The organism is Paracnuella aquatica (genome assembly GCF_003332885.2).
Lineage (GTDB): Bacteria > Bacteroidota > Bacteroidia > Chitinophagales > Chitinophagaceae > Flavisolibacter > Flavisolibacter aquaticus.
The window spans coordinates 57,672-114,817 of record NZ_QOWJ01000016.1 but is presented as its reverse complement, the minus strand read 5'-3'; the positions used below and the strand labels follow the sequence as shown (position 1 = coordinate 114,817).

Genomic DNA, 57,146 nt, shown 5'->3' with positions numbered 1-57,146 from the left:
GCCGCACATCAACCACATCGCCGGGAACGGCCCCTTCAATAAAAATCACTTTTCCTTCCTGCCGCGCCAGCGATTTGCCTTCGGCGGCGTAGTCCTGCACCAGCAGGCTTTCCAAAACAATGTTTTTCTTTTTTCTCACGGCTCCAAAAGTACGCCCTTTGCCTTAGCTGCAGGGAGGCGCCGGTTGGTTTAAGAGGAAACTAACAACCCTTTTGCAGCGGCGGTGCCCGGATGTATTATTTTTACGAGCCATTTTAGCAGTTCACAGGTTTACGGGTTCACACGTTAACTAACTTGTGAAGCCGTGAACTGGCGAACTCTTCAAACAACCCATGTATTCCATGAAGCACCTGCTGATCCTAAGCCTTTTTGCCACTGCTGCATACACCCCTTCTTTTGCCCAAAGCAAACCGGCTGCAAATCCCGCCGCCGCTGCCGATGGGTATGAAATCAAGGTAACCCTCAAGCCCCTCAAGAACGAATACATTTATCTTGGTCACTATTACGGCAAGCAGTTGCCCATTGTTGATTCTGTAAAACTGAACGCACAAGGCGAAGGTGTTTTTAAAGGGAGCAAAAAACTGGGCGGCGGCATTTACCTCGTGGGCTTCCCCGACCGGTCGCGCAACTTTGAAATACTGGTAGACAAGAACCAGCGCTTTTCGGTGGTGGCCGATACGGCGCAAATGGAAAACATTCAGTTTACAGGCTCGCCGGAAAATGTGGCTTTCCTAGATTATCAAAAAGCCATGGGCCGCAGCGGCCGTGCTATTGATGCACTGATGCGCCAGCGCAGCGGCAGTGCTCCTGCCGACTCAGTGCGCCTGAGCGGCGAAATCCAAAAGTTGCAAAAAGACGTGCAGCAATACCGCACCGATATCATGACGAAGGACCCAAATGGTATTTTGGCCACGCTGCTCAAAGCCATGCGGGAGCCCGAAGTGCCGCAGAACCACCCCGATGCTGCAAGGGATTCCCTGTTTGGTTACAAATACTACAAAGCGCATTATTGGGACGGCGTAAACTTTTGGGATGAGCGCCTGGTGCGGACGCCGTTTTTTGAGCCGCGGCTCGACAAATATTTTGCGCAGCTGGTGTACCCGGTTGCCGATTCGGTGAAAAAAGAATTGGACTGGATGCTGGGTTACGCATCCATCAACGAGGAGATGCAAAAATTTTTGCTGCTCAAATTTGCCAACCGCTACCTCAACCAGCAATACATGTGGGAGGACGCCGTGTTTGTGCACCTGTTTGAAAAATATTTTTCCAACAAGACATACCCTTGGCTGACTGACCAAGGCAAAAAAGTAATTACCGACCGGGCCTACAGCCTGATGGCCAATCTTACGGGCAACCCTGCTTCGGATATTGAATTGCCCGGCCTAGATGGCAAACAAAAATCGCTGTATGGCATCAAGTCGCCTTACACGCTGGTAACCATTTGGGACCCTACCTGCGGCCACTGTAAGGAAGTAGTGCCGCGCATCGACAGCCTGCATGCAGCCAAATGGAAAGCGCAAGGCGTGGCGCTTTTTGGCATGGCCAAAGAAAGCGAAGGCACCAGGGAAACCTGGACCAGTTTTATCAAAGAGCACAAGCTGAACGACTGGACGCATGTGTACTACAGCCGTGCATCGGAAAAGGCCCGTGTGGATGCGGGCACACCCAGCTACTCGCAGCTGTACGATGTGCAGAGTTTTCCAACCCTTTATTTGCTGGATAAAGACAAACGCATCATTGCCAAAAAACTAACCGAACAACAGGTAGACGAAATACTGGAACACCGCCGCAAGGGCGGAAAATAAGATCGAATGGAGGGCGAAAACATTGTCGTCCGTACCTTGAACGCCGCACAACATTCTTATGAAAAAACTGCTTATCCCCGCATTACTTTTTGTTGCGCTGCAGGCGCCAGCCCAAACGCTGTTTACCATTGGCAACGACAGCATATCGGTGCAGGAGTTTTTGTATGCGTACCGCAAAAACAACACAAGCGGCCATTCGGCCAAAGCCCTGAACGATTACCTGCAACTATACATCGCTTCAAAGCTCAAGATCAAAGAGGCCCGCAGCCGGGGCTACGATACGTTGCCGCAATTTAAAACCGACCTCGAAGGCCTGCGGGCTCAGGTGCTGCCCGGCTACCTCAACGATCCGCAGGGTGTGCGCCAACTGACGGAAGAAGCTTTCAACCGGTCGCAAAAAGATTTAAGTGTAAGCCACATTTTTGTTGCGCTGCAAAATGCCGCCGGCGACCGCGATACGGCAGCCGCATTTAAAAAAGCAACAGAAGCATACAACAAGTTGCGCAGCGGCGCCCCGTTTGCGCAGGTGGCCCGCCAATATTCCGATGATCCATCGGCAGCGGCCAACGGCGGCGGCATTGGGTTCGTCACTGTTTTTTCCTTGCCTTACAATATCGAAAATCTGGCGTATGCTACTCCTGTTGGTGGCTTGTCGCCCCTGCACCGCTCCAGCGCCGGTTACCACATCATTAAAGTAGATGAGGGCCGCAAGGCCCTGGGCCGCATGCGTGCTGCGCAGATTTTGCTGGCTTATCCGCCCGATGCCACGCCGGCCGAAAAAGCGGCGTTGCGCAAAAGGGCCGACTCCATTTATGCCGCCATTAAAAAAGGCGCATCGTTTGAAACCCTTGCCGAACGATGGAGCAACGACCCGGTATCGGCTGGCGCTGATGGCCTGATGCCAGAGTTTGGTGTGGGTCAGTACGATCCCCTTTTTGAAAAAGTAGCTTTCGGGTTGGCAAAAGACGGCGCCATCAGTGCACCTTTTGAAACAGCGCATGGCGTGCATCTGGTAAAAAGAATAAAAAGAATTCCGGTGCCTGCCCAACAAACCGAAGCAGCCCTTTTAGCGCTCCGCGAAAAAGTACAGTCCAGCGACCGCATGGCCGCTACCAAAGATCAATTGGTGCAAAAAGTATTGCAGCAGGCCGGTTACACAGCGCCCACCGCCGTGGTGATGGCTGCGCTGGAAAGCCGCACCAAGCGGACCCTGGCCAATACCACCGGCCCTAATGAATTAAGTGGCACCGCGGTGCTGTTCCGGTTGGGTAACGAGCCCTACACCGTTGATGCCTGGCTGGATTATGCGCGGAATTTTCATGTGCAGGAAGATGGCAGCGGCACCAAGCCGTTTGCGCAACTGTGGCAGGAGTATGTGGCAGCGCAGGCTATGGATCATTATGCCGAAAACCTGGAAGCCTACAACGATGATTTTCGCAACCAGATGGCGGAGTTCCGGGAAGGCAACCTGTTTTTCGAGATCATGCAGCGGGAGTTGTGGACGCCGGTGCAATCGGACAGTGGTGGACTGCGCCGTTTTTACGATGCCAATACTGCTCAATACCGTTGGAGCCGCAGTGCCGATGCGGTGCTGTTTTATGCCACCAGTGCAGCCGATGCGCAAAAGCTGGCGGCACAAGTACAAAAGGCCCCTGCGCAATGGCGCAAGCTGATGGCGGCGTATGAAGAAAGCATTACCGCCGATTCGGCCCGGTTTGAATGGAGCAACCTGCCCGGTGCCGCCAGCCTGTCTTTTAAGCGCGGCGCAGTGAGCAAAGTGCAGGTAACTGAAGGCGACGGCTCGGCTTCTTTTGCGCTGGTGCTGCAGGTGTACAACCAGCCGGTGCAGCGCAGTTTTGAAGAATCGAGGGGCGTGGTGACCAACGATTACCAGGCGCTGAAGGAAAAGGAATGGATCGACAGCCTGCGCAAAAAATACCCGGTTTGGGTGAATGAAGCGGAGCTGAAAAATATCGAACAAAAGAACAGGTGAGTAAGGGGAAGAATGTCGAACAGCCGGACAAGGAATGTCGAACAGAGGTAATTGGGAAAAGAATATCGAACAAGGAACAAGGAATGTTGAACCGCAGAAGGGAACAGCCAATGATTGAATGATTATTAATTTCTGATTATTGGATTATTAGGTAGTGGCAATATGCCTAAATGCTGTTGGTACAAATATTAATATTTGGGCGTAGCCCAAACCTGTTGGTAGCACAGGGGAAACGCAAATCAATTGCGGATTGTTGATCGTAGATCAACCCTGTGGATTGAAACGTTATTGCTGCAAAAATGCAATGCTGCTTTTAGGGTTGGGCCATGCCCAACGGGATACTGATATTTATCTAATTGCTACCAACGGGTTTGGGCTACGCCCAATATTGACACGGTTTATAGATCCTTGTTTTATCGAAACGCAACTGCTTTTCCTTTTTATTTTGCTCACCGAAAAACAATAATCAATTATCAATAATCCAATAATTGCCTTCCTGACTTTTCTCCTTCGTCATTCAACATTCCTTGTTCCTTGTTCGATATTCTCCCTCCAACTTCGAAATTCGTCTGTTCGACATTCCTCACCATTCGTTTCCCAAAAAAACAAAAGCCCAACCATAGGGTACGGCGGGCTTTGTTCATCCATCCTTGTTGCGTCCAAATCAGGCGTTGAGTAATTTGCTTCCGTGCAGGTAACTCTTCGAAGGATGGTAAATAAATAAAACGGATCCGTTTTTAATCGTGTTGATCACCTCTGCCGACTCGGCTTGCGGCACTGCGGGGCAGCCAAAGCTGCGGCCCATATAGGCGGCCTTCAGTCGGTGCGCACCAATATAATCGGCGCCGTGCATAACAATAGCACGTTCCTCGGCTTTGTGGTTAATGCCCACTTCCTTGCCTTCCAGGCGCAGCGACAAACCGTGCTTGCCGCTATAAGTGCCTTTGGTTACAAAAAAACCAAGGCTGCTTTGCAAGGATTCAGGCGTGTTGGAAAAGTTGGTGGCATATTGCAGGCCGGTGTTTTTGCCATGCGCCACATAGGTATTTTTCAACACCTTGAAGTTTTTGACATCAATGATGTACAAACGCTTTTTAAAAGATGATTGGCTGAAATCGCAAATAGACAGCAGCGCATCATTTTGCAACGCACCTTTATCTTTCAGGTTGAGGTATCCGGTATAAGCATATTGCAGGGCATCGAGGGAAAGACCCAGCTTATCCAGCTGCAGGCTATCGAACAGCTCGGTGGCGGCAGCGGCGGCAATGCTTTTATTATCGAGGTTGGCTACAGGTGCAGCAGGCGCAACAATAGCGGCCGGGGCGGCCATGTGTTTGGGGGCGTCCTCACTGCCAGCCTTCAGCGCAGGGAACAGCGAAGCTGCAACCGCTACGGTGGAAAGGATGATGGGCAGAAACTGTTTGCTCAAGGCTTTAGGTTTTTAGGATTATTGGAACGCCGACGGTGTGAAAGTAAAAAGCTGTCCTTGTTCCAGAAAATTATTTACTAGAAAACTTTATCATTTTCAATAAATTAAGCACAAACACGCTGCAAGCTCAGGTGTTTCCCCTTAAGCCTCTCGTATTTATACTCCTTATTTTATTTGAAAATGTAAGCTGATGACCTAAAAGCAGGACTGCTTTTTTGGTAAGCAAATGTCCGTTTTTTACCCCAAAAATGGTCATAACAATATCAAAAATATTGTTTAAGTAGCGGAAAATCAACGTAATGGTAAAGCTTGTTTCCGCCTGAATGGCGGATATTTTGCCACACCTGATCTTTTATTTTACCCGGCGGCTTTCCCGCTTTTTAATAAAAAATTCGGAGGAGTAAATGCGCAGCAGCAGGATGAACATGGAAATGAGCAGCGGCCCGAAGATGATACCGATGAACCCAAACAGTTGCACACCGGCAATAACGCCAAAGATGGTAATGAGCGGGTGAATGTCGCCCAGCTTTTTATTGAGCACAAACCGAAACAGGTTATCTACCAGCCCAATAAGCAAAAAGCCCCAAAGGCCCATGATCACGCCTCTTACCGTATCGCCCTGCACCAGCAGCATAATGGTGAGCGGCACATAGACCAGGGCAGCGCCCACCACCGGCACCATGGCTGATACGCAGGTGGCCACAAACCAAACAAAAGGTTCATCGATACCCAAAATAAGATAACCCACCAGTCCCACAAGGCCTTGAATAAGCGCAATGAGCGGAATACCAATGGTATTGGTTACCACGTTGCGGCGCAGCTCGTTGCCCAGCAGTTCCACGTTGCCGTCTTTGAGCGGAATGTATTCGTACAACGAGTCTTCCATGCGGCGGCCATTGACCAGCATAAAATAGAGCACAAAATACATGACGGCAATAATGGTGATGGTATTGGCTGTTACGCCCAGCACTTTGGGCAAAATGCGGCCCAGGTATGGCCCCAGTTGGTTGATGGCGTTGGGGTTGATGAGTTGGTAACCAATTTTCTGGTGAATTTCGGCAGCGAGTTTTTTAATGGAAGCTAGTACCTCGCCGGAGTGGGTAACCACATAGCTGATCTTGGAATACAGTATGTTGCCCAACAGGCCAATAGGCACCAGGATCACGAAGAACGAAAGCAGCATGAGCACCCACGCTGCGGTGGCGGGGCGCCATTTGCGTTTTTCGGTAAGGTAAAACATGCGGTCGCGCATAATGATGTAAAACGTAACCGCACCCAGCAACGCCGACAGGAAAAACGCCAGCTCTCGAAACAGCACAATGCCCAGGAAAAGAATCAGAACAATAAAAAAAATCTGCCGCAGCAGGTTGGAATCGATGGTGTTGTTGGGGTTCATAAACTGATCCGTAAGCCGGAATAGTGAAAGTACAAAAAATCGGGCCGGGGCGGTTGACACAAAGCTTAGCGCTACTGATACCTAATTGGCAACAAATTCATCTTCAACAGAAATAAAAATAAAACCAGCGTAGCAGTTGCAATAGTGGCCAGCACATTAAAGAATCGCTGTGCCTTGCCGCGGTTGCCAAATGCTTTTCCAATTGCATAAAATAGCGCCAAGCCAATCAGCCCGCCGGTAGTGTTGGTGATGATATCGGTAATATCAAAGGCACCAATGGCCAATGCAAACTGAATGCTTTCAATCAACACGCTAAAGCCGCAACAAAGCAATAATATTTTACCCCAGTGCCAATGCACAAACAGCATTGCTGCATAAAGGCCCAAGGGTACAAAAGCCAGCACATTTAAAACCATTTCACCGATATCCGCTTTGCTGAACGGGATCAGGTTAAAACTCCGCTCATGCATGTAAGAAAACCGAACGCCCAATTTCAACAGCAATATCCAGCAAGGTATTGCCAGGTAAATAACCAAAAGCGCAACAGTTAGCTTGTTGGCGATATTGGCTTTGCTTAATTTTTGTTGGCTGGATGGCTGCATAGCATTTTGCGTGTAAAAAAATAAACTGTTGTTGGCATTGCAATACCAACAACAGTTGAACGCTAAGTAGCAAGGGATATTTTCTAATCAGGCAACTATACCATTGGACAACAAGTTTTATCGCCTTAAATACTTTTTGTTTTCCATTTGCCCTTTTTAAACAATACAAAAGCGGTTATGGCAATAGCCGTTTCCGCCACCGGAATGGCAATGAACACACCCAGTGGCCCCATGCCCAGCACAATGGCCAACAAGTAAGCCAGCGGTATCTGAAACGTCCAAAACCCAAAGAAATTGATGATGGTGGGCGTTTTGGTATCGCCGGCACCGTTGAATGCATTGGCCATCACCATGCCCACGCCGTAAAAAATATAGCCCAGCGAAATAATGCGCAGGGAAAGCACGGCGTAACGGGCCACTTCCGGGTCTTTATTCATAAAGCCCACAATGCCTTCGGCAAACAAGAGGAACAACGCCGTAACCAACGCCATAAACACTGCACTGAAGCGGGCCGTTTGCCACACACTTTGCTCGGCACGCAGCGGGTCTTTAGCGCCCAGGCTTTGGCCCACCAACGTAGCGGCTGCATTGCTCAGCCCCCATGCAGGCAGCAGAAAAAACATCACAATGCGAATGGCCACACCGTAGCCTGCAAAAGCCGCATCGTTTTCAAACGAGGTCATGATACGGGCCAGGAAAATCCAACTGGCCGATGCAATAAAGAACTGCACAAAACCTACCCATGAAATGGAAAACAAGGAGCGGATGATGGGCCAGTCGAGCCGGTAGTGGCGGCCCAGCAACTTCAGTATTTTGCCGCCTTTACGCAGGTGGTACAACTGGTACAACACACCAATGCTGCGCCCTGTGGCAGTGGCCATTGCAGCACCCGATAATCCCCAGAAATGTATGAGCAGCGGGCACAATACAATATTGCAGCCATTGGCCAGCCACAACGACCGCATGGCAATGGCCGCATTGCCTGCACCGCGAAAAACACCGTTGATGAGGAACAGCAGTAAAATGGAAATGCTACTGCCAAATACAATGCGGGTATAAGGCACACCCACCTGCAGCACCGCTTCGGAGGCGCCCATCAGCACCAGCATTTCGCGGGCATAAATAATACCCAGTACTGTTACCACCAGCGCCACCATAACGCCCAGGTTAATGGCCTGTGCGCCGGTATGCGATGCGGCTTCGCCATCTTTTTCGCCTACGCGGCGGGCCACCAGCGCCGTGGCGCCTACACTAAATGCAATGGCCGCCGAGTACAACAGCGTTAAGATGCTTTCGGTTAAAATAACGGTAGACACGGCCTCTTTGCCCAGTTTGCCTACAAAAAATATATCCACCACGGCAAACACCGATTCCATCATCATTTCCAGGATCATGGGGATGGCGAGCATAAAAATGGCCCGCTTTAAACTGCCGGTGGTAAAATCATGGTCTTCGCCGCGCAGGGCCTGTTTAATCAGACCCATCCAATGCGCAGCCTTTTGCCGGCGCATTACTATTTGCGTCATAAAAAAGTTCGTTGGTTGTAAAAAAATAGAAGTGTCACGGGTATGCGTACCCGTAAAAATGGAGATGTAGTAAAATGGTCTTTTGGTGCAGACCTAGAAGATGAGCTTCATAATGCGTAGCATTGAGGCGGCTAAAGTAGAAAATGATTTTATATGATGCAGCGCAGTTGTATAAAAAAGATTTTTTAGGGGATGAACGGCAGGCGTAACTGCATCAACCGGCAATTGCCTGCAGGTATTGATCAATAAACTCCGCCTTTTGCCGGCGGCGGTATTGCATCACAAACCGCGGATGCGGCACCGGCACTATTTCATCGAACCACTGGTGCTGCGCATTCCAGCGTAACAGGTGTTTGTAGTTTTTTTCGCCGCCAATGCACACGCATCTTTTTCGGTGCACCCTAAAATCCACCAGTTGCTGGATGCTGTCAATAATGAACGGTTCCACTGTTTGCAACAGCGCTTTGTCGTCGTAGTAATTCAGGTTTTTACCACCCTGCACAAAACCCAGCGGGCATACTGATCCAATGAACACATCTTTATAAAAATCGGTTGGGCCGCCGTAGGCTGCAATCATGTCGTAAATAAATTCGGCCGACAGTTCGCTCTGGTCTTTAAACGGGTGGTCGATGCCGCATTGCTGTGTAAGCTGGCGTGGTGCCGTAAAGTTTACACCGGTAACCCCGGCGCCAAACCTGCCCGGGTTGATGCCCAGCATAAGGGTGCGCTTGCCCTTATCGGCAAAGTAGCGATCAAAAAAGCGGCGGAATGTTTCCTGCACTTCGGCATGCTGCTGCGGGTACAGCCAATCTATGCCATTCGGCAGTGGCCGCGGTGGTTGCAGTTGCAGGTAATACTGCCGTAAAAATTTGGCCCAAGTTTCCATACACACATGCCGCACATGGGTTGCAGCAGGCGCAATATAACGAAACCCGTTTTGGATGAAAATGGGTGTCCTAATCCTGATGAATGCCTGCCGAAACATGACAAAGCGATCCTGAACCCTTATTTGGCAAGCCCGGCCGTGAAATGCAGGCCAGGGGCGGTTTGCCACTTGTAATGTATATACTCCTGTAAACACAATATGGCTCCATTTGGCCCAACCGAAATTTAGCTTTGAAAGGAGGGCAGGCCACTACGGTTGCTGGTGTATACCTATGATTAGAGACGGCATTTTTAAGGCAATATGTATCCCGCTGCTGGGGGTAATCATTCCCTGGGTGGCACATTTGCTTTGTTGCCCGCAGCCAACTACCGGTCGTTTACTTATTACACTGCTTTATTTTACCATGGCCTCACTGGCCGTGTGGCAAGCGGTTGCTACCATGATTGCAAGGCTGCGCACTGCACCATTGCTGCGTGATGCTTTTGCCCGTAAAATATTAGCGCTGGCGATGGCTTCGGTAGGCTTATCGTTTGTGTTGGGATGCGCAGCAGGCGGCTTGTGGCAGCAGTTGGCTTTGGGTAGCCATCAAATTTCGGTTACTCTTACCTGTGGGTTGCTGTACGGCGGCCTTGGATTATTATTGGCACTGTTGTACGAAGCTATTTTTTTATCGAAAGAGCGGGAGTTGGATGTGAAAATAGTTGACCAGCTTGACCGCGAACGGGTACAAGCCGAGATCACCGCACTGAAAGCCGAACTCGATCCGCATTTTATTTTCAATGCACTCACCACCGTTTCGCATCTTACCGGCGAGGCGCCGGAAACGGCCCGTGCATTTACCCAAAAGTTGGCGCAGGTTTACAAATATTTCCTCATCAACAAAGACCGTGAGCTGATTTCATTGCACGATGAGCTGCGCTTTATTGAAGATTATTTTTACCTGCTGCAAATACGCTATGATAATGGCGTACGCCTGCACCTGCAATTGCCCAGTACTACCGAAACGGTGATGATTGTGCCCTGCTCGTTGCAACTATTGGTGGAAAATGCCATCAAGCACAACCGCTTTTCGGAGCGGGAACCCCTCAATATTTGTGTAAAAGTGATTGACTCCAACGTAGTGGTGCAAAACGAGCTGCGCCGCCATTCGTTTGCAGTGGAAAGCACGCATATTGGGCTGCCGCACCTGCGCCAGCACTACCGCCTGTTGTGCAATCTGGATATTGTGGTGCAGGAAACCGAGCATCACTACAGCGTTACATTACCCTTAATCAAACAACAAAACCTATGAGCCGCATTGTAATTATTGAAGATGAAAAAGCGGTAAGCACCGAACTGGTGCGCACCCTCAAAGAGGTAGCCCCCGATGTGGAAGTGGAAGCTGTGCTCACCAGCATGGCGCAGGCAATGCATTATTTGCTGCACCATCCCGCGCCGGATCTCATCCTGAGCGATGTGCAACTGCCCGATGGGATTTCGTTTCACATTTTTCAGCAGGTGCCGGTGGCTGCGCCGGTTATTTTTATTACCGGGTACGATAAGTTTATGCTCAGTGCATTTGCACACAACGGCATTGATTATTTATTAAAACCCGTTTGTGCTGACGATCTGGAAAAGGCGTTGCAGAAATACCGCAGGCTGCAGCAGCATTTCAACTCGAGGCAGCTGATGGAGCCGCTGCTGGGACAACTGGGTGTGAAAAAACGCAACCGCATTTTGGTAAAGCGCGGCGTGGAATATGTGTCGCTGCCCTGCGCCGATCTTGTGCTGTGCTACACCGAAAACAAACTGGTGTACGTGCTGGATAAATGTGGTAAAAAATACTTGTCGGACAAGAACCTTGGCGAGATGGAAAGCGAGCTCGACAACCAGATGTTTTTCCGGGTAAACAGGCAGTATATTGTCAACATCAATTTTATCCGTTCATTCAAGTCATATGAGCGGGTAAAGCTGCAGGTAGAGCTCACCTTACCCGAAGTGCAGCATGTGGTCATTGTAAGCCAGGAAACTGCACCGGAGTTTCGCAAGTGGATTGCCGGCGCTTGATTATAACATGTATTGATGAAAATAAAAGCGGCACTTTATGGGTGCCGCTTTTATTGTATGTATCGTTGATGATCAGGCTTTGCGCAGGCGTTTTACATGGCTCAGGTAGCCACCGGAGCTGGACTCAATGAACGTCCAATGTTTCTGGTCTTCGAGTATGATGTGGTAGTTCAACCCTTCGGGTGTGGTGATCTCGGTAACGCCGTATATTTTTTTGCTGGGATATTGTTTTTTTACATTGCCAATGATGAACAGCGGCAATCCGTCTTCATTATAATCGCGGCGCATGTGCTGCATGTTTCCTTCCAGGTCGTACTGAATGCGGCACTGCACCTGGTTGTGAATGAACAGCACCTCGTAACCATTCTGGCGATCGTACCACTGCACTTTGCTGGCGGTAGGAAAGCTTTCGCGAAACAGTTTTTCTACTGCTTCATCAACTGCGGGTGTATGGGCAAATGCACTGGCTGAAATAAAAAGCGCTGCTGCTAAAAGAAGTTTTTTCATGACCGGGTGAATTGAGTGTTAGCAATAATGTTTGTTGTTGCAGCTAAATTACCTGCTCAATGCAACGGTAAAAACCGTTTTTGCACCAGCGGTAAGCAGTTTTACGCATATTAGCGGCCGCTTATTTTGCACCATTTTCCCAAACCTTATTTGCATGGCCCGAAGCACGTAAAAGTGGCAATAAACAATGACGGCGGTACAAGCGGTAAGTGCTGTTAAATGTGTTTAACAGTTGCCTTGCGGCGTGATAAGCGGTAGAGGAAGAGTTGGGAGTTGACAGTTGGGAGTAGTGAGTAGGCAGCAAGGCCGGTTATGAAACTGGTTCTTGAAGTGCTTGTTTAAAGGGGTGAAAGCAATGTTTAAAATTTGACTGTTGAAACATTTGGATCATTGGTAAATATTGTTCTGCTGTAACAACCACAGTAACACCAATGCCGCATCAAAGAACAATCCCAACATTTGCCTGACATTAATTTTGAGCTTGTTTTCTCGGCTTATTTTCCGAAGTGAAAATGTAAAAACGTCTGAAGGAAAGAAATTTCCTGTTTGCACTATCTCGACCTAGTACAGCACTTTGCTTTTATTCAATTAAAGTTCTCAATACTCAACTAACTCAATGCCTACTCATAGCTATAACTCGCTACTCTCAACTCTTCCACTCCCAACTCCCCTTTTTCCCTGCTTCAGTATGCTTCTTTCACGCCTCGGTAAATAAGTGCGCCGGTGGCATCAGCAAATCAAAGAGTTTGCTTGTCCTTTTTGCAACAATCATCTAAATCAACGTTATGCGGAATTTGTTTACCCTTTGTTTATGCATGTTGGTCAGCCTCATGCTGATGGCGCAGCAGCGCACCATCAGTGGCCGTGTAACCGATGCCAACGGCAACCCATTGAGTGGCGCTACGGTATCGGTTCAGGGCACCAATGTGGCAACCCAAACCGCTGCTGATGGCAGCTTTTCCATCCAGGCCGCAACCGGAAACACGCTTATTTTTTCATCCGTTGGATTTGTAACACAGCAAACAAAGCTTACCGCTGAAAGCAACGTCAACATTTCGCTGCAGGTGCAAAGCGGCCAGCTCAGCGAAGTGGTGGTAACTGCATTGGGCGTTCGGCGCGAACGGCGCGGACTGGGCTATGCCATTGAAGAAGTAAAAGGCGAACAGCTCACCAAGTCGAACAACCAAAACCTGGTGAACAGCCTCAACGGACGTGTAGCTGGTTTGCAGGTAGTATCCAGCGGTGGCGCACCAGGGCAGGCTGCCCGCATCACCATCAGGGGCGGTGCTAAATCCATTACCGGCAACAACGAGCCGCTGTTTGTAATTGATGGCATCCCTGTATCCAACGCCAACGACGGCAGCGGCGGCTACACCGAAGTGGAAGGGGTGAGCACGCCCAACCGCGTGGCCGATGTAAATGCCGAAGACATTGAATCGATTTCTATTTTGCGGGGCATTGCCGCTTCTGTGTTGTATGGCAACCGCGGCGCCAATGGCGTTATCCTCATCACTACCAAATCGGGCCGTGGACGGCAGGGTGCACCGGTTATTACGTTCAACAGCACCACTGGTTTTGATAACCCTTTAAAGCTCCCCGATTTTCAAACTTCATTCGCGCAGGGCGGTACGGCAGCCGCATACCAGGAGGGCGGTTCCCGTTCGTTTGGGCCACGCATACAGGGGCAAAAAGTATTCAGCAATGCAGTTGGCGACAGCATCACGCTGCGGGCTTACGATCCCCGCGCCGATTTTTTACAAACCGGTGTTACCATCAACAACAACCTGTCTGTGGCGCAATCGCGGGAAAACGTAAACTACTTTTTATCGCTGGGCCATTCGCGGCAGCAATCCATTGTGCCCAACCAGGATTACAACAAAGCCAGTGCACGCCTCAATGTGTCGAACCAGGTAACCAGCCGCCTCAATGTGGGCTTGAATTTAAATTACATCCGCACCTGGGGCGATGTGCCTTACCTGGGACAAAGCGGCAACAACCCGTTCTTTGCCCTGTTCAATATGCCCATTTCGTGGGATATAAACCGCTTTGGCTATGTGCGGCCAAATGGTTCACAGATCAACTTCCGCGGCGGATCGTTCGACAACCCGTTGTGGACCGTGAACAAAACTTTTTTCAACACGCAAAACGATCGCATGATCGGTGCGCTGACGCTTGGTTACAAGGTGGCGTCATGGCTTGATGTTACGTATCGTTTGGGTTTAGATCAACTCAACGACGACCGCAAATCATTTCGCGACATCAACACCGGCAGCTATCCCAACGGCGCATTGTACAACGATAATATCAATCGCCAGGAAATCACTTCCACTGTATTGCTCAACATCAACAAGCGCCTGAGCGAAGACTTTGGTGTTGCATTTACCGGCGGACAGGATTTTAACCAACGCAGGTTGAAAAATTATACGCAAACGGGCACTGCACTTATTTCTGCAGGCATCCCGCACATGAACAACGTGTCGTCGTTTGATCCCAATTACGAGTTCACTACTTTGCGCCGCCTCATTGGTGTGTTTGGCGACCTGAAGTTTGATTACCGCAATATGCTGTACCTCGGTCTTACGGCACGCAACGAATGGTCGTCGACACTGCCGCAGCAAAACCGCAGTTATTTTTATCCCGGTGTCAATGCATCGTTCATCTTTACCGAAGCCATCAAGGGCAGCAAAAACGTGCTATCGTATGGTAAAATCCGCGCCGGTTTTGCACAGTCTTCACGCGATCCCAATCCATACCAGGTCATCAACTATTTTGTAGTGCCGGGCAATACGGTGGCTGCAGGTTTTGGTGATGGTTTTGTGGCATCCAGTGCGCCGCTTTCTTTTCCGTTCAATGGCGTTGCGGGTTACACCACCAGCAACATCATCAACAATCCCAACCTAAAAGCAGAAACCACATCAGAGGTGGAGATTGGAACGGAACTGCGCTTTTTCCGCGACCGCATAGCGCTGGAAGCAACCTGGTTTAGCAATAAAAATGATAATGGTATTGTGCCCCTCGATGTGTCGCCTGCAGCAGGCGCTACTAACTTTGTAGTGAATTCCGGTGTAACGCGTGTAAAAGGTATTGAAGTAAGCCTGAATGCAACGCCGGTGCGTAGCCGAAATTTTGGTTGGAACAGCACCATTACATTTAGCCGCATCCGCTCCAAAGTAGAAGAAACCTATCCCGGTGTGGACCAGATTTACCTGGGTGGCTTTGATGGCAACCCCGCCATTTTTGCAGTAAAAGGCCAGCGCTATGGCTCCATCATTGGTACGGCTTACCAACGCGATGATGCAGGCAATATTTTGGTGGATGACGATGGCTTTCCGCTGTTTGCCGATGGTGTAAACCTAGGTTATATCGAGCCCGACTGGACCGGTGGTTTGCGCAACACGCTTACGTTTAAAAATTTCTCCCTCGACTTTTTGATCGATACTCGCCAGGGTGGTTATATCTACAACGGCACCGAGGAGTTGCTCGACTTTTATGGCGTTACCAAAAAAACAGAAAGCCGCGAGGAAGATTTCATTTTCCCGGGTGTGCGCCAAAGCGATGGCAAGCCCAACGAAACCGCGGTGAAACGCAACGCGACCTGGTGGAATTTTGCGCAAGGCAACGAAGAGTATGTGTATGAAAACAACTGGGTGCGGCTGCGCGAAGCCAACCTGAGTTACAACTGGCTGCTGCCCAACAGCAAGTCCATCAAAAACGTGGTAGTAGGCATCTATGGCCGCAACCTGTGGATGCATACAAATGTGCCGCATGTTGATCCTGAATCAAGCTCGTTTGGTACCAACAACGGGCAGGGTGCTACCCGTATGGCTTTCCCCACATTGCGCAGCGTAGGCTTCAATGTAAAACTGGTTTTTTAAAACATTAATGCATACAGCATGAACCGATTTATATACAAGGGGCTTGCAGCGATTTTGCTACTGACAGGGGCAACTAGCTGCGAAAAAACCCTCGACATCAATAAGGATCCGAACTTTCCAACCGTGGTAGATAAACGCCTGTTGCTGCCCGCAGCGCAGGTGCAACTGGGTTATACCATTGGCGGCACGGTCAACCGTATTGCAGGCAACATTATACAACATTATGGCGGCCACCGCAACCAGCCGTTGCAATACAACCAATACGACATTGGCCCCGCCGAATCGGATGGTATTTGGTCGGCGATGTATGCCGTGGTGCTGCGCGACCTGAAAGGCGTGCAGGTACAAGCAAGGGCCACCGGCGACTCGATGTATGTGGGTGTATCGCAACTATTGATGGCTTATAGCTATAGTGTGCTCACCGATTTGTACGGAGATATTCCTTTTAGCGAAGCGCTGATGGATGATGCGAACCTGACACCGAAATACGACCGGCAGGAAGACATTTACCCGGCCCTCGTTAGCATGATCGATGCGGGTGTGGCCAATGTGCAATCGGGCACTGGTGGCAGCGTTGGTACAGACGACCTGATGTATGGCGGCAATATGCAACGCTGGGCAAAATTTGGTAACTCGCTAAAGCTGCGCCTGCTCAATCATCTCAGCAAACGGCAGCCCGGTGCAGCTGCAGCATTCCTCAATACATCTCCGGCATTGATCAGTGCCAACAACGAAAATGCGCAGGTGGTGTATGGCAGCAGCAGCGCCAACGCCAACCCGGTTTATGGCTTTGATGTACTCTCCGGCCGTAAAGACATGGCGGTTGCAACAACCATCATTGACAAAATGAAAGCGTTGAGCGACCCGCGGATACCACGTTATTTTTTAGCCGTAAAAACAGGCACCAATGCAGGCCAGTACCTGGGCAACATACCAGGTGGCGATGAAGATGATGCCGGTGAAAGCTTGTATTCAAGAGTGGGCCCTGCTTATGCTTCCATCAATTCGCCGGTTGTATTGTTAAGCCTTGCCGAGGTACAGTTTATCATTGCCGAAGTGCGGCTGCGTGAAGGTAAAACCGCAGAAGCTGCCACTGCTTACAACGCGGCCATCACCGCCGATTTTAATGCACTGAGCATTGGTTCGGAAGCAGCGGGTTATCTGGCAAAACCAGCCGTTGCTTTCAACAATACATTGCAGCGCATCATCGAGCAAAAATGGATCACGATGCTGCAGGGTTCGTATGAAGCATGGGTCGACTGGCGCCGCACTGGCTTTCCGGCACTGACGGGTGCCGCGGTGAGCCGCACCAATGGCATCATTCCACGCAGCCTGCCGCTGCCGCAACTGGAAATAAACCTGAACCGCCAATCGCTGGAAGCCGGTCCTGGTGTGCCGGTGCCTATTGAAGCATTGAAAGAGCGGGTGTGGTGGGATGCACCGTAGTGCAGTTGTTTAAGCAACAAATAATACGGCTTCGATAATGTATTATGCCCGTTGAGTTGATTGCCTGGACGATGCATTTCAATGAAGATGTAATTTGGATTTGCAAACAACAGCTAGCGTTTATTTGGTGTTGTTTGCAATCATCCAGTAATCATAATCAACAGGTTCATATTTTTCTCATGTGCAACTCTGATTGTACAAGCGAAGGCAGTTTCTACTGCCTTTTTTTATTTGCAAAAAATGTGAGTAGTGAGTTGATTTGTAGTACGCATTCAAATGCCACCCAAGTAGTACAATCAAGTGATTAATAGCAACAAAAAAGCGGAGCCTTTCGGTCCCGCTTTTTGCATTCGTATAAAGAGAAAATGAAGCGCTTTGTTTTGTAAATAGTATTTACTTAAAAGGGCAACTCCTGCAGCAAACCATCCAGGTTAATATCGGCTAAGTAATGTTCCAATGCATCGCTGTTGTGCAACACTTTGAAGTAAGCCACGCGGTTGGTTTGTTTGTAAAAAGCGGCCTCAACATAAAACCCGTTCAGGTCGTACAGCATCAGGTCGAACGCTGCGGTGCTGCGCTCTGCCAGGAAGGTGCCTTCGGTGAGCAGGTACACCCGTTGCTGCGCTCTATCCATCGATGCAAACTTTTTCTGGGTCATGTTGGTGATTTACAGGTTGATAGATGACACAAAAGGAGTGCCGTAAACAATAGTGTACAGAAACAATAAGGATCAGCCTGTTTTAAAGGGGTTGGGATGCTTGCGATGGATTCTAAGGTAGTCAAATTAATTTTAATTTGTGGAAAACATACCTCAGCCGCTGGGCAATATTCATCACAAAATATTTATTATAAATAAATTATATTCTTTTCAGCGCAGCAGTTTTTATGTGCACAACTCGTAAGGAACAAATCGTTTTTGGGTTGGCAGCGAGTGAAGGATATTTATGAAAAGGTGATGTTCGAACACATTACAACAGCTTAAAGAACTGGTTCGAAAAACAGAAAAAGCAGTAGCGTTTCGATCAAGGTTTTAGCACAATGGTACGCACATACACCCTGCGGGATTGTTGCAGCAGTACTGAAGAATTGAGCAGCGGTTTATCGGAATAAAAACGGTCTTCGTTGCAATCGATACAATGCAACTGCACACCCAGTGTTTTAAAATTGACCGCACCTTTATTGTGCAAAGCAACCAGGCCGGGTTCTTCGGTTTCCCAACCAAAAAATTCAAGCGGGCCGCCGTTGATTTCATGCAACTGGCGTAGCGGTAGTCCTACAAAAAGTCCTTGTTTCGATTGCCATTGGTTCTGGCCATTTTCGTTGAAATATGCCGGCGCCGATCCTCGGCCCTGCATGGTGCCGCCCACAATCAACAGCGATATGCCGCGGCTGTATAATTCGTCTTTCCATACCACAATTACCTGCCGCGATGTGTTGGGAAAAAGTACCGAACATTTGCTCAGTTCATTTTCGGTAAAATAAAAAACATCGCGGCGCACCAGCGAGGGCCCAAACACTGCAGCCAGTTGTTCATGCGATTGCAACAAGGCCAGATCTTCTAGGTACCGGATGTCGGCAGGTTGTGGCAGTTTGGTCAGTTGCAGTGCCATGCGGTACCAATTGCGGCCATCCTGTTGCACCACTGCAGGCGTTGCCGTCCACGGTCCTTTTTGATACCATTCAAATACGCCGGGCATCACTGTTTTCTGCGGTGCGTATTTAAAGTCCTGGCGCACCAGTTCCTTATTGAGTTGGGCAAATTCTTCGGTGTTGGTAGTGGCTAGTTGCACCCAAATGTTTTGCTCTGTACGCACAAGCGAAATGGATTTTTCCAGCACTCCGTTTTTTGTGCGCTTTTCAAAATGAATGGCTGTATCCATTTCGGCCAGTTGGAAGCCGCTTTTAGCCATTGTTTTTTGCAACGCCGCTTCGGTAAGCAAGCCCAGATCCATAAGCTTTTCCAGGCTCATCCCTTTCTGCTGCGCCGATGTAATATTTGCCACTACCAAAAAACAAAGCAGCAGCCGGAACTTCAATAAGTAGTTTTTACCAAACGCCCTTTTGATGCCTTGTGCAAAGGCATCTTGTTGTGTAGTGTGGGCAGCAGCAGTAGTGCGGAGCGGCATTTTTATCCGGGCGGTTTTTGCGCACCAAATATAGCACAACCGCGCAGGTGCAAGCTTTGCTGCACGATGGATGCGCCAAAATGAACGGTGAACATGAGTAATTGGTAAAAATGCAGGCACAGTTACAACGGTGCCGCCCGTTCGTACACAAACCGTACAAAGGCGCTTTTGGTGGGGCTGGACGCAAGAAATAACTGGTAGCGCTTAACGCCGGCTGTGATGATGAGCACCGCCGTATTGGGCGGAATAGATCCAAGATTTTCGGCCACCATTTCCACTTCAAAAAAAGTGGTGCTGGCCGTTACTTGCAAATAAGTAGTAATGGGTTGGGCCGTGAGCTTTTGGTGCTGCAGCACCATTTTTTTATTCACCAATACGGTAATAGAGTCGCCGTCAATTTCGCCGTTGTCATAAAAATCGAGGCGTACCTGCCCAGTGTCTACGGCAATTTCCGGTATTTCCTGGAAGGCTGATTTGGCAATGCGCCGCAATACAATGCTGCCCGGTTGGCAAGGTGCGCTGCTGTTCATGATGGTGCCGTTCCATACGCCGGTGAGCACTTCTTCATCGCCCTGGCGGCTATACACCAATGTGTAGTTTTTGATGCACACAATACAATGCGGTGGAATTTTGAACGTAGTCACCATCCCTTCGTTCACCGTTATTTTTTTTTCGCCAGGTGTGTAATCGCCGGTGAAACTTTTCTTTACGTAATTGTGTACGTCGAGGTAGTGATATGAATTGCCTGATACGGTGCCGCCGTTGATGTTGATCTGTAGTTCGATGTGGTTTTCGGGAAAACAACCGCCGCTCATAGTAAGCGTGCCTTTCCAAAATCCGCTCAGGTCTTGGGCAGTAGCATGCATGGTGCAGCAAAACAGCGCTATGGTGAGCAGCCGGAACATTATTGAAATTAACGCCTTTGCTGCAGAAACATTGCTGTGCGGGATGCACCCGTTTTTCGGCACAAATGCTTCGCCACTATAGCAATACCAATACCAGCGTTTGCCGGTGCCGTGCAGCTCCGTAATTTTGGGGCGTCTATGACCGAAACACCTAATATTACCCGGCCCGTTTTTTCGCCGGATGTTACCATCGAAGTGGACTTTCTGCAACAGGAAGAACGCACCACCATTGTGCACTGCACGCTGGTAGAAGATTCATTCATCCGCATTTGGCCCAGCACATATTTGGTGCAGCAAAATGGTGTACGCAAACAGCTGGTGCAGGCATTCGGTATTGCATCTTACCCCGACTGGGGACTGGCACAGGCCGGCCACCGCTTTACGTTGGTGTTTGATGGGCTCGACCGCGACTGCAGCACATTTACCCTGCTAGAAGAAATACCTGAACCCGGCGGCCTGATGATTGGGCCACTTACCCGCAATGGCTCGGATGTGTACTGGCTCGAAGTTTCGGAATAATCAAAGCCGCACTTCGGTGTGTTACGAACGTTGCACCACCTGCTCCGACCGCTCAATTTTTTTGTCGAACCAAAGTGTACCAAAGGGGAAAAAAGCTGCAACACCACCCAACACCATTTTACCAAACGACCACCGCAAAATGCCCTTGGCCAGCAACAGGTGCAGGCAATACAAGATAAACAGGATGCCGTGTGCCCAGCCCACATAACGCACCATCAGTGGCATGTCCCAGATGTATTTGAGGGGCATGGCAATAAATAACAGGAGCAGCCATGAAATAGCTTCGAGGTAGCCCAGCACACGCAGCCGCTTTACGGTTGGATGTTCGTTCATGCGGCGAAGATAAGCCCCGCCGCCATGAGGCAGGAGCGGCCTTATTTTTTACCTTGTTAAAGGGCTGCGAAAAAAGACCTGCGTATATTGGGGCAAACAAGTTTTTGTATGCAGCTCAAAATATTTTCGGGCACGCCGCAGGCCCTGCAAACCGAAGTGGTGGACTGGATGCAACAGCAACGCAGCCGCATATCGCATGTGCTGCAATCGCAAAGCACCGACGCCGGCGGACAGGTAATCCTCACCATCACCATTTTTTACGAAGAAGCCAACATGGGCACCGGCCTTGGCTTTCGCATCAGTACACCTTAAATCCTTTTTGTTTGTTCAACAGTAAATTACCCGTTATGCGAAAGTTGTGGTGTGTTTTAATAGGTACGCTTATTTGCGGCAGCAGCATCCATGCACAGGCTACACAAAAGCCGCCGCTGCACGGCCGGCACTGGATGGCCATTACCGGAAAGCCGCTGGCGGCACAGGCCGGCGCCATGGTGTTTGGCAAAGGCGGCAATGCTGTAGATGCGGCCTGCGCCATGCTGGCCGCCACCTGCACCATGTGGGATGTATTGAGCTGGGGCGGTGAAACGCAAGCATTGATTTATAATCCCAAAACAGGAAAAGTAATTGCCATCAACGCCATGGGTGTGGCACCTACCGGCGCCACGCCGGAGTTTTTCAAGAGCAAAGGCTACAATTTCCCGCCCGAGTATGGCCCGCTGGCGGCCACCACGCCGGGCACACCGGGCGGCATCTGCTACATGCTGGCCGAGTACGGCACCCTAAGTTTGAAAGAAGTGCTGGCGCCTGCCATGCAACTGGCAGCAGGCTATCCTATTGAAGCGCAAACGGCCAACCAGATGGAAAGCAACAAAGCCCGCATTAAAGAATGGCCCTATAGCAAGAAAGTGTTTTTGCCGCACCTGGGGCAGCAACGTGAGGCACCGGAGGCCGGTGAAATTTTTGTGCAAAACGACCTGCTGCAAACACTGACCAAAATGGTGGAGGCGGAGCAGCAGGCGCTAAGGCAAAAAAAGAGCCGTAAGCAAGCCATTTACGCAGCTTACGACCGTTTTTACAAAGGCGATATTGCCAAAGAATTTGTACGTGGTGCACAGGAGCAGGGCGGCCTCATTACGATGGAAGACCTGGCCCGTTGGAAGCCCATTGAAGAAGAGCCGCTGAAAACAGCATACAAAGGCATTGATGTATATAAACTGCAGCAATGGACGCAGGGGCCGATGCTGCTGCAGGCCCTCAACATCCTGGAAAATTTTGACCTGAAAGGCATGGGGTACAATTCGGCGCAGTACATCCACACATTGTACCAGGCAATGAACCTTGCTTTTGCCGACCGCGATTTTTATTACGGTGATCCCGCCTTTTCACCACAGCAGCCCATCAAAGGTTTGTTGGATAAACGTTATGCAAAACAACGCGCAGCGCTTATCAATCCAATGCGCAACGATCCGAAGATTGGGCCGGGCGATCCTTATCCTTTTGAAGGACGCACCAACCCATACCTGAACCTGCTGCGCGGCCGCGGCTTTAGCATGGATACTACTCCGGTGCGCAACCGAAGCGTGGTGCCGGTGCACGACGCCACATCGGCTATTTTGAACGACGCTTACATGGACCGCTACCTGCGCGGCACCACTACCGTAGAAGCCGCCGACAGTGCAGGCTGGGTGGTGAGCATTACCCCCAGTGGCGGCTGGCTGCCGGCTACCATTGCGGGCAACACCGGCGTGGGCATGAGCCAGCGCATGCAAAGCTTTGTGCTTGATTCGTCGCTCAACCCATTCAACGTAGTGGCACCGGGCAAGCGTCCCCGCGTTACGCTAACGCCTTCGCTGGCACTGAAGGGGGGCAAGCCTTTTCTTTCTTTTGCGGTGCAGGGCGGCGATACGCAGGATCAAAACCTGCTGCAGTTTTTCCTGAACATGGTGGAGTTTGGCATGACGGTGCAACAAGCCACCGAGGCGGCTAATTTTAATTCAAACCAACTGTGGCTTTCGTTGGGTGGCGAAAAAACCGCCGACCGCCAGCCAGTGCCCGGAAGCATTATTGTGCAGGAGCAAACGCCGCCCTGGGTGCTTGCCGAACTGCGCAAAATGGGCTACCGGCCTACCATGCAACCCCGCACCAGCGGCCCCATCAATGCTATTTATTTTGATTGGAAACACGGAACGCTGTGGGGCGGAAGTTCGAATCATGGAGAGGATTATGGCATTGGATGGTAGCAGGGGAACAGAAGAACAGATGAACAAGGAACAGACGAATGATGAAGTTGGGTAAGAATATCGAACAAGGAGCAAGGAGTGTAGAGTGAAGAAGGAAACAGCCGTCGGTAGAAAATTATGAATGATGAGTGATGAATGATTTGTAGTGCGATGAATTGCAATGAAAGAATTTAGTTGTGTAACGGAAATAATCAGTATCCAGAATGAATTATGGCAAGATGATTTTAGTGCTTGCAATTATATTATCGGCAAGCAGTGCGGCACAGGCACAGGTAAATGAAGTAAAGGTTGTAGGGCAAATGAGGGATGTAATGTGGAAAGGCGAACTGCAGGGAAAAATCTACCTCGACACGATTGCCAACAAAAATGCCCTGTACGGTTTTGGGCCGGTCGAATATCTGTCAGGAGAAATATTGGTCATTGATGGCAAAGCATATAAGTCGGTTGTTGTGGGCGACACGGCCATGCGGGTGGAAGAAACCTATAACATCAAAGCGCCGTTTTTCGGTTACGCCAATATTGCACGATGGAAGGAGCAATCGTTGCCCGACAGCGTTGAAACCATTGCGCAGCTGGAACAATACCTTGACAGGATGACGAAAGGGGCAAAGCGCCCTTTTTTATTCAGGCTTTCCGGTACGGTAAAAAGTGCAGCCATCCACATTGTAAACCTGCCCAAGGGCGCCACCGTTTCGTCGCCGGATGAAGCGCACCGCGGACAGCAAAACTATAAGGTTACCAATGCTACATCCGATATTATTGGCTTTTTTTCAACAACACATAAAGCGATATTTACCCACCACGATACTTTTCTGCACATGCATTTGATTACTGCCGATAGGGCGAAAATGGGACACGTGGACGAACTGTTGTTTGAAAAAGGAAGCATGAAACTTTATTTGCCTGCGGAATAAAACGCAGCAAGCAATGCATCGTTCCGTTCACTAGGTGCAGTTGTTGTTGCTGTATCGTGGGGCATTTATTTTTAAAATATCATTTTGGTCATGCTTATTTGATCTGAATTGAGTGCGGCCAGGATGAAACAAACCAACTAACTGCTCATGAAAAGCACCATTTTACACAACCCCGTAATGCTGTTGGCGTGTTTGCTGATTTGCGCTGTAGGCGCAAACGGACAGACAGCACCAGAGCGAACGCTTTATATTATCGATTCCATCCCGATTCTTCAGGACCCGGAGGAGTGGAACGTTATTACAAGCGAAGATATCTCCGACTCAAGGGAATTAAAAGATAAGGACAGTTTAGTGCTGCTTGGATGGACCGACATGGATAAGATCGTCTATGTTTTTACAAAAGAATACAGAGCCCGGCCCGATAGCCTTAAGCGCATTCCGGGCCTAAGAAACATGAAGGTGCTGCAAGGCGTGTGGACGCTCAACGGCCGGCCTTATAGCGGCACATACATCGATTACTACAACAGGGGTACAATACAAAACAGGGGCACACTGGTAGATGGCCTGCTGCACGGAGAGGTAAGGGTTTATTTTAAAAACGGAAATATAAAGCAGATTGCCAATTACCAGAAAGGCTTGCTACACGGCACCTGGGAGGAGTATTACCCAAATGGAGCATTGGTCCAACGCCGCCAGCTTGCCAATGACGAAGTGGTGTTTCAAGGCAGCAGCTATTACATCACCGGACAACTGCAGGATACGATGAAACGCAAACAGGCTACAGCTTTCGACACTTCCATTGTTTACTATTCAAGCGGCAAAATAAAGCAGCAGCGCCTGGTTCAATACGGGGTACTGGTTCCGGATGAGCGGCAATATACAGTAGCGTATCAAACCGCGACTTTTTATACAAAACTCCAGGCCGGTTCGCTTCGGGAAGCCAACAAAGCAATGCTGCGCATTATAAAAGCAGATAGTGCCAGCAACGACACCCACTTTAAAGAAGGCTTGCTGATGATGGTTGAAAGGCGTTTCGACAGGGCTGTGGCATCTTTCGATAGGGCTTTGCAAATAGAACCCCTGATGCTGGAAGCACTGGTGCACCGGGCAATGGCACGCATGTATCAATACCGGCCTTCAGATGCTACAAAAGGAAATGCAAAAAGCAGTACAACGCTGGCTCCATTAACCGTTGCAGATATGGAGCGTGTTCCGCCGGCGGAACGGGATCTTATTTGCCAGGATCTACGGGCAGCAAAAGCACTTGACTATTCCGAAACCTATGTATCGAAATTAATTCCAAAAGAGATCCGCAATTACTGCCAGATACAATGATCCGTTTTGATCATTGTATCTGGCACACCATGATGCTTCTTACGCAGCACGGCCATTTTTTAATGCAATCTTCTTTCCTTTGTTGTTATGAAAAAGATCGCCATGATTCCGGCACGGTACGCCGCCACGCGTTTTCCCGCAAAGCTGATGCAGCAACTGGGAACCAAAACCGTGATTGCACATACCTATCATGCAACGGTGCGCACCGGCCTGTTTGATGAAGTAGTGGTGGTAACCGACAGCGATATTATCCGCGAGGAAATAGAACGTGAGGGTGGCCGGGTGATCATGAGCAAGGGCGAACACGAAAGCGGCACCGACCGCATTGCAGAAGCCGCTGCGGGCCTGGATGTGGACGTGATTGTAAACGTGCAGGGCGATACGCCGTTTGTGGCCCGCGAACCACTGGAAAAACTGTTGCAGCAATTTGAAGAACCTTCTGTTCAGGTAGCATCGCTGATGCAGGTGCTGCAAGATGAAGCTTCCATTGCCGATCCCAATTTTGTAAAAGTATGTGTGGACAAGGCCTGGAATTCCCTGTTCTTTAGCCGCAGTGTGATTCCTTATCCGCGCAATAAAGAGGCGGCCATTACTTACTACGAACATATTGGCGTGTATGCATTTCGCAAAAGCGCTTTGATGGATTTTACCGCATGGCCCATGTCGCCACTGGAGGCTGCCGAGAAAATAGAATGCCTGCGCTACCTCGAAAATGGCATTACGCTGCGCATGGTGCTCACCGATTATATGGGCGTAGAAATTGACACGCCGGAAGATTTGGAAAAAGCAGCCAAATTGCTGTAACCAACTGCTATTTTATTTCCAGCACCACATCGCCGCCCACCGGGTGGGCCACGCAGGTAAGTACCAGCCCGTTCTCTAGATCCCGCTCCGTAAGCACCTCGTTGTACGAGTGCCAAACGGTGCCACTGGTGCACCGCGCCACGCAGTTGCCACAGCGGCCCACCTCGCAACTATAAGGCAGCTGCACGCCTGCTTTTTGCGCCGCTTTTAAAATGGATTGCGGAAAAGCAACAGCTACATTTTGCACAATACCGTTTACTTGTATTAATGCATGGTGTGTGGCTGCATCGGGGGGCAAGGCCCGGCCGGCACTATGGGTGTGGGTAATGAAATTTTCGCGTTTGATTTGGTGGGCCGCAATGCCTGCGCCCTGCAGCGTAAACACGCAAAGACGCATATAGCTTTCAGGTCCGCAGGTATAAAACAGCGTGGTATCCGCATGCGGATGTACCAGCGTTTTTACATAAGATAAAATCAGGTCGCGGTGCAGGTGGGCACGATAGAGATCAGGGTTGTTGCTAAATATTAACTCCAGGTGAAACCGGTTGCCAAACTGCTCTTTTAATTGCTGAATGGGGTGTAGAAAAAGTGCCCGCTCCGGCGATGGGTTGCTGTACACCAGCACCACCGAAAGGTGTGGGTGTGCATGGAGTGCAGTTTTGAGTAAGGATAAAATGGGCGTGATGCCGCTACCTGCAGCGAAAAAAAATACCTGCCGGTACTGGTTGATGTTTTCGGGCAGTATAAACAAGCCGCCGGCCCCGCTGGTATGCAGTACAGATCCCGGCTCCACACGTTCAAACAGGTAGCGCGAAAACACGCCGTTGGCAATGCGTTTTACCCCAATGGTCAGTGGCTCGTTCAACACCGGCGCCGAAGTGATGGAGTAGGAACGCCTGATTTCGTCCGGCTCGTGCAGCGCCAATGTAAGGTACTGGCCGCTTTTATACACCAGGTCTCCATCGCTTTCGAGCACAAAGGTTTTAAAGTCTTTTGCTTCTTCGTGTACGGCTGTTACGCGAAGTGTTTTGTAGTGATAATGTTCCCTGTGCTCCATAAAATGTAAAACGGGTTCGCAATGTTGTATGCAAACTTATGTGCTTAAAATAAAGTGCCGGACAGGGAAGATTTTTGCAACTTCAATATTGTTGATGATGAGTAGGGCAGCGGTAAATGCGCTACACCGCCATTATTTTGGAAGAATATGTGCCGCCAGTGTTTGATACAAAATTTTATCACCTTCCATGATGAATGGATCGGTGCCCAACGGAATGGTTACAAAATCGGATTGGCCGCTCCATGCAATGTAGGCAACGCCATCTCTAATCAATGTTTGCTTTACTTCGAAAGTTGCGCCTTTGGGAAAAATGGTAAACACTTCAGCAAAGAAAGCCTGTATGGCGCTCTTTCCTTTCATAGCCCCGTTGGGTGTTAGGAGCTCGGAGTTATCGCTGTAATCTTTTACAATTTCCTCGAGGTCTGCGGCAACAAATGCGGCAAGATGATGATCCAGCGTTGCCTGCATTTTGGTGGTTGTAGTGGCTTCCAAAATTATAGCATTTTGGTAAATAACAATCTTCTAAAGTAGCAACTAGCTGCATCCCATCAAATAGGCCGTTGCTGATAAAAGGGTAATTGTTTTGTTTGATGGCTGCAACCATGGTTTCCTGTCTTCACACAACATCATCACGCTTTCAGCAGGTGGTTGGCTGACGAATGCATGCCTTTGTATTGACGCAACTCAATACGCAGCCCGCAAAACATTGCTACCCTTGTTTGGCCGCCAGTAAAGATGGCCATTGTTGAACAGCGTAAAACCATGTAGTGATGTTATTAGCATTAGCCTGTATTTTTTGCATGCCTTATTTCCGGCCACCGCAGGTGCACCAGCAATTTTATGCGAGCACTAATTTGCCCAGCACCGTCCTGATTGGCCAACCCGGCATCATGGATGTAAAAACAAGGTAACCGAACACACGGCACAACTGGCTGCAAAGGGGCCTTTTATTGGTCCCTAACAAAGCCACAGCCACTTGAGGTGCCTTTTAATACTGCCCATAAAAAAGGGCCTGCACCTGCAGACCCTTTTCAAATATCCTGATTCTTTTATTCGATCACTTTATACATCATGCCTGCATCCAGGCGGTCGGTAAGCGCCATGCCGTTGAGGATGGCTGTTTCCTCCATGCGTGCCTGCGGCACCCGGTGCTGTTGCAGGGCGGCCTGTAGCGTCATGCCCGATGCCGCGGTCTTGATGCGCACCCTTTGCGGCTGTTTGTTCAGCTTCGATGCATCGGTGAGTTGCCTGAAGCCCTGCATGGTGCTTTGAAAAAGCGCCGAGTAGTTGGCAAAATTGGCCGCACTGCTCAGGCCCACCAGGTGATACACGGCACCGCCGTACTGGATAAAATAATTGAGGGTGCGTACGCCTGCCGCCTGTTGGGTTTGCTGCTGTTGTTGCTGCGCCTGCTGGTCGGCCACCACTGCAATGGCGGGCAGCCCGTTTACCGATACTTCACGGCTTTCCAGCGGTTTCAGGTTGTATTGCTGCAAGGCGGTTTGCGCAGCCTGCTGCAGGTTGTTGCCCGGAGCCAGCAGCAAAATCATGGCTGCACGGCCATTGGGCTCGCCCCATTGCACCTGTTGCGGCGAGTTGGCATAGCGCCAGCCCGATGGGGCAGCCAGTTGAAACTTCATTTCGGGGTGATAAAAAACGCCGCCTTCCATAAAGCCACCTTTCGGATCTTCGCCATAAATAATGCCGTCGATGCGGCGCAGGTACTCGTTGCGGCCCACTTTGTAATTGGTACCGGGTGTTTTAGCTTTCCACTCACGGGCCAGTTGGGCCACTGTGGCATTGCGTTCGCCCGGGTCGGGGTGGGTAGATAAAAAGTTGGGCAATTCCTCGGCGCCGCTGGCCTGGCTTTGGCGCTTGAGGGTATTGAAAAAGCCTGCCATTTCGGTGGCGTCGTATCCTATTTTGGTGCTGTACTCCACACCCAGCTGATCCGATTCACGTTCGGCATCGCGGCCAAATTTCAGGAACAGCAGGCTTAGGCCCTGCATGGCCTGCTCACCCATTTGGGCCACGGTGGGTGACAGGATCATGCCGCCAATCAGGCCAATTTGCCCCAGGATCTGTTTGCTTTGCTGCGATACGGTGTGGCGGGCCGTGATGTGGCCAATTTCGTGGCCCAGCACGCCGGCAAATTCTGCCTCATTGTTGAATGCGGCCATGATGCCGCGGGTAAAATATACATAGCCACCCGGCACGGCAAAGGCGTTGAGGATGTCGGAATCAACAATGCGGAACTGGTAGTTGAGGCCGGGCCGGTGCGACACGGCAGCCATTTGTTTACCTTTTTCGTTGATAAAAGCCTGTAGTGCCTGGTTCTCGTACAAACCATACTGGGCAATGATTTGCGGGTCGGCCTCTTTGCCCATGGCTATTTCCTGCTCTTCCGAAATAAAGGCCACCTGGCGTTTGCCGGTTACGGGGTTGCGGGCACAGTTTTCAAACACAAGCGGCACTGCGGCAATCAGCGCTGCAAGGCAAATGGTTTTCATATGCCGGGGTTTCTGTTTCATGCTATTTTAGATTGAGGGTTTTCGGCTGCAAAATATGCAACAGCAATGCCACGGACAGCAGTCGGAAGTCAGAAGTCTGAAGTCGGCAGGGAAACGTCAGGCAGCTGTCTTCGGACATCCGACATCTGACTTCCGACTTGCCAGCCATTTTCCCGACATTTGTGGCCTCAAAAAAACTCTTTTCCCGATATGAAATTTCGCAACTTCAAAATGGTGGACTACGTGGTGTATGGCCGCGGTTCCTTTGATCAGCTCGACGAAATTCTGGCGCCGCACAGAAAAGAAGGCCAGCCCATGGTGTTTTTGGTAGACCACTTTTTTGAAGGCAAACCGCTGGTGGCCCGCATTCCGCTGCGCGGCAACGATAAAGTAATTTTTGCCGACGTAACCTACGAGCCCAAAACTACGCAGGTAGATGGTCTGGCGCAAAGCCTGAAGGACGAGTTTGGACAGGTGAGCGGCGTTATTGGCATTGGCGGCGGCAGCACCATGGACCTGGCCAAAGCTGTTTCGCTGATGATGACCAACCCCGGCTCCTCGGCCGACTACCAGGGCTGGGACCTGGTAAAAATGCCCGGCGTGTACAAAGCCGGCATCCCCACCCTCAGCGGCACCGGCGCTGAAGTAAGCCGCACCACGGTACTTACCGGCCCCACCCGCAAACTGGGCATGAACTCCGATTTTACCCCATTTGACCAAATAGTGCTGGACCCCGAACTGACCACCAACGCTCCGGCCAACCAGCGTTTTTATACCGGCATGGATTGTTACATCCATTGCATCGAAAGCCTGCAGGGCACTTACCTCAACGAGTTCAGCAAAAGCTACGGCGAAAAAGCCCTGGAGTTGTGCCAGTACATTTTCCTGGAAAAAGATACCTGGGACGAGGAGTGCGACGATAAACTGATGATGGCTTCATACGCCGGCGGTATGAGCATTGCCTACAGCCAGGTGGGCGTGGCGCATGCCGTAAGCTATGGCCTCAGTTACCTGCTGGGCACCAAGCACGGTGTGGGCAACTGCATTGTAATGAACCACCTCGAAGACTATTACCCGCAAGGCGTGGCCGAGTTTAAGCGCATGGTGGAAAAGGGCGGCTTTGATATTCCGCAGGGCATTACCAAAGGCCTCACCGATGAGCAGTTTGATAAAATGATCGATGTATCGCTGGGCATGAAGCCGCTGTGGGAAAACGCATTGGGCAAGGATTGGGAACAAATCATGACCCGCGAAAAACTGCGGGCACTGTACGAAAAGCTTTAAGCTTAATTCAAAAGTAAAAAGTCGAAATTCAAAAATGCGTTGTACCATTAGCGCACCCTTTTGCATTTTGACTTTTTACTTTTGAATTTCTATGAGCCCTGAAAAATACCTGCGTTACCTGGTTCCTTCGGTATTGTTTGGCACCCAGCGTACCAAGCAAATATTGCAGGCCACACCCAGCGATGACATTACCCGCACCGACGCCGAACGTACCCAGATTACGGTGTACAACTACGATGCGGCCAACCTGCACCAAACCGAGCTGAAGGCGGTGCACGAAAGCTTCGACTTTCGGGACAACGACCAGGTAAGCTGGATCAACATCGACGGGCTGCGCAAAAGCGACGTAGAAACCATTGGGCTGCATTTTGGTATCCATCACCTCATCATCGAAGATATTTTAAGCCTGCACCAGCGCCCTAAGATGGACGAGGTAGAAGGAACGCTGTACTGCCTGCTCAACATGCTGTACTACAACGACAAGCAGCACGCCGTGGAGCAGGAGCAGGTAAGCATTGTGTTGGGTAAAAACTTTGTGCTCACGTTCCAGGAAGATCCCAGCCGCGATGTGTTTGACCCCATCCGCGACAAGCTGCGCCTGGCCACCAGCAAGCTGCGCCAGCGTGGGGCCGATTACCTCTGCTACACGATGCTTGACCTCATTGTAGACAATTATTTTATTGTCATGGAAAAGCTGGGCGACCGCATTGAGCATGCCGAAGAAGAAGTGATACGCAACAGCAATACCCGCTCCCTGGCCCGCATCAACTACCTGCGCAAGGAGCTGATTGTTTTAAAAAGAAACATCGCCCCGGTACGCGACCTTATCGGTGGCATTATTCGCTCCGAAAGCGAACTGCTCGACGACCGCACCACCAAGTATTTTAAAGACGTTTACGACCACATCATACAGGCATACGACCTCAGCGAAAACTACCGCGACATCATGATTTCGATGCAGGACCTGTATGTAAACAACGTGAACCTGAAGATGAACGAGGTAATGAAGGTAATGGCCATTGTTACCTGCCTGATGGCGCCGGCCACCGTTATCGGCGGCGTGTTTGGAATGAACTTCGACGTGATTCCCACCGCCCACAACCAGTGGGGTTTTTACACTGCCGTGGGTGCCATGCTGCTGATACCTGTGGCCATGCTGGTGATGTTCAAACGGCGCGGCTGGTTTTAAAATGAAAACGGATAGCAGCCGCCTGCCATACATCGGTTCGGGGCTGTACATTCATGAGGGTATTTATGAATATGCTGCGTTGATCATTAACTTACAATCGAATTGAGAAGTATTTATTTATTTCATGTTTGGTAATCCACATGACGAAAAGACTGAGATGGCAGAAAAAGTTTAATCTTTGAAAAGTTTCCTTCTGCGTACAAATCAAAGTCCACATTAAGGTTTAAGGCTGCAAGTCTTTTTATTACTCTTTTGTCAAGGTGGTGACCGCCAAGCATTGTATTTCCATTATGAAATATTGTTATTGCTTGAACCTGAACAGAGGCACTCTCCGTTAGTTTTACAATGCCCTCTTTGTCTTGTTCTAAAAAATTAAGGAGTTTATGAAGTTTGTCTTCAAATTCGTCCGGTTCAGGATTGGGCTCAAAATGAAGTGCCGAAAAATTATAAAATGATTTCCCTGATTTTCTTGTTTCGCCTTTGCTCCAACCCTTTGTTGGCTTAAGGATTGTCAATGATGAAAGTGCTTCAAAACTCAAATCGTAGGATATGACGTTTAAATAGACGGCGTTGTAATTTTCAGTTGCAACAGCCCGAATAGAAACTACTGGATTGGTGTCAAGCCAGACAGCTAAATAAAACTTCTCACCTACGATTGGGAAATAAACAATTGCAGTTCCGTCAAGAGCTTCGGTGTCTACTCGCAGTATCTGCGGTTTATTGTCAGTATAAACAACTTCATGAATTTCTAAAAGCTGTTGTGTGGTGTCAAATCTCTTTGATTGGAGTTCTTCTATTGCTCTTTCAATAATTAAATTATCTGCCATTCTATTTCTGCCAACATTTACTTTTTCAGCTGCCCCTGCAAACTATCGGCATAAGTAAACCGCTGCAGGCTGGCTTCTTCCAGATTAATGCGCACCAAAATAGGCCTGATGGTGTTGGGGCTGAGGCTTTCGGCGCCGCCCAGCAACACGGTGTTATCATCGAGCCATTTGCCCTCGCGGATGGTGGTGGCCGGCCCGCTGAAGAAAATGCGGGTACGCATGTTTGTTTGCAGGTCAATCACGCCAATTTCGGTATCGGGTCCGGCAGGCTCCAGCACGGGCTGCCCGCCCCCTTTTTTGATGATGTAGTTGTACGAAACCATGTCGATGGCTTTGCTGCTGTCCTTGTTGTACACCAGGTAGGGGCGAAAAGGTTCCAGCTCTTCCGGTGCAAAAAAACGCGGCGGCAGGGGCGTGGCAGTGCCGCCTTCCGTTTCCTGGAACAGGGCCGGGTCAAACGAGGCGTCCTGCGATTTCAGCAAAGTGTACAGTTCGGGAAATGCACTTTTTGCCCAGGCCGCTTCTGTTTCTTCCGCTGCAGCAACGGTGTCGATGCCTTCATTTTTGGTGCCTGCATTATTGCCACAGGCGGTAAGCAGCAGTGCGGAGAGGAGGACAAAAAAAGTTGGTTTCATACATGCATGTTTGTAGTGTGCGGCGCTGAACACCGCGCAATAATAGGGCAAAATAAAAGGAGCCGTGCCGCTCCTTATTTTTTCTTGTAAATGGGCACTGTGCTGCAGGGCTCGCCATACATGATGCTTTTGGCCACCGGCCGCAACACCTTGGTGATGGCTGCATACGCCACGTTATCGATGGGCGTTTCGCCGCAGCCTTTTACCACAATGCGCTGCTCGGTGTACGGCTCCACCGCCACGCCTTCAATATTTTTCAGCAACAGGTGTTTGTGCATTTCCTCGGCGGTGCCCAAAAACACGTCTTTGGCTACCGGCTCGAGGTAAGTTACTGCCAGCATAAACGCCCATACCGGAATGATGGCATCGGTGGTGCAGGTAACAGCTACATTTTGTCCTTCAAACTCCTCCCAGGTGCGGGCTTTCAGTGCCTCGCGGTAATCTTTTTCTTTCAGGATCAGCCCCATGAAGAGGAAATCCTTCAGGTCAAATACCTTGATCTCGCCTTTGGGCAGAAACTGCCCCAGGTCGAGGGTAATGAGGCCGCTGTTGGCCACTTTGTTTACCAATAGATCGCTCATGGTGCAAAGGTAACCAGTGATGGGCAGGATTGGATAAGGATTAACAGGATCTGTTGTGGTGGATTGCTGTTGCTGCGGGAAAGTGGTTGTTCCGTCATTGCGAGGCGCAGCGGCCGCGTTGTAGTTGGTTGTGTTTGCGGCGCCGAAGCAATCTCCTTTGGGGCCGGCTGGCACACCCTGCAGTTGGCAATTAGACCCGAATGGCAGTGGGAGATTGCTTCGGCGCACTGGTGCGCTTAAGAACGTAGCCACCGCGGCGCCTCGCAATGACCGACCTATAAGCCTCGCAATGACGGCGTTTTGCAACAAACCCTAAGAACTATGATCCGCCACGATCTTCCAATCCCGGCCAAAGCGGCGGAGCAGCAGCGTAAAATGCCCACTAAGGTTGCCGGCGGTTCGCTGCAGCATCCATTTGCCCACCACAAAATAATGGTCCGCCGAAAGGCGCCTGAACTCCAGCAGGTTGAAATTGAGTTGGCCCATGGCTGCGGTATCGGGGTAGCCGCGTTTGTAATTATCGAGGGTGGCTTGCCAGCCGCGGGTGGGCCCGCTTTTGCCTACAAACAGCAGCGAGTCGCTTTTCCAATAGGTTTGCATAAAGCCTTCCAGGTCGCCGCGGTTCCAGGCAGCGGTTTGCTGCGCCATCAGGCCCCGGATGGCCGCTTCATCGGTTTGGGCAAAAAGGGCAGAGCTGCAAAAAAGCCCGAGCAAAAGCATCATTGTTTTCATAAAAATGGCGTGCAGGGTGGCAGGCAGCGCCGTATTGGGCATTCCGCTCCCTTTTTGTTGGTAAATTTGCACCTATTATGAAATCCCGCAAGCCCATTTTCTACATTATTTTCTTTGCCATTCTCGTTGTTGGATTTTTCCTGGCCCTTTCGGCTGTTATTCCTGGTTTTTCCAAAGTAACCATTCCGCCCATCGGCCAGGTGCAGCCTTTTGTTTTTGAAAACCAGGACGGGCAGCCCGTAACCGAAAAAGATATTGCCGGCAAGGTGGTGGCAGTGGAGTATTTTTTTACTACCTGCAAAGGCATTTGCCCCAAAATGAACCGCAACCTGCGGGTTGTGTACGATGAATTTAAAGACCAACCCGGGTTTATGATCCTGTCGCACACCAGCGACCCCGCTACCGACTCGGCAGCCCGCCTGAAGCGCTATGCCGACTCAATGGGGGTAAATACGCGGCAGTGGGTGTTTCTGACCGGCCGAAAGGACAGCCTGTACAACCTGGCGCGGCATGCCTATAAAATTGATGATCCGCGCAACGACGTATCGAACGTGGAAGATGATTTTTTGCATACGCAGTTTATAGCGCTGGTAAACCGGCAGGGCAACGTGGTAAAAATTTATGATGGCCTGAAGCCCAGCGAAATGAAAGAACTGAGCCGGGAGATCAAAAAGCTGCTGGAGCAGCAAAGCTGACGGGATTGACGATTTACGATTTTGAATTGACGAATTTGAGGTCTCACGAAATTAAAGTCCTTTTGAGTTAAGCCCAATCGTCATTCGTAAATCGGCAATCGTAAATTGAACATGTATTAATCATGAGCACTACAGAAACCATCATACAGGAAACTAAAATAGCCGACCTGCTGCGGCGCAAAAACCTGAGCGTAACAGACAGCCGCAAAAAAATACTGTCCTTATTTATGAACAGCCATGATGCATTGGCGCATGGCGATATTGAAAAAAAAGCCGGCGAAAAATTCGACCGTGTAACCATTTACCGCACCCTGCAAACCTTTGAAGAAAAAGGCATTGTACACTCCATACCCACTGCCGACAACATGGTGCGTTATGCGCTTTGCCGCGACTGTACCGAGCACCATCACCACGACGATCACGTGCATTTTATCTGCGCCAGCTGTAATGTTACTACCTGTCTCGATCATGTAGTGTCGCCTGCAATGGATTTACCAAAAGGCTATGTTGCACAAAATGTGCAGGTGGTGATTCATGGGGTTTGTAACAATTGCAATAAGTAGGTGTGGGAGTCAATAATTACTTCGATTGTCAATCGTAATTACTGCGCCTCCTGCCGTTGATTGTATGGAATATAGTTTTGCCAGTGCCACGGTGTAAACGTATCACCGATGGCTGTTGCCAGCAACTCTTTAAAAATACTTTCCCCGTTATCGCTGTTGCTCATGATAATGATGCCGGTTCCGCTTTTTGGAAAAATAATGGAGTAATGCTGAAAGCCATCGCCATGACCTTCCTTGAATGCGCCCCAGCCGTAAGGCGATTTGAGCAGTCCCCAACCCAGCCCATAGCTCAATTCAATGTGATCATTTGCAGCAGTATCAACCTGGCTGAACGGGCCAAACTGCTGCACCGATCGTAGCCTGATTTGTGGTGTAAACATTTGTTGTGTAGTAGCTGGCTTTAGTATGCGTTTGTTAAGTACAGCGCTGGTAAAAAGTATATAATCCTGCAATGTTGTTTCCAGTGTGCTAGCAGATCGTGGTTCGTTGTCTTTGTCTTTTTCATACAGTTCGCCATCGCTTTTATGGCCCATACAATAGTCCGCTTCAAATGCTGGCTGCCAGGTATACGATGAACGGGTCATGCCCAGTGGGGCAAAAATTTTTTCCTGCATCAGTTGCTCTAATGGCCTGCCCAGCATGTGCTCCAGCACTACCTGCAGGTACACCAGGCCTTCGCCGGAATAATGATACTTCGAGCCGGGTGTAAATTTTATCCGCAACTTTTGATCGGGCTCAAACCAGCGCCAGTTGGGCATTCCGGAGGTGTGGTCGAGGCACATTCTTGCCGTTATTTTTTGATACAGCGTGTCCGTTTTCAGATCGCTGTAGTTGTCGTGCCATTTCTTTGTGGGTGTAAAATCGTAAATGGGTTTGGGCAAATACGCCTGCAGTGGTTTATCTAAATCCAGCACACCTTCTTCCACCAGTTTCATTACCAACACTGCAAAAACGGCCTTGCTGAGCGATGCGCCATATATGTTGGTAGTAGGTGTAATGGGCGCTTTTGTGTGTAGGTTTTTATAGCCAAAAGTTTTGGTGTATACCGGCTTGCGGTTGTTGAATACGGCAACGGCCAATCCTTGCACATGGCCGGCTTGCATCAGTGCCTGTATCTTTTGGTCCAGTGCCTGCACACTGATTTTACTGTTGTCGAGTTTGGCCACGCTTTGTGCCCGAACATCAGCCAGTGAAGCAATGTACAAGAGCAGGAAGAGCAGGGTTTTAGTACGCATGATTTGTGAATTATAATTGGGTGTAGTGTTCTTATCGGGAAGCAGCAAGCTTATTGGATGGGCGATTTATTTACTTAGAATTGATGCGGTAAATTATTGTTCGGCTGGGTTTGAAAAAAACAACAGCCGGCTTTGGGTATCGTTAATAAGTCATTGCTACCTGCTTTGCAATAGCCAAAATATGTTCGTCATCGGTGCCGCAACAACCACCAAAAACGTTTAGGTGTGGAAACAGATCTTTGAGTTTTTTATACTCATTCCCAAGGTCATGCGGATTGCCCCTGTCCAGTTCTGTAGCTTCATCCAGTTCGGCATGGCTTTTACAAGATGCATTTGCGCGGATCCCTCTGATGCGGCTCATCCAGCCCTGCTCTTTGCTTTGCATTAATTGCTTTGAAAAATGTGTGGGATGGGCGCAGTTGATCATATAATAGATTGGTGGCTCTAATGTACTATTGTCGACCAATTCAATGGCTTCTGGTAAACTAATTCCCTCGGGAAGCGTTCCGTCCGTTTCTAGCGTAAACGAAATCACTGCCGGGAGGCTAACAGCGCTTGCTGCATTGACAATGCCAATGGCTTCTGCTGCATAGTTCATTGTAATTGCCGAAATCATATCAACCCCGGTTTTGCTCAGCACCGCTATTTGGCCGGCGTGGTATTGTGCAGCTTCTTCAGCGGTCATTATTTGGGTTGGGATGTAACCATCGCCGCGTGGCCCGATACAGCCGCTGATCAGAACATGGGGTACATCGTTATGCACTTCATTTTTTAGCGAAAAGAGGAGCTGCACTGCTTGCTCATTTACATCCACCAATGCATTGGGCGGATAACCAATTTTAGCCATCCAATCGGGGTTGGCACGCCATGTAGGGCTTTCCAGAATAAATCCTGTTTTAAAGCTTTTGGCGATGTTCAGGTAACGTTTGTAATAATCTTTGATGGCCCTGTATCCTTGTTCGTTTTTCAAAAGATCGAAGGCAGCAAAACAAGGAAACTCGTAGCCCTCAATAAATACCAGTGTTGTTTCCAGTCCGCCGTCGGTTAAAAACAACTCGTTTGATACATGGGGTAGTGCTGTTTTATGGATGGCCATGGTTATGGTTTTTTAAGTGCACCGGATAAAGGCATCGTCATGATGCGGAAGTCATTATCCGTGCCCGTTAATGCATAATATAGCTACGTTTTGCCGCAATTAAAACTGCCTGCTTCCCATGCTGCAATCTGTTTCTTTGATGCCAGCACACGCCAACTGGCTTCCAGTATTTCCTGCAGCAGCTTTTTATTGTATCCCTCAAGCCACATGGCTATGTATGGATAAGGCTTGAAATGTTCGGGCAGGTGAAAAATTTCGGGGTGGCTGTCGATGTATTGATCCCTGAGATCAAACGTGAGCCGGATGGAAAAGAATGCGCCACTATCGTGGAGCCGGCACATCAGCTTGCCCCGCACTTTAATGGATGGTGTGCCTTCGTGTGATGTGCTTTCTTCTGTGCCGGGAAAGCGGAGTGCAATATCGCGCAGGGGCTCAAAGTCGGCGTAGTTGAAGCGCGGTGGCTTGGCGTTCATGTGGATGGTTTTAAAGTGTGCTGCTGCACCAGATTTCTGCATGATCGAAACAGTGTCACGTTATTCAAGGTAATAATTGCAAAAGGAAAAACTGCGGGATGCCTTACAGTTTTTACATTGCTAAAACCACAACCTGCCTATGTTTTGGATAAAAATATAAGTAGCTTCATTAAAACTATTGCATGAAAAAGACCCTGATTGTTTGCAGCTTTCTGATGGCGCTTATTTGCGCCCATGCGCAAGGCAAAACACCTTCAGCTGCAGAAGTGCTGCAGCCGGTGTATGCGCAGGCCGCACAAGAAAGCAAAAATGTGCTGCTGATTTTTCATGCATCCTGGTGCGGCTGGTGCCACGCAATGGACACATCGTTGCAAGACAAAGCCGTTAAGCCCCTGATCGATAAAAACTATGTAACCACGCACCTCACGGTGTACGAATCGAAGGATAAAAAAGCATTGGAAAATCCCGGCGCATTAGAGCTGCTGCAACGAAACGGCGGGGGTGATGACCAAGGCATTCCTTATTGGTTGGTGATGGATAAAAATGGAAAAGTATTGGCCAACTCGCAGTACAAACCCGGAAGCAACAGCGGCTGCCCTGCTAATGAAGTGGAAGTGGCTTATTTCATCAGTGTGCTGCGCAGAACATCTTCGCTGAATGAAGACCAATTAAAAGTGATTGAGAAAAGGTTTCGGATGAATGAGCGGTGAGGAATGGAACAAGGAATTTTCTATGAACCATTTTACCACAAATGCTCGACCTCGTAAGCCGTAAAATGTTGGTCTTTTGTAATAAGGGTCATTCCACCATTAATTGCTTGTGCAATGATGATCCGGTCAAATGGATCGCGGTGGTGAAAAGGCAGCGTGGATATAAGAAGCGTATCTTCTAAAGTGATTGGCAATAGTTCAAATCCGTTGGCAGCAATTTGACCATGGATGTGATGCAATGAAGTACGTAATTCAAGCTTGCCCAGGCTAATCTTTATCGCCATTTCCCACAAGCTTGCAATGCTTATAAAATTGGTTGTGCCTGCTGCCTCGATTTTCGTTTTGGCATTTGGAGAAATAAGTTCACTCCCAGCAAGAAACCAAAGTATGGTATGAGTGTCTAAAAGATTCCGCTGCATCAGGTGGTGTACTCTTTGAAATCATCAAGTGGTTCATCAAAGTCTGGGTGCATGATAATAAGGCCCTTGGCACTGCCAAAAACCGGTGTGGGCTTTTGCGCCTGTTGCTTTGATTTTAATGCGAGAAAGTCGATAAAATCACCAACCTCTGACTTTAAATGATCAGGCAAAGCGGATAGCTTGTTGTATAAGGTTAGATTATCCACGGCAAAAAGTTATCATTTCAAATTTAACCAAACATCACATAAGACCGGCCAGCCATTTCTGTGAACTTGTTCGCTTTGTCTTAAAGTTTTCTTTAGGCATTCGATGGGCAAGTTTAGTTATGACGCTGCACGGAGTATATCATTTAAGTAAATGGAACTGTGGTAAAATGGTTCCATTCTTGATGTCGAAGCCTATTGCCAATCAAACATTCAAGGTAAAAAACCAAAAGCCCCGCATCACAAGGCTTTTCCATAAAAAAAACAACAACCTACTCTGTGCCTTCCTCTAGTCCCAATCCCTCTGCAGCATCTGGCAGCACTTCCACGCCGCGTAGCTTGCGCTGGATGGCGCGGGTACGAACACCCACCACACCTTCAAGGTCGTTGAGGCCGCGCTGAATATTGGTTTGTGCTTTTTCCAGCAGGCCGCCAAACTGTTCAAATTCCTTTTTTACACCGGCCAGTACCGTCCACACTTCGCCGCTGCGTTTTTGAATGGCCAGCGTTCTAAAGCCCATTTGCAACGAGTTTAAAATCACTGCCAGCGTGGTAGGCCCGGTAATTACCACATTGCAGGTGCGCTGCACTTCTTCCAGCAGGCTGGCCTTGCGCACCACCTCGGCAAACAGGCCTTCAAAAGGCAGAAATAAGATGCCGAAGTTGGTGGTGTTGGGCGTGTCGATGTATTTTTCGCAAATGTCTTTGGCCATTTTTTTGATCACGTTTTCCAGCGCTTTTTGCGCTGCTTCAATCTGCGCATGATCGCCAACGTCATAGGCATCCTGCAGTTGCTCATAGGCATCTTTCGGAAACTTGGCATCAATAGGCAGCCACACATAGTTGCGGTCGCCGTCCTTGTTCGGAAAACGAATGGCAAATTCCACCCGCTCTGCACTGCCCGGTTTGGTGGCCACGTTGGCGGCGTATTGCTCCGGCGCCAGGATGTTTTCCAGCAGCATTTCCAGCTGCACCTCGCCAAAGCCGCCACGCATTTTCACATTGCTCAATACCTTTTTCAATCCACCCACATCCTGCGCCAAGTGCTGCATTTCACCGAGGCCTTTTTGCACACTTTCCAGTTGGCGGCCCACTTGCTCAAACGAATGACCCAGCCGTTCATGCAGGGTTTTCTGCAGCTTTTCTTCTACCGTTTCGCGGATGTGTTCCAGCTTTTGGGCAGTATGCTGCACCAGCTCTTGCTGTTCGCGTTGCAGGTGCTCAAACTTTTCGCGTTGCAGGTTATTCATCCGGTCTACGCCGTCGGTAAATGTTTGGTTGAACCCTTTAAACGATGTTTCCAAAGTTTGCCGCATCAGGTGGGCATCGGCGCGGGCCTGCTCGTTTACGGCGGTCAGTTTTTCCTCTACTTTTTGCGCCATGCGCTCCAGCTGAAAAAGGGTGCGGTCTGCGCCTTCCTGCTGGCTGGTGGTAAAAGTTTCGAGCCGGGCGTTTTGCTCGGTGCCAAACAGGCGCAGGCTTTGTGCCAGCTCGGTGCGGCTGTGGCGGCCCGTTTCTGCAATGCGGTCCAGCAGCAGGTCAATTTGTTCTTCCAGCGTGGCGTGGATGCCTGCCATGGCCGTGCGGTTGCCTTCGGTAATGAGGCCCAGCGTGTGGGTCAGTTCGGTGCGCAGCCCTTGTATGGAAGCCGCCAGCTCGGTACGGGTGTCGCGGGCAGCGGCAGCCATTTCTGCACGGTTATCGCGCAGGTCGGTATGTAGCGATTGGGTAAGCTTGTCCAGCCGGTCCGACAGTGCGTCGAAGCGGGCATTGAGCGATTCAACGCCGCCATTTTGCCGGGGCCGGAAAACAATGATCAGCACAATGGCCAGCGAAACCAAAACACAAAGCAAGAGCAGCAGCGGGTCCATAAGCGGGATGTTTTTGCTAATATTTTTTGCAAAATACGCATGCTCATCCAAACGGCTGCATCCCCTTTTTGTTGCGCCGCGGAGCAAACAGCATACTGCCGCGGCTTATTTTACCACAAACAAAAAAACAGGGTGCATCACCGCCGCGCAAATGGTGGTTCCTAAACCAAAATCCGGCCTTTATCATGCCAAAGGGGCTGTTCATCCTTTTCCGCATTTGTGGCGCCGCTATAGTTGCCACATTTACGCCATGAAAAATGTGCTCACCCTTATTGCCATACTTTTTACCACTGCCGTCCTGGCCCAGGAAAAGTTGCATATTACCGGCACGGTGCATGGCGCTGGCAACCCGTTACCCGCAGCATCGGTGTCGCTGCTGCAGGCCACCGACTCGTCGCTGGTAAAGCTTTCGGTAACCGATAAGGAAGGCCGTTTCGAATTTGCCGCAATGCCGGCAGGCAAGTACCTCATCATGGCCACTTCGGTGGGTTTTGCACCGGCCTATGTAGCGGCCGAAATGGGCAAGGCAGCTGTGCTGCGGCTGGAAGCCGTTGCTGCCGCCATGAGCGGGGTAACCGTGCAGGCACGCAAACCCATGGTGGAAACAAAGCTGGATAAAATGGTGGTGAACGTAGATGCATCGCCCACCAACGCCGGCGCCAATGCACTGGAGCTGCTCGAGAAGTCGCCGGGCATTTCGGTGGACCGCGATGGCAACATCAGCCTCAAAGGCAAGCAGGGCGTGGTTGTGCTGATGGATGGCAAGCAAACATACCTCAGTGCACAGGAGCTGGCCAACCTGCTGCGCAGCATGCCCGCCAGCCAACTGGAGCAGGTAGAGATCATGACGCAGCCTTCGGCTAAATACGACGCGGCAGGCAACGCCGGCGTTATTAACCTGCGTACCAAAAAGAACAAGCAAACCGGTTTCAACGGCAACATCAGCCTCAGTTATGTGCAGGGCGATTATCCCAAAGCACCCAACTCGTTTGGCTTTAATTACCGCAAGGGGAAAATAAATGTATTTACCAACGGTGGCTACTCGCTGTGGCAGGGTGTGAACACACAATCCTTGGTGCGCCGGTTTCATGGCGCCGGTGGCACTTCAGTGTTCGACCAGATTGGTTTTGATAAAAATACCAGCCACAACTACAATGCACGGGTAGGTATCGATTATTCGGTTGATAAAAACACCACGGTTGGTTTTGTAGCCGGTGGCCGCATCAACAAAAACGAAGGATTTAATACCAGCGACGGCCGCCTGTTTCAACTGGGCAGCAACGCAACCGACTCGAGCATTACGGCGCTGGGCTGGGACAATAGCACCTGGAACAACCTGACCCTGAACGGCAACTTTCGGCGGGTGCTGAACAGTGCCGGCCGCGAAATCACTGCCGACCTGGACTACATTAGTTATGTTTCCAAACTCGACCTGATGGTAGACAACCGCTCACAGTACCCCAACAAGCCCGAAGCGGTGTACCTGCTGCGCGGCAACCTGCCTTCCAATATTTCTATCTACAGCGCCAAGGTTGATTATGTGCACCCGCTGAGCAAGGAAACCAAGCTGGAAGCAGGCCTTAAATCGAGCACCGTTAACACCGATAACAACGCACCATACGAAACCTACGAGGCTGGCTCGGGCAAGTGGGTGGATGATGTACGTAAAGATCATTTTGCATTCCGCGAACAGATCAGTGCCGGTTATGTAAACTTCAGCACACAGTTAAAAAAATGGGGTTTCCAGGCAGGCCTCCGCGGCGAACACACCGCCAACAAAGGCACGCAAAAGCTGTTGAAAAAAAGCATTTCGCGCAGCTATTTCCAGTTGTTTCCCACGGCGTATATTTCATATGCAATGAACGAACAAAACTCATTTGGCCTCAACTACGGCCGCCGCGTGGAGCGCCCCAACTATGCCGACTTGAACCCATTCCAGCGCTTTTTGGACCTCTATACTTTTAACCAGGGCAACCCTTACCTTACGCCACAGTTTACCCACAATATTGAGTTGAGCCATGTATATAAAAGCAAGCTCAATACAACGCTGAACTATACCTACACCACCGATATCATCAACGATATTTTAAAGCAAAACGATGTTACAAAAGTTACGTTCCAGACCAAGGAAAACGTGGCCACACGCCGCAACATTGGCGCTGCCGTAAGCTATAATGCACCGCTTACCAAGTGGTGGACCACCAGCCTGTATGGCAACGTGTACAACAGCCTGTACAAGGGTTTGGTGAACAACGTATCGCTGCAAACCGACATCACTACTTTTTCGTTCAACGCCAACCAGCAGTTTCGTTTTGCCAACACCTGGGGTGCCGAAGTGAGTGGTTTTTACCAAAGCAAATCGTTAGCCACCAGCATGTTTGTTATTCAGCCGGTGTACGTGGTTTCGTTTGGCGCCAGCAAACAAATACTAAAGAACAAAGGCAGCATCAAGCTGAGTGTGATTGATCCGTTCCGCATTCAAAAAGTAAAAGTGCTGATTAACCACGATAACATCGACATGCAGGTAAACAACCTATGGGACAACCGCCGCGTGGGCCTCACGTTTACTTACCGGTTTAGCAAAGGCGAGAACGTGCAACAAAGCCGCCGCAGCGGCGGTGCGCAGGAAGAACAGAACAGGGTAGGACAGTAAACAATTTTATTGGGCTTGCTGTAACAACAATCATTCAAAAGTTACCTGAATTTACGTTACTGGGGATGAATAAGGGTTATATTATGCGCTGAGTATGAAAAGCGAACCATGCTTGCAGTAAAGGCGGTGAGCTAAAGGGTGTGGTAACTCGAACTCTTCTTATGCTGCCCAACTCCTGATTTGAAAAAGGAAGTAAAGTAATCAAGCCGGAGCATCGAAGGTATAAAACAGATCTGCACCCGATACTCAGCGGTATTGTCCATCTTTTAATGTACAGTTATAAATGGGAGTGACTTCCATCGATTTAGAGACCTTTCAAGACGGTATGGTACTACTTCAACAAACTTTCTATACAGGCGTGTAGTTTAAGTGTAGCACAATGGCTTCCAAATCCATTAGTAGGGGTTCGAATCCGCTCATGATTGCACAGTAAAAAGCCCCAGGAGCAATCCATGGGGCTTTGGTTTTAAAGCAGATGCGCCAGAAATATGACTAACGTAGAGGCTAAGGAAATGCCTAGGAGCAACTTTCGAGCTTTGGGCAGGGGGTCGCTTCGCTTGGCGAAAGAAAGACCTAAAATAGCCGCCCCTGCGACCACGCAGGCGATCCACGCAGCAGTGCTCCAGGAAGTATCCATACGGCGCAGCGATCCGCCCAAGATTACAATGATCAGGGCGAGTGCAGGCAGTGCTTTGTAGTTTATATTTTTCATAGTGAGTTAGTTTCTGCATTCACTATAATCCATGTTGCAAATGGCGCTTTCGCTCAGCTGCCAAGTAATGGCTGCCCCGTGGCAGGCAATGCCACCGATAATGGTCAGGTCCAAGGCAGTGCAGCCCAAGTGCATTAGGGTTGCCTCCGCAGCGGTGGAAACAAGGCATGCCGTGCGACGCTGTTCACACCTTCCGGAGATATTGCTGATGCCGGCCTCCTGGAGCCATAGAGCTTTAGCTCCTTAAAGGTACTGACAACAGCTGAAAGTTGTGCACCGCGGCTGTGGCCTTCCCAGCGGTAGCGTTCGTGGACATACCGCACATTTTCACCCTGCTGGGTCACGGCTTCCTCGTAGGCCTGCTGCGAGGGGAACCCGTAATGGGCGGTGCCTGCGGCAGCTGCCTTGAATGCAGCATGGTTGAACTGGATAAGGGCCTGGAAACGGGTGTCCTTGGAGATCTCTTCTAGGCAGGGTAGAGTGTTTTCCTTCTGACAGCCTGCAAGTAGCAGCGCCACCATCAAAATCAATGAAATACGCATGTTGTTTTGGTTTTAAGACATGAATATATTTTACAAATATTTAATATGCAACAGCTGAGTTCAAAAAAAGAGAAATTATGACAGCTCACTAGTGTTGCGTTATAGTTAGAACATTTTCAACTGGTTATGTTGTTGGTTTCTGGTTTTATGTAGATGGCTGTAGTTGAAAAGCTCTGCTATGGGTACTTTTTCCATGGCAGAAAGACTGATAACCTGCAACATCTCATACAAGGAATGTGTAATTGAAAAGCGCTTTTTTGCAATAGCCACCACTGCATACACCGCAAGTGCATTCCACAATTGAATCTTCACCGCATTCTCGCTTTGCCCAAAAAAGGATTTTACTTTCAGGTGCTGCTTTATCCACTTGAAAAATAACTCTATCTGCCAACGCTCCTTGTACAACCGGGCTATGGTTAATGCAGGCAATTCCATGTTGTTGGTTAAGAACAGCAATGTCTTTTCCTGCTCTTTATCCCAGTACTTGACCAAACGCAATTTGATTGGGTAGTGGCGTGCCGCATAGTAGTTGTTCAGCAGGATGGCCTGGTCGAAGCGTACACCAGCCTCCTTGTCCTTAGCGTAAGAGTACACACGGCGGTAGTTCATGTTGTCCTTGGCACGGGTAACAAAGAAAGCCCCTGAGGTGTGGATGCGGTAAATCCGCTTGTAGTCTATGTATCCGCGGTCCACGATGTAAAAACTGCCCGCTTCATAGTGAAGCATATCCATTAGGTGTACTTCATGTACGCAGGCATTGGTGATGAGCACAAAGTGGGGCAGTCCATGGTGCAGGTCCAGTTGTGTATGCAGTTTGATGCCTGCTTTTGTTGAGCGGAAATGAGCCCACCAGAAAGTACTCAGGCATAGGTCTATGGTAGTGGCATCAAGAGCGAAGATGTCTGCTTTGATACCCGAGATGTCGCCCGGAGTGTTGTGATAAAGTGTCCTTGCCTGCTGCAGCAAATCCAAAGCAATTTCTTCAAAGATTGCAGAAGGCCGGTTTTCATTGGCACGGGTGAGGGTGGAAAGTGCAACAGCTTCGCCCAGGCCCAGATGATAACGCTTGGCGTGGTTTGCCTTAAGACAAAGCATCGCATCGCGCAGCGATTCCCGCTGGGTGAGTTGTGCAAATGCGAGGTGCAGAAACTGGTGCCAGCAGGTAAACTCCCGAACCTTATAATCGCCTTTATGGTGTGCGACAATGGATTGGAACTTTTTGTAGGAAATCAGGGCCATGAGCTGGGAAAAGACATACTTACCAGAATTCATAACCGATGATAGTCAATCGGTTAGATTTAGGCAGCTATCCAGTGATTTCAAATCGTTTTCACAAGCAGAAACGCTGAAACGCTTAACCAGTAAAGGTTTTAGCATTTTGTGATAAAGCTAAACGCAACACTAGTGATGACAGCTCATTTCATAGATCGCTGAAAATTCCTAAAAGTTCTGCTTATTAATTTTATTTAAGCGTAAAATCAAAATAGATCGGCAGCAATATGGGTATTTGTGAAATGAACCCTAACATCATAGATCCGGATAAACTCTCATTTATTTGCGGCCATGTTTGGAAAAAATGAGCGCCATCGTTTTGGGATCAAGTGCATCCATATCTACCAGCTTCAGTGATTTGACCATTTGCTGCGTGCCGGTTTTATATTTTTGAAAATGCGGTGTTCGCAGGTGTGCTTCGTATGCTTCGCGGCTGGCATATATTTCCAGAATGCGCACTTGCGTTGGCGCTCCTTTTTGAAACATCGGGTAGATGCAAATAACGCCCCGCTCCAGTTGTATCGATGCGCGGGCTTCTTCTTCTAAAAAGGTTTTGTAGGCTTCCAGATGGTTGGCGTGCACTTCTATTTCGGCTATGCGAACCATCATGCCCGGATTTTGCGCAAGTGTAATACTGCTGCTTAAAATGGCCAACAGGATTGTGATGCAGAATTTCATGTTTTAAAATTAGCCTTTCCGCACTCATGCCGCTGGTACATCTTTTTCGAAGCAAAATGCAGTAGCGGCGCGGTTACATTTATTCGCGGCATTCAGTTGCACAAGCAAATTGGTACGTTTTTCTGATAGCTTTATACAACAGCCGTTGCGCCCAGCCGGTGGCCCGTTTATTTATGCTATGTTCAAAATTCTGATCACGTTTTATATGACCCTTTTGCAGGCAATGCACACCAACGGCCAGATTCCACCGGAGCTTTCGATATTTGGGCACAACAAAAAAATACCCGGATCCATTGAACGAAACGTGCTTATTGCGCTGTCGCATTTTCCTGAATTAAAGCATGTCCGCATCGACTTCCGGTTCAAACGCAACCTCAATAAATCGGTGATGCAGGCGCAGCCGGTGCCGGCCACGCTGCTGCAGCGCCGCGGCAAGCGCCGCTACCGCATCAACATCAGCACCGAGTTTAAATTGATCAATGCACGCCTTTCTATTTTGGATATTCCCGACCAGGTGCTGATTGGCTGGATTGGGCACGAACTGGGACATATACTCGATTACGAAGGCCGCAGCAATGCGCAGCTGGTGGCTTTTGGTTATCGGTATTACCTGTTTCCCGATTTTATAAAAAAAGCGGAACGCACCGCCGACACGCTGGCCGTGGTACGTGGGCTGGGCCACCACATTATTGCCACCAAGCGTTTTATACTCGATCATGCCTCGCTGCCGCAGGCTTATAAAGACAAGATTTCACGGCTGTACCTGTCGCCGGATGTGATTTTGGAACAGGTGCAAAAGCTGGAAGAAAAAGCTGCTGACGAAAAAGACGATTAGCCGTTCTGCTGGTGTTCAAACCGAGTATGTTTTACTGCCATAACAAACTTCTAGTGGGATCTACCTTTTTGCTTCTCCAAAAACAGAGGCGCGACCGAAAATCAATCAGCGTTTGATTTTCGGTCGCGCCTTATTAAACTCAAAAGGCATTGCAGTCAACACTAACGCATTTTTGTGCAATAATTATTTGTTCAAAATTATTTTACCCCAACGCAATATCCATCACTTATCTCTTGTCTTTCAACTACCAACTACCAACTACCAACTACCAACTACCAACTACCAACTCCTCAATCATCCACCGCCTGGCCTACCAGCATGCGGAACCTGCCGCCGGTCTGGTCGCCGGTGGGGCCTTGTGTTTGTTTCATTAAAATGCCGATGATCTTTTCTTTGGGATCGGCAAAATATTGTGTGTTGAAATATCCGGCCCAATCAAACGTACCCACACTGCCTTGCCCGCCGGCGTTCTGGCCCGTTTCGTTGAGCACACCAAAGGCAAGTCCATAGTGGCGGTTCGGATCGTTAAACAGGTTTTTGACCTGGTTGCCCATCATGCTTTGAATGGTGGTGCGGCTGAGGATGCGGGTGCCATTCAGTTCGCCGCCATTGAGGTACATCTGTAAAAAAGTAGCGTAATCTTTTGCCGTGCTGCTCAGCCCGGCACCGCCGGAAAAGAAAGTGCGGGCACCGGTTGCAGGGTAATTAGGATCGTAAAAAGTAGTGGGGTAGGGCACCCATTTGCCGCCTTCCTTTTTTTGCACCGTTACCAGCCGGGCGGTTTTTTGCTGCGGCAGGTAAAACCAGGTGTCGTGCATGCCCAGCGGCTCAAACAGGTGGCGGCGCAGGTATTGGTCAAACGGTTCGCCGGAAACAATTTCGATTAAATAACCCAGCACATCCAGGCCTTCGCTGTACGTATATTTTTCGCCGGGGTTGTGGTGCAGCGGCAATGCAGCCAGGCGTTTTACGCTTTCGCCAATGCTGATGTTTTCGGTGGTAAACAGGTCCATCACACCCGCTTTTTGATAGATCATTTTCATCCGTTCATCGCCATCAATCATGCCGTAGCCCAGCCCCGATGTGTGGGTAAGCAGGTGGCGGATGGTAATTTCCCTGGCTGCCGGCACCGCGGTAAAACTGGTATCGGCATAGCGAAAGTTTTGCAACACCCGCGGGTTTTTAAATTCAGGAATGTACCGCGAAATGGGATCGTCGAGGCCAAATTTGCCCTGCTCCCACAACATCATCACCGCGGTGGCCGTAATGGCTTTTGTTTGCGAAGCAATGCGGAAAATAGCGTCCTGTTTCATGGCTTCGCCCCGTTCGTTGTTGGCCATGCCAAATGCTTTGTGGTACACAATTTTACCATTGCGGGCCACCAGCGCCACGGCTCCCGGAATTTGCGCCTGTGCCACTGCGCCGCGAAGCAGGCTGTCGATGCGGGCCAGCCGCTCGGGCGACATGCCTACCGTTTCGGGCAATGCTTCGGAAAGGGGCGGCGATTTGCGGGCAGAGCCTGTTTGTGCTCCAGCAGTAATTACTATGGCAAGGGCAATGGCAGTGAACCTGTATTTCATTGTTGTAGCTAAAAGGTTTTGGTTGTATCCAATAGCTTTTAAATATAAGATGAAGCAGGCTAAAGAAAGCTGCGGCCTTTTATTTACCGTAAAAAAATTAGCCATAAAAAAACCGCTGCATGCAAGTGGCAGCAGCGGTTTAATGAGTTGTGTTATTTGTAAAAGGGGCTTACACTTTTTCCATGGTGTTGTTGTAAATCTTTTCCACCATGTCGCTATATTTTTCCATCACCACCTTGCGTTTTAAGGATAGCTTGGGCGTCATTTCGCCGCCTTCAATGCTCCATTCCTGCGGCAGCAGTTCAAAACGTTTTACCTGCTCCACCTGGCTGAAATAAGTGTTGTAACTATCCACCAGCCCGCGGTATAGCTCCTGCACTTTGCCTTGTTTGATCAGGGCATCGTTGGGTGCATCGGGCACGCCGTGCTGGCGGCACCAGTTGCGCAGGTTGGCAAACGAAGGCACAATGAGTGCACCCACAAATTTGCGGTCGGAGCCCAGCACCATTACCTGCTCAATAAAAGGCGATTCTTTCAGTTTGTTTTCGATGGGCAGCGGCGCCACATACTTGCCGCCGCTGGTTTTGAACAGTTCTTTTTTGCGGTCGGTGATTTTTAAAAAATTATCCGCCGATAGTTCGCCAATATCACCGGTGAGGAACCAGCCGTCCTGTATGGCTTCGGCCGTGAGGTCGGGGCGTTTGTAATAACCCATCATCACGTTGGGCCCCTTGGTGAGTATTTCGCCATCTTCGGCAATGCGCACTTCCACGCCATCAAGTATTGGCCCCACGGTGCCAAAGCGGCGGCCCGTTTCTTCGTATTTGTTTACCGCAATTACCGGTGAAGTTTCGGTAAGACCATAGCCTTCCATGATGGGGATTTGCGCCGCTGTAAAAATGCGGATGAGCCGCACCTGGCAGGCTGCACCACCGGTAACGATGCATTTAAGCTGTCCGCCCAGTCCTTCGCGCCATTTGCTAAACACGATCTTGTTGGCCAGCGCCAGCTGCACGCGGTACAAAATATCCTGGTCCTTATTGATCTCGAATTTAGTGGCCAGTTCATGCGCCCAGTCAAACAATTTCTTTTTAATGCCGGTTTGCTCGGCGCCTTTCTGCATGATCTTGTCGTATACTTTTTCCAGCAGGCGCGGCACCGTGGTAAACATATGCGGCTGCACTTCCTTCAGGTTGTCGCCAATGGTTTCAAGGCTTTCGGCGTAGTAGATGCTGGTTTGCTCAAACAGGTACACATAGGTGACCATGCGTTCGAAAATATGATTGAGGGGCAAAAAGCTCAGCGAACGCATTTCCTCGCCGGGCGGAAATACAGACATGCTGGACAGCACGTTGCTCAATATGTTGTGGTGCGACAGCATCACGCCTTTGGGTGTGCTGGTGGTGCCCGATGTGTAGATGATGGTGAGCAGGTCTTCGGTGTTGATGCGCTCCTGCGCCGTGGTCATTTGCTGGTAATGCTCCTGTGTGCCCAGCGGCAGCAGTTCTTTCCAGTGGCGGCAACCTTGTACGGGTTCAAACGAAAAAACATGCTGCACCGAAGGTACTTTAGGCAGCACCAGTTGCACTTTTTGAAACAGGTCGTCGTCGTTTACAAACACCATTTTTACCTGTGCATCGTTGAGCACAAAAGCCAGGTCGTTTACATGCACGGTAGGATAAACAGGCACCAGCACGGCGCCAATTTTTTGCACGGCCAGGTCCAGGAACACCCACTCGGGGCGGTTTTTGGAAAGGATGGCAATTTTATCGCGGCCCTCCACCGTCATATCGTTGGCCGAAATGCCGCTGGCCAAAAGGCCCGTGGCCAGCTGTTCTACAATGGTGATGACTTCGGCAGTAGGGTACTTGCGCCACTCGCCACCTTCTTTAGCTGCCAGCATGGCCGGCAGGCCGCCTGTTTTCATTTGTTCTTCAAGGCAGTCAAACAACCTGCGTGGCTTGCTCATAATAAGTAAGTTTTTAATGTTGGCAACAATCGTTTCCCGAATTTAAGTTTTAGCCCCGAATGGACAAAGATGGTGGTTCAGAGGGAAATGATAAATCTTAGTTGGTGCGTTATTGATTCATAATCCGATTGAGGAAATCCGAAATGGAAAATTCGAAATCCGAAATCTAGGATGTGCGATGCCGCACTGTTGGATGATGTGTTGTTTGGGAAACTGCTTTGTAGTAATTATAAGTTCGCTGCCCGTCATTGCGAGGCGCCGCGGTGTTGGTGTACATTGGTAAATGCTGTGCGCCGAAGCAAGCTCCTGCAATCATTCGAAGTTTTATAGTACAGCATCATTAGTGATCAATGTAACAGGAGATTGCTTCGGCGCACCAAATACAAATGGCATGCTATTACCCGCAGCGCCTCGCAATGACGGCTATGCGCCATCAGTAAATAAACGCGCAGGCAATTGGAAATAAAAAAAGCTACGCACTGCGTAGCTTTTTAAATATTAAAGGCATTTAATTTATAGTCCACTCATCTTCTCGACACTCGAGGCTCACAACTCATAACTCCCGACTCCCAACTCCTCCTACCGCTTCTCTTCCTTCTTATAATACTGTCCTGCCGGCATGCGGAATATACGGCCACGCTGAAAAGTGGTGAACTTGTTATAGGCTTCTTTGTTGGCCTGTGTCCAGCTTTCGTAAGCGGGCAGGTTTTCAACAGTGCCAAACAGCCATTGGTTGTAGGCTTCAAACATGCCGTCGCGCAGCAGTTGCTGCTGGTAGTCGAACAGCTTGTAGGGAAACTTGGTGGCGTAGGTAGCAAACCAATCCAGCACAAAGCGGGTACGGATGGCCGTTAGCGACTCGGTAGTGAGGCCGCGGCCGGTCAATCCTTCCTGCTTTTTGTAAGTGGCCAGCACCGCTTTTTCAAACTCGCTGGCATTTTTATTTTCGGTGCCCAGGTCGGTAAACAGCTTTTCCTTATACATATCCAGCAGCAGCTTTTTCATGGCTGTTGCCCGTTCGGTGAGGCTTTCCTTGTTTACAAAGATTTCGCCGTAGAGCAGCGTCCAGATCTTGTCTTTGGTATAAGAATAAAACAGTGCCGCATTGTAATAGTTGCCTGCAAATGCAGGGTCTACCTGAATGCCCTTTTCCCACTGGTTAATGGCGTCATTGTCTTTAGTGGCCCAAAGCAGTTCGCCGTATTCGCTGTAAAGCGGGCCGCTGGTCGGGAACTTTTTCAGTGCCCGGCGATACATTTTGCCGGCTTCTTTGGCATCTTCCAAAGCCTTGTACACGTTGCCCGCAATTTGAAAGCTCACCACATCAACATCATTGCGGTCGATGAGCACTTTAGCGCCTTCCAGTGCCCTGGCATAATCGCGTTTGTAATAATGGGCCAGCACCAGGTCCTTTTGCAGGTCCAGGTTTTCTTTATCGGAAGCCAGCGCCCGGTTGAGCACCAGGATGGCATTGTCGAAATCGCCGCTGCGCATAAAGGCGCGGGCCGTTTGCTGCATATCTTGTTCCTGCGCACCAGCGACCGTGGCCGCCGCCATAAGGGTAGAAAAGAAAAGGCTTTTCAGTCTGTTCATGGGTCAAATATACCGCCTGTGGCCGGATAGGGCAGACTTAGGCCGATGTTAAAAATTTTAGGAGGTTGGAGGGAAGGGGATTTTTTGAACCACGAAGGCACGAATGCAGGAAGGTGCACAAAGATTTTTGCTTTGAAAGGGGACCGCTGAATTAGTTGTGTTAGTAAATGTATTTGGAAAGCCTTTCATGTGTTCAGTAGCGAACAAAACGTACAAGAGTGCGACGCAACGGCAGCTTAATAGTATTACGGCAGATGGGTACATAAAAAAGATTCCATCTCTTCAAGAGATGGAATCTTTAAAAATATTGATGCGTGGTGCTTTGTTATAGCGGGTGGGTCAGCAGGCCGTCGCGCAGCTTTGGTTCAAACCAGGTGCTTTTGGGCGGCATTACGTTGCCGCTGTCGGCAATATCGAACAACTGCTGGATGCTTACGGGATGCAGGCTGAATGCCACCTGCACATCGCCGCTGTTGACGCGTTTTTCCAATTCGGCCAGGCCGCGGATGCCGCCTACAAAATCGATGCGTTTGTCGGTGCGGGGATCTCCAACAGCCAGGTGCTTGGCCAGCACATTGCTTTGCAAAATGCTTACATCGAGCACGCCAATGGGATCTGTGGTGTAAGTGCCTTCTTTAGCGGTAAGCGTGTACCAGCGGCCGCCGAGGTACATGCCAAACTGGTGCAGGTCGGCGGGCTGTACCGGATCGGAACCGGGGGTAACAGTAAAATCTGTTTCCAGTTTTTGCAAAAACTCGGCTTCGTTCAGGCCGTTCAGGTCTTTTACCACGCGGTTGTAATCGAGGATGGCCAATTGGTCGGCAGGGAAGATGGTGGTGAGGAAATACTGCGCAGCCTCACTGTTGGGAAACTCACGGCTAACCTTAGCCGCAGATGCAGCGCGGTGGTGGCCGTCGGCAATGTATGTGTACGGAATCTGCTCTTTAAAAATATTGGTGATCACATCGATGGTAGCAATGCCATTGACCACCCAGATGGTGTGCTGTACGCCATCGTCGGCAGTGAAATTGTACACCGCAAGGTTGTCGCGTTTCCACTGCTCCAGTGTGTTGGTGAGGTCCACATTGTCTTTGCAGGCCAGGAACACATTGCCGGTTTGTGCCTTGATGGTGCGCATGTGTTCGATGCGGTCCTGCTCTTTTTCGGGGCGGGTAAATTCGTGCTTTTTGATCACGTCATCGAAATAATCCTGCACCGAAGAAACACAAACCAGCCCCGTTTGGGTACGGCCGCGCCAGGCCAGCTCGTAAATGTAGTAGCACTCGGTTTCTTCCTGGAAAATAATGGACCGCTCAATGAGGCGCTGCAAGTTTTCGGCAGCTTTTTCGTACACTTCGGCCGTGTGTATGTCAATACCTGCGGGCAGGTCAATTTCGGATTTGGTTACATGCAAAAACGAAATGGGATTGCCGGCCGCTTCGGCACGGGCTTCTTCGGAGTTGAGCACATCGTAGGGTTTGGAAGCTACCTGTGCTTCGTATCCAATATGTGGGCGCAGTGCCCGGAAGGGTTTGATGATTGCCATGCCTTTGGTTTAGTGAAGGCAAAAGTAAAAGGCTTTGGCGGAGAATGCCAAAGCCTTTTACTTTATTAAATAACGACTATGCTAGAAATTGATTTTTATAAATGGCAGAAGTGCAACAGACTCAGCATACATGGCTGAAACGGTGAAATAGAATTGCGCTTTTACACCCAGGTTAACTTTAGTTTGAAATTTGTATTCATAACTGAATTCTGAAAAAGCACCCATCTCTAAATTTTTTGGGCTGTTATTCAAAGTTGTTTCATAATTATTATAAAAGCTTGGGTTGCCGCTTCCGAATTGGATATTTTCCATTTTAGAGGCAAGAAAATATAATCCCAAACCTCCACTCAATACAGCTTTCTTTTTCAGGTATAGCCGGTTTATACCTCCATAGTACATGTAATCTCTATGATGAATTGATTTGTCTATCGTAAGGGAAACTGGCCCCAGCATTTGATTTACCTGTACCCGTCTTGTAAAATGCTGGTAGTGGATGCCGCCTTTTAACAAATACCGCTCATTCAAACGATAACCAATTGAAATATTTTGAGCGTTGCCTACAAACTTTTTCCTAGAAAATTCTCGGTACCCCGGTGCTTCAAAGGGCGGCATTTCGGTGACGGTGCGTACAAAGAAGGAGCCTGCAAGGCCGTAACCGGCATCTATATGGAACCTACTATTTATTTCTTGTGAATGACAGAAATTTGCCAGAAATAATATGCCGATTGTAAACAATGTTCTTTCCATAAAAGAAAATTTGCCAGCAAAGCACTCTTCGCTGGCAAATGATTTTAGAATGTGTTATATGGCCATGTGAATCCAAAATCGGTACCTTGATCGAACTTAGGCCAAGATTGACCAGATGGGAGGAAAGTGTTATCGTTTTTGCAACCTTTATCATCGCACATTTGAAAGCCCCAACCCTGATCAATTTTTGCACCCGCAAAGTAGGATGGTCTATCTTGTTTTCTTTGCTTATATATCTGATCTTCAGTGCTT

Annotated in this window: 54 protein-coding genes (2 of these 54 cut by a window edge); 20 read left to right on the top strand and 34 right to left on the bottom strand. The window is 49.5% G+C overall.

Annotated features, from left to right (window positions below):
* On the bottom strand, positions 1-139 hold the beginning of the coding sequence (gene rlmD / locus DRJ53_RS18390; protein WP_114237125.1) for a 23S rRNA (uracil(1939)-C(5))-methyltransferase RlmD. The gene continues 1,367 nt to the left of window position 1, outside the view; only the first 139 of its 1,506 coding nucleotides appear in the window; it begins with the start codon at positions 137-139; its stop codon lies beyond the left edge, outside the window.
* Between the two features lie 202 nt (positions 140-341).
* Between rlmD and DRJ53_RS18385 the strand changes: the two genes are divergently transcribed.
* Together DRJ53_RS18385 and DRJ53_RS18380 are read left to right on the top strand one after the other, a co-directional pair.
* Positions 342-1,805, top strand: a complete 1,464-nt coding sequence (locus tag DRJ53_RS18385) for a TlpA family protein disulfide reductase (RefSeq protein ID WP_162303925.1) — start codon at positions 342-344, stop codon at positions 1,803-1,805.
* A 58-nt stretch (positions 1,806-1,863) separates the two neighbouring features.
* Positions 1,864-3,798 carry a peptidylprolyl isomerase gene (locus DRJ53_RS18380; protein ID WP_114237123.1) on the top strand — a complete coding sequence of 645 codons (1,935 nt, stop codon included), beginning with the start codon at positions 1,864-1,866 and terminating at the stop codon, positions 3,796-3,798.
* A 664-nt stretch (positions 3,799-4,462) separates the two neighbouring features.
* Here the strand turns inward: DRJ53_RS18380 and DRJ53_RS18375 are convergent.
* The 5 genes from DRJ53_RS18375 to DRJ53_RS18355 form a co-directional block, all read right to left on the bottom strand.
* Positions 4,463-5,227 (bottom strand): murein L,D-transpeptidase catalytic domain family protein, encoded by a 765-nt coding sequence (locus DRJ53_RS18375; protein WP_114237122.1) that lies wholly within the window; start codon positions 5,225-5,227, stop codon positions 4,463-4,465.
* Positions 5,228-5,579: 352 nt separating this feature from the next.
* The gene (locus tag DRJ53_RS18370; RefSeq protein WP_114237121.1) at positions 5,580-6,623 is read right to left on the bottom strand and encodes an AI-2E family transporter; all 1,044 of its coding nucleotides are present in this window, start codon (positions 6,621-6,623) and stop codon (positions 5,580-5,582) included.
* Positions 6,624-6,694: 71 nt separating this feature from the next.
* Entirely contained in the window at positions 6,695-7,225 is a 531-nt protein-coding gene (locus tag DRJ53_RS18365; RefSeq protein WP_114237120.1) for a VanZ family protein, read from the bottom strand.
* Positions 7,226-7,350: 125 nt separating this feature from the next.
* Positions 7,351-8,751 carry an MATE family efflux transporter gene (locus DRJ53_RS18360; RefSeq protein WP_206609825.1) on the bottom strand — a complete coding sequence of 467 codons (1,401 nt, stop codon included), beginning with the start codon at positions 8,749-8,751 and terminating at the stop codon, positions 7,351-7,353.
* Between the two features lie 214 nt (positions 8,752-8,965).
* Positions 8,966-9,637 (bottom strand): uracil-DNA glycosylase family protein, encoded by a 672-nt coding sequence (locus DRJ53_RS18355; RefSeq protein WP_162303924.1) that lies wholly within the window; start codon positions 9,635-9,637, stop codon positions 8,966-8,968.
* 403 nt (positions 9,638-10,040) lie between these two features.
* On the opposite strand from DRJ53_RS18355, the gene DRJ53_RS18350 reads away from it, so the two are divergent.
* Together DRJ53_RS18350 and DRJ53_RS18345 are read left to right on the top strand one after the other, a co-directional pair.
* Entirely contained in the window at positions 10,041-10,928 is an 888-nt protein-coding gene (locus DRJ53_RS18350) for a sensor histidine kinase (protein ID WP_162303923.1), read from the top strand.
* Positions 10,925-11,683, top strand: coding sequence for a LytR/AlgR family response regulator transcription factor (locus DRJ53_RS18345; RefSeq protein WP_114237116.1), 759 nt, complete (start codon positions 10,925-10,927; stop codon positions 11,681-11,683). Before DRJ53_RS18350 ends, DRJ53_RS18345 begins: the two co-directional genes overlap by 4 nt.
* A 72-nt stretch (positions 11,684-11,755) precedes the next feature.
* On the opposite strand, the gene DRJ53_RS18340 is transcribed toward DRJ53_RS18345, so the two are convergent.
* Complete coding sequence (locus DRJ53_RS18340; protein ID WP_114237115.1) at positions 11,756-12,190, bottom strand: YdbL family probable chaperone protein; 435 nt, start codon at positions 12,188-12,190, stop codon at positions 11,756-11,758.
* Between the two features lie 815 nt (positions 12,191-13,005).
* Here DRJ53_RS18340 and DRJ53_RS18335 point away from each other — a divergent pair.
* Positions 13,006-16,065, top strand: a complete 3,060-nt coding sequence (locus DRJ53_RS18335) for a SusC/RagA family TonB-linked outer membrane protein (RefSeq protein ID WP_162303922.1) — start codon at positions 13,006-13,008, stop codon at positions 16,063-16,065.
* Between the two features lie 18 nt (positions 16,066-16,083).
* The gene (locus DRJ53_RS18330) at positions 16,084-17,511 is read left to right on the top strand and encodes a SusD/RagB family nutrient-binding outer membrane lipoprotein (protein WP_114237113.1); all 1,428 of its coding nucleotides are present in this window, start codon (positions 16,084-16,086) and stop codon (positions 17,509-17,511) included.
* 397 nt (positions 17,512-17,908) lie between these two features.
* Here the strand turns inward: DRJ53_RS18330 and DRJ53_RS18325 are convergent, their stop codons facing one another.
* From DRJ53_RS18325 to DRJ53_RS18315, 3 genes are all read right to left on the bottom strand, one after another.
* Entirely contained in the window at positions 17,909-18,169 is a 261-nt protein-coding gene (locus DRJ53_RS18325) for a hypothetical protein (RefSeq protein WP_114237112.1), read from the bottom strand.
* 364 nt (positions 18,170-18,533) lie between these two features.
* Positions 18,534-19,637 carry a hypothetical protein gene (locus DRJ53_RS18320; RefSeq protein ID WP_114237111.1) on the bottom strand — a complete coding sequence of 368 codons (1,104 nt, stop codon included), beginning with the start codon at positions 19,635-19,637 and terminating at the stop codon, positions 18,534-18,536.
* 122 nt (positions 19,638-19,759) lie between these two features.
* Positions 19,760-20,542 carry a hypothetical protein gene (locus DRJ53_RS18315; protein WP_123893690.1) on the bottom strand — a complete coding sequence of 261 codons (783 nt, stop codon included), beginning with the start codon at positions 20,540-20,542 and terminating at the stop codon, positions 19,760-19,762.
* Between the two features lie 138 nt (positions 20,543-20,680).
* Here DRJ53_RS18315 and DRJ53_RS18310 point away from each other — a divergent pair, with 138 nt between their 5' ends.
* Positions 20,681-21,061, top strand: a complete 381-nt coding sequence (locus DRJ53_RS18310) for a hypothetical protein (RefSeq protein WP_114237109.1) — start codon at positions 20,681-20,683, stop codon at positions 21,059-21,061.
* A 21-nt stretch (positions 21,062-21,082) separates the two neighbouring features.
* On the opposite strand, the gene DRJ53_RS18305 is transcribed toward DRJ53_RS18310, so the two are convergent.
* Complete coding sequence (locus DRJ53_RS18305) at positions 21,083-21,394, bottom strand: DUF3817 domain-containing protein (protein WP_114237108.1); 312 nt, start codon at positions 21,392-21,394, stop codon at positions 21,083-21,085.
* Positions 21,395-21,502: 108 nt separating this feature from the next.
* On the opposite strand from DRJ53_RS18305, the gene DRJ53_RS18300 reads away from it, so the two are divergent.
* The 5 genes from DRJ53_RS18300 (at position 21,503) to kdsB (ending at position 26,687) form a co-directional block, all read left to right on the top strand.
* Complete coding sequence (locus DRJ53_RS18300) at positions 21,503-21,706, top strand: hypothetical protein (protein WP_114237107.1); 204 nt, start codon at positions 21,503-21,505, stop codon at positions 21,704-21,706.
* A 35-nt stretch (positions 21,707-21,741) separates the two neighbouring features.
* Positions 21,742-23,634, top strand: a complete 1,893-nt coding sequence (locus tag DRJ53_RS18295; protein ID WP_114237106.1) for a gamma-glutamyltransferase family protein — start codon at positions 21,742-21,744, stop codon at positions 23,632-23,634.
* A gap of 218 nt (positions 23,635-23,852) precedes the next feature.
* Positions 23,853-24,548 carry an acetolactate decarboxylase gene (locus tag DRJ53_RS18290; protein WP_206609824.1) on the top strand — a complete coding sequence of 232 codons (696 nt, stop codon included), beginning with the start codon at positions 23,853-23,855 and terminating at the stop codon, positions 24,546-24,548.
* Between the two features lie 147 nt (positions 24,549-24,695).
* Positions 24,696-25,883, top strand: a complete 1,188-nt coding sequence (locus DRJ53_RS18285) for a toxin-antitoxin system YwqK family antitoxin (RefSeq protein WP_114237104.1) — start codon at positions 24,696-24,698, stop codon at positions 25,881-25,883.
* 87 nt (positions 25,884-25,970) lie between these two features.
* The gene (gene kdsB, locus DRJ53_RS18280; RefSeq protein WP_114237103.1) at positions 25,971-26,687 is read left to right on the top strand and encodes a 3-deoxy-manno-octulosonate cytidylyltransferase; all 717 of its coding nucleotides are present in this window, start codon (positions 25,971-25,973) and stop codon (positions 26,685-26,687) included.
* A 7-nt stretch (positions 26,688-26,694) separates the two neighbouring features.
* On the opposite strand, the gene DRJ53_RS18275 is transcribed toward kdsB, so the two are convergent.
* Positions 26,695-27,744, bottom strand: coding sequence for a ferredoxin--NADP reductase (locus DRJ53_RS18275; protein ID WP_114237102.1), 1,050 nt, complete (start codon positions 27,742-27,744; stop codon positions 26,695-26,697).
* 132 nt (positions 27,745-27,876) lie between these two features.
* Positions 27,877-28,236: a nuclear transport factor 2 family protein gene (locus tag DRJ53_RS18270; protein WP_114237101.1), complete on the bottom strand. Its 360-nt coding sequence runs from the start codon at positions 28,234-28,236 to the stop codon at positions 27,877-27,879.
* A 278-nt stretch (positions 28,237-28,514) separates the two neighbouring features.
* Between DRJ53_RS18270 and DRJ53_RS21350 the strand changes: the two genes are divergently transcribed.
* A complete protein-coding gene (locus DRJ53_RS21350) occupies positions 28,515-28,655 on the top strand; it encodes a hypothetical protein (RefSeq protein WP_155523225.1) in 141 nt (46 codons plus the stop codon).
* Between the two features lie 138 nt (positions 28,656-28,793).
* Here DRJ53_RS21350 and DRJ53_RS18265 read toward each other — a convergent pair whose 3' ends face one another.
* A complete protein-coding gene (locus tag DRJ53_RS18265) occupies positions 28,794-30,275 on the bottom strand; it encodes a M48 family metalloprotease (RefSeq protein ID WP_204743275.1) in 1,482 nt (493 codons plus the stop codon).
* Positions 30,276-30,464: 189 nt separating this feature from the next.
* On the opposite strand from DRJ53_RS18265, the gene DRJ53_RS18260 reads away from it, so the two are divergent.
* A complete protein-coding gene (locus tag DRJ53_RS18260; protein ID WP_114237100.1) occupies positions 30,465-31,538 on the top strand; it encodes an iron-containing alcohol dehydrogenase family protein in 1,074 nt (357 codons plus the stop codon).
* Between the two features lie 91 nt (positions 31,539-31,629).
* Entirely contained in the window at positions 31,630-32,727 is a 1,098-nt protein-coding gene (gene corA / locus DRJ53_RS18255; RefSeq protein WP_241558615.1) for a magnesium/cobalt transporter CorA, read from the top strand.
* A 122-nt stretch (positions 32,728-32,849) separates the two neighbouring features.
* Here corA and DRJ53_RS18250 read toward each other — a convergent pair whose 3' ends face one another.
* The 4 genes from DRJ53_RS18250 to DRJ53_RS18235 all read right to left on the bottom strand — a co-directional run bounded on the left by DRJ53_RS18250 (position 32,850) and on the right by DRJ53_RS18235 (position 35,544).
* Entirely contained in the window at positions 32,850-33,554 is a 705-nt protein-coding gene (locus tag DRJ53_RS18250; RefSeq protein ID WP_114237098.1) for a DUF4279 domain-containing protein, read from the bottom strand.
* Positions 33,555-33,571: 17 nt separating this feature from the next.
* Positions 33,572-34,189: a hypothetical protein gene (locus tag DRJ53_RS18245; protein WP_123893688.1), complete on the bottom strand. Its 618-nt coding sequence runs from the start codon at positions 34,187-34,189 to the stop codon at positions 33,572-33,574.
* A 74-nt stretch (positions 34,190-34,263) separates the two neighbouring features.
* Positions 34,264-34,944, bottom strand: a complete 681-nt coding sequence (locus DRJ53_RS18240; protein WP_241558613.1) for a DUF2480 family protein — start codon at positions 34,942-34,944, stop codon at positions 34,264-34,266.
* A 138-nt stretch (positions 34,945-35,082) separates the two neighbouring features.
* Positions 35,083-35,544, bottom strand: a complete 462-nt coding sequence (locus DRJ53_RS18235; RefSeq protein ID WP_241558611.1) for a YybH family protein — start codon at positions 35,542-35,544, stop codon at positions 35,083-35,085.
* A 35-nt stretch (positions 35,545-35,579) separates the two neighbouring features.
* Here DRJ53_RS18235 and DRJ53_RS18230 point away from each other — a divergent pair, with 35 nt between their 5' ends.
* Both DRJ53_RS18230 and DRJ53_RS18225 read left to right on the top strand, forming a co-directional pair.
* Complete coding sequence (locus DRJ53_RS18230; protein WP_114237096.1) at positions 35,580-36,197, top strand: SCO family protein; 618 nt, start codon at positions 35,580-35,582, stop codon at positions 36,195-36,197.
* A 122-nt stretch (positions 36,198-36,319) separates the two neighbouring features.
* Entirely contained in the window at positions 36,320-36,760 is a 441-nt protein-coding gene (locus DRJ53_RS18225) for a Fur family transcriptional regulator (protein ID WP_114237095.1), read from the top strand.
* Between the two features lie 38 nt (positions 36,761-36,798).
* On the opposite strand, the gene DRJ53_RS18220 is transcribed toward DRJ53_RS18225, so the two are convergent.
* From DRJ53_RS18220 to DRJ53_RS18210, 3 genes are all read right to left on the bottom strand, one after another.
* Positions 36,799-37,995 (bottom strand): serine hydrolase domain-containing protein, encoded by a 1,197-nt coding sequence (locus tag DRJ53_RS18220; protein WP_114237094.1) that lies wholly within the window; start codon positions 37,993-37,995, stop codon positions 36,799-36,801.
* A gap of 142 nt (positions 37,996-38,137) precedes the next feature.
* Positions 38,138-39,091: a homocysteine S-methyltransferase family protein gene (locus DRJ53_RS18215; RefSeq protein WP_114237093.1), complete on the bottom strand. Its 954-nt coding sequence runs from the start codon at positions 39,089-39,091 to the stop codon at positions 38,138-38,140.
* Positions 39,092-39,174: 83 nt separating this feature from the next.
* Positions 39,175-39,564, bottom strand: a complete 390-nt coding sequence (locus DRJ53_RS18210) for an MmcQ/YjbR family DNA-binding protein (protein ID WP_162303921.1) — start codon at positions 39,562-39,564, stop codon at positions 39,175-39,177.
* A gap of 182 nt (positions 39,565-39,746) precedes the next feature.
* On the opposite strand from DRJ53_RS18210, the gene DRJ53_RS18205 reads away from it, so the two are divergent.
* The gene (locus DRJ53_RS18205; RefSeq protein WP_114237091.1) at positions 39,747-40,274 is read left to right on the top strand and encodes a thioredoxin family protein; all 528 of its coding nucleotides are present in this window, start codon (positions 39,747-39,749) and stop codon (positions 40,272-40,274) included.
* A gap of 32 nt (positions 40,275-40,306) precedes the next feature.
* Here DRJ53_RS18205 and DRJ53_RS18200 read toward each other — a convergent pair whose 3' ends face one another.
* From DRJ53_RS18200 to DRJ53_RS18190, 3 genes are all read right to left on the bottom strand, one after another.
* Positions 40,307-40,693: a type II toxin-antitoxin system VapC family toxin gene (locus tag DRJ53_RS18200; protein WP_114237090.1), complete on the bottom strand. Its 387-nt coding sequence runs from the start codon at positions 40,691-40,693 to the stop codon at positions 40,307-40,309.
* Entirely contained in the window at positions 40,693-40,899 is a 207-nt protein-coding gene (gene vapB, locus DRJ53_RS18195; protein WP_114237089.1) for a type II toxin-antitoxin system VapB family antitoxin, read from the bottom strand. Before vapB ends, DRJ53_RS18200 begins: the two co-directional genes overlap by 1 nt.
* Positions 40,900-41,168: 269 nt before the next feature.
* The gene (locus DRJ53_RS18190; RefSeq protein ID WP_206609823.1) at positions 41,169-42,767 is read right to left on the bottom strand and encodes a DNA recombination protein RmuC; all 1,599 of its coding nucleotides are present in this window, start codon (positions 42,765-42,767) and stop codon (positions 41,169-41,171) included.
* A 250-nt stretch (positions 42,768-43,017) separates the two neighbouring features.
* Between DRJ53_RS18190 and DRJ53_RS18185 the strand changes: the two genes are divergently transcribed.
* On the top strand, positions 43,018-45,420 hold the full coding sequence (locus DRJ53_RS18185) for an outer membrane beta-barrel protein (protein WP_162303920.1): 2,403 nt from the start codon (positions 43,018-43,020) through the stop codon (positions 45,418-45,420).
* Between the two features lie 466 nt (positions 45,421-45,886).
* On the opposite strand, the gene DRJ53_RS21165 is transcribed toward DRJ53_RS18185, so the two are convergent.
* The 4 genes from DRJ53_RS21165 to DRJ53_RS18165 form a co-directional block, all read right to left on the bottom strand.
* Positions 45,887-46,132, bottom strand: a complete 246-nt coding sequence (locus DRJ53_RS21165; protein ID WP_123893686.1) for a hypothetical protein — start codon at positions 46,130-46,132, stop codon at positions 45,887-45,889.
* Positions 46,133-46,266: 134 nt separating this feature from the next.
* Entirely contained in the window at positions 46,267-46,674 is a 408-nt protein-coding gene (locus tag DRJ53_RS18175) for a hypothetical protein (protein ID WP_114237086.1), read from the bottom strand.
* Between the two features lie 105 nt (positions 46,675-46,779).
* Complete coding sequence (locus DRJ53_RS18170) at positions 46,780-47,946, bottom strand: IS4 family transposase (RefSeq protein WP_114237085.1); 1,167 nt, start codon at positions 47,944-47,946, stop codon at positions 46,780-46,782.
* 279 nt (positions 47,947-48,225) lie between these two features.
* Positions 48,226-48,624 carry a putative quinol monooxygenase gene (locus DRJ53_RS18165; RefSeq protein ID WP_241558610.1) on the bottom strand — a complete coding sequence of 133 codons (399 nt, stop codon included), beginning with the start codon at positions 48,622-48,624 and terminating at the stop codon, positions 48,226-48,228.
* 178 nt (positions 48,625-48,802) lie between these two features.
* Here DRJ53_RS18165 and DRJ53_RS18160 point away from each other — a divergent pair, with 178 nt between their 5' ends.
* Positions 48,803-49,459 carry a hypothetical protein gene (locus DRJ53_RS18160; RefSeq protein WP_241558608.1) on the top strand — a complete coding sequence of 219 codons (657 nt, stop codon included), beginning with the start codon at positions 48,803-48,805 and terminating at the stop codon, positions 49,457-49,459.
* Positions 49,460-49,749: 290 nt separating this feature from the next.
* On the opposite strand, the gene DRJ53_RS18155 is transcribed toward DRJ53_RS18160, so the two are convergent.
* From DRJ53_RS18155 to DRJ53_RS18130, 6 genes are all read right to left on the bottom strand, one after another.
* Positions 49,750-51,039 (bottom strand): serine hydrolase domain-containing protein, encoded by a 1,290-nt coding sequence (locus DRJ53_RS18155; protein ID WP_114237145.1) that lies wholly within the window; start codon positions 51,037-51,039, stop codon positions 49,750-49,752.
* 169 nt (positions 51,040-51,208) lie between these two features.
* Complete coding sequence (locus DRJ53_RS18150) at positions 51,209-53,008, bottom strand: AMP-dependent synthetase/ligase (RefSeq protein ID WP_114237084.1); 1,800 nt, start codon at positions 53,006-53,008, stop codon at positions 51,209-51,211.
* Between the two features lie 579 nt (positions 53,009-53,587).
* A complete protein-coding gene (locus DRJ53_RS18145; RefSeq protein WP_241558606.1) occupies positions 53,588-54,601 on the bottom strand; it encodes a tetratricopeptide repeat protein in 1,014 nt (337 codons plus the stop codon).
* A 325-nt stretch (positions 54,602-54,926) separates the two neighbouring features.
* Positions 54,927-56,147, bottom strand: a complete 1,221-nt coding sequence (locus DRJ53_RS18140; protein WP_114237082.1) for a DUF1015 domain-containing protein — start codon at positions 56,145-56,147, stop codon at positions 54,927-54,929.
* 81 nt (positions 56,148-56,228) lie between these two features.
* The gene (locus DRJ53_RS18135; RefSeq protein WP_114237081.1) at positions 56,229-56,894 is read right to left on the bottom strand and encodes a hypothetical protein; all 666 of its coding nucleotides are present in this window, start codon (positions 56,892-56,894) and stop codon (positions 56,229-56,231) included.
* A 44-nt stretch (positions 56,895-56,938) separates the two neighbouring features.
* Positions 56,939-57,146 carry the 3' end of a hypothetical protein gene (locus tag DRJ53_RS18130; RefSeq protein WP_114237080.1) on the bottom strand. It continues 1,160 nt past the right edge of the window, so the window shows 208 of its 1,368 coding nt (coding positions 1,161-1,368); its start codon lies beyond the right edge, outside the window — the gene reads right to left on this strand; its stop codon occupies positions 56,939-56,941.

Coding starts and splice junctions, on each gene's coding strand:
- DRJ53_RS18385 (WP_162303925.1), top strand. CDS start 342: ATGAAGCACCTGCTGATCCTAAGCCTTTTTGCCACTGCTGCATACACC.
- DRJ53_RS18380 (WP_114237123.1), top strand. CDS start 1,864: ATGAAAAAACTGCTTATCCCCGCATTACTTTTTGTTGCGCTGCAGGCG.
- DRJ53_RS18370 (WP_114237121.1), bottom strand. CDS start 6,623: ATGAACCCCAACAACACCATCGATTCCAACCTGCTGCGGCAGATTTTT.
- DRJ53_RS18365 (WP_114237120.1), bottom strand. CDS start 7,225: ATGCAGCCATCCAGCCAACAAAAATTAAGCAAAGCCAATATCGCCAAC.
- DRJ53_RS18360 (WP_206609825.1), bottom strand. CDS start 8,751: ATGACGCAAATAGTAATGCGCCGGCAAAAGGCTGCGCATTGGATGGGT.
- DRJ53_RS18355 (WP_162303924.1), bottom strand. CDS start 9,637: ATGGAAACTTGGGCCAAATTTTTACGGCAGTATTACCTGCAACTGCAA.
- DRJ53_RS18350 (WP_162303923.1), top strand. CDS start 10,041: ATGGCCTCACTGGCCGTGTGGCAAGCGGTTGCTACCATGATTGCAAGG.
- DRJ53_RS18345 (WP_114237116.1), top strand. CDS start 10,925: ATGAGCCGCATTGTAATTATTGAAGATGAAAAAGCGGTAAGCACCGAA.
- DRJ53_RS18340 (WP_114237115.1), bottom strand. CDS start 12,190: ATGAAAAAACTTCTTTTAGCAGCAGCGCTTTTTATTTCAGCCAGTGCA.
- DRJ53_RS18335 (WP_162303922.1), top strand. CDS start 13,006: ATGTTGGTCAGCCTCATGCTGATGGCGCAGCAGCGCACCATCAGTGGC.
- DRJ53_RS18330 (WP_114237113.1), top strand. CDS start 16,084: ATGAACCGATTTATATACAAGGGGCTTGCAGCGATTTTGCTACTGACA.
- DRJ53_RS18325 (WP_114237112.1), bottom strand. CDS start 18,169: ATGACCCAGAAAAAGTTTGCATCGATGGATAGAGCGCAGCAACGGGTG.
- DRJ53_RS18320 (WP_114237111.1), bottom strand. CDS start 19,637: ATGCCGCTCCGCACTACTGCTGCTGCCCACACTACACAACAAGATGCC.
- DRJ53_RS18315 (WP_123893690.1), bottom strand. CDS start 20,542: ATGTTCCGGCTGCTCACCATAGCGCTGTTTTGCTGCACCATGCATGCT.
- DRJ53_RS18310 (WP_114237109.1), top strand. CDS start 20,681: ATGACCGAAACACCTAATATTACCCGGCCCGTTTTTTCGCCGGATGTT.
- DRJ53_RS18305 (WP_114237108.1), bottom strand. CDS start 21,394: ATGAACGAACATCCAACCGTAAAGCGGCTGCGTGTGCTGGGCTACCTC.
- DRJ53_RS18300 (WP_114237107.1), top strand. CDS start 21,503: ATGCAGCTCAAAATATTTTCGGGCACGCCGCAGGCCCTGCAAACCGAA.
- DRJ53_RS18295 (WP_114237106.1), top strand. CDS start 21,742: ATGCGAAAGTTGTGGTGTGTTTTAATAGGTACGCTTATTTGCGGCAGC.
- DRJ53_RS18290 (WP_206609824.1), top strand. CDS start 23,853: ATGATTTTAGTGCTTGCAATTATATTATCGGCAAGCAGTGCGGCACAG.
- DRJ53_RS18285 (WP_114237104.1), top strand. CDS start 24,696: ATGAAAAGCACCATTTTACACAACCCCGTAATGCTGTTGGCGTGTTTG.
- kdsB (WP_114237103.1), top strand. CDS start 25,971: ATGAAAAAGATCGCCATGATTCCGGCACGGTACGCCGCCACGCGTTTT.
- DRJ53_RS18275 (WP_114237102.1), bottom strand. CDS start 27,744: ATGGAGCACAGGGAACATTATCACTACAAAACACTTCGCGTAACAGCC.
- DRJ53_RS21350 (WP_155523225.1), top strand. CDS start 28,515: ATGTTATTAGCATTAGCCTGTATTTTTTGCATGCCTTATTTCCGGCCA.
- DRJ53_RS18265 (WP_204743275.1), bottom strand. CDS start 30,275: ATGAAACAGAAACCCCGGCATATGAAAACCATTTGCCTTGCAGCGCTG.
- DRJ53_RS18260 (WP_114237100.1), top strand. CDS start 30,465: ATGAAATTTCGCAACTTCAAAATGGTGGACTACGTGGTGTATGGCCGC.
- corA (WP_241558615.1), top strand. CDS start 31,630: ATGAGCCCTGAAAAATACCTGCGTTACCTGGTTCCTTCGGTATTGTTT.
- DRJ53_RS18250 (WP_114237098.1), bottom strand. CDS start 33,554: ATGGCAGATAATTTAATTATTGAAAGAGCAATAGAAGAACTCCAATCA.
- DRJ53_RS18245 (WP_123893688.1), bottom strand. CDS start 34,189: ATGAAACCAACTTTTTTTGTCCTCCTCTCCGCACTGCTGCTTACCGCC.
- DRJ53_RS18235 (WP_241558611.1), bottom strand. CDS start 35,544: ATGCCCAATACGGCGCTGCCTGCCACCCTGCACGCCATTTTTATGAAA.
- DRJ53_RS18230 (WP_114237096.1), top strand. CDS start 35,580: ATGAAATCCCGCAAGCCCATTTTCTACATTATTTTCTTTGCCATTCTC.
- DRJ53_RS18225 (WP_114237095.1), top strand. CDS start 36,320: ATGAGCACTACAGAAACCATCATACAGGAAACTAAAATAGCCGACCTG.
- DRJ53_RS18220 (WP_114237094.1), bottom strand. CDS start 37,995: ATGCGTACTAAAACCCTGCTCTTCCTGCTCTTGTACATTGCTTCACTG.
- DRJ53_RS18215 (WP_114237093.1), bottom strand. CDS start 39,091: ATGGCCATCCATAAAACAGCACTACCCCATGTATCAAACGAGTTGTTT.
- DRJ53_RS18210 (WP_162303921.1), bottom strand. CDS start 39,564: ATGAACGCCAAGCCACCGCGCTTCAACTACGCCGACTTTGAGCCCCTG.
- DRJ53_RS18205 (WP_114237091.1), top strand. CDS start 39,747: ATGAAAAAGACCCTGATTGTTTGCAGCTTTCTGATGGCGCTTATTTGC.
- DRJ53_RS18200 (WP_114237090.1), bottom strand. CDS start 40,693: ATGCAGCGGAATCTTTTAGACACTCATACCATACTTTGGTTTCTTGCT.
- DRJ53_RS18190 (WP_206609823.1), bottom strand. CDS start 42,767: ATGGACCCGCTGCTGCTCTTGCTTTGTGTTTTGGTTTCGCTGGCCATT.
- DRJ53_RS18185 (WP_162303920.1), top strand. CDS start 43,018: ATGAAAAATGTGCTCACCCTTATTGCCATACTTTTTACCACTGCCGTC.
- DRJ53_RS21165 (WP_123893686.1), bottom strand. CDS start 46,132: ATGAAAAATATAAACTACAAAGCACTGCCTGCACTCGCCCTGATCATT.
- DRJ53_RS18175 (WP_114237086.1), bottom strand. CDS start 46,674: ATGCGTATTTCATTGATTTTGATGGTGGCGCTGCTACTTGCAGGCTGT.
- DRJ53_RS18170 (WP_114237085.1), bottom strand. CDS start 47,946: ATGAATTCTGGTAAGTATGTCTTTTCCCAGCTCATGGCCCTGATTTCC.
- DRJ53_RS18165 (WP_241558610.1), bottom strand. CDS start 48,624: ATGAAATTCTGCATCACAATCCTGTTGGCCATTTTAAGCAGCAGTATT.
- DRJ53_RS18160 (WP_241558608.1), top strand. CDS start 48,803: ATGTTCAAAATTCTGATCACGTTTTATATGACCCTTTTGCAGGCAATG.
- DRJ53_RS18155 (WP_114237145.1), bottom strand. CDS start 51,039: ATGAAATACAGGTTCACTGCCATTGCCCTTGCCATAGTAATTACTGCT.
- DRJ53_RS18150 (WP_114237084.1), bottom strand. CDS start 53,008: ATGAGCAAGCCACGCAGGTTGTTTGACTGCCTTGAAGAACAAATGAAA.
- DRJ53_RS18145 (WP_241558606.1), bottom strand. CDS start 54,601: ATGAACAGACTGAAAAGCCTTTTCTTTTCTACCCTTATGGCGGCGGCC.
- DRJ53_RS18140 (WP_114237082.1), bottom strand. CDS start 56,147: ATGGCAATCATCAAACCCTTCCGGGCACTGCGCCCACATATTGGATAC.
- DRJ53_RS18135 (WP_114237081.1), bottom strand. CDS start 56,894: ATGGAAAGAACATTGTTTACAATCGGCATATTATTTCTGGCAAATTTC.